50 protein-coding genes (2 of these 50 cut by a window edge) are annotated in these 57,671 nt (G+C 68.1%); 16 read left to right on the top strand and 34 right to left on the bottom strand.

Annotated features, from left to right (window positions below):
- The 20 genes from P6144_RS05220 to P6144_RS05315 form a co-directional block, all read right to left on the bottom strand.
- Positions 1-1,374: the 5' portion of an NAD(P)/FAD-dependent oxidoreductase gene (locus P6144_RS05220; RefSeq protein ID WP_277766645.1), read on the bottom strand. Its footprint begins 15 nt before the window's first position; the window shows 1,374 of its 1,389 coding nt (coding positions 1-1,374); the start codon lies at positions 1,372-1,374; the stop codon falls past the left edge of the window.
- 103 nt (positions 1,375-1,477) lie between these two features.
- Positions 1,478-1,918, bottom strand: a complete 441-nt coding sequence (gene uraD / locus P6144_RS05225; RefSeq protein ID WP_277766646.1) for a 2-oxo-4-hydroxy-4-carboxy-5-ureidoimidazoline decarboxylase — start codon at positions 1,916-1,918, stop codon at positions 1,478-1,480.
- The gene (gene hpxZ / locus P6144_RS05230) at positions 1,915-2,295 is read right to left on the bottom strand and encodes an oxalurate catabolism protein HpxZ (protein ID WP_277766647.1); all 381 of its coding nucleotides are present in this window, start codon (positions 2,293-2,295) and stop codon (positions 1,915-1,917) included. The genes uraD and hpxZ overlap by 4 nt, the downstream gene beginning before the upstream one ends.
- A complete protein-coding gene (gene puuE, locus P6144_RS05235; RefSeq protein WP_277766781.1) occupies positions 2,292-3,161 on the bottom strand; it encodes an allantoinase PuuE in 870 nt (289 codons plus the stop codon). The genes hpxZ and puuE overlap by 4 nt, the downstream gene beginning before the upstream one ends.
- Positions 3,162-3,285: 124 nt before the next feature.
- Positions 3,286-4,464, bottom strand: coding sequence for an alanine--glyoxylate aminotransferase family protein (locus tag P6144_RS05240; RefSeq protein WP_277766782.1), 1,179 nt, complete (start codon positions 4,462-4,464; stop codon positions 3,286-3,288).
- Positions 4,465-4,508: 44 nt separating this feature from the next.
- Positions 4,509-5,738: an allantoate amidohydrolase gene (locus P6144_RS05245; protein ID WP_277766648.1), complete on the bottom strand. Its 1,230-nt coding sequence runs from the start codon at positions 5,736-5,738 to the stop codon at positions 4,509-4,511.
- Positions 5,732-7,294: a gamma-glutamyltransferase gene (locus P6144_RS05250; protein WP_277766649.1), complete on the bottom strand. Its 1,563-nt coding sequence runs from the start codon at positions 7,292-7,294 to the stop codon at positions 5,732-5,734. Before P6144_RS05250 ends, P6144_RS05245 begins: the two co-directional genes overlap by 7 nt.
- Positions 7,295-7,296: 2 nt before the next feature.
- Positions 7,297-8,637, bottom strand: coding sequence for an NCS2 family permease (locus P6144_RS05255; RefSeq protein ID WP_277766650.1), 1,341 nt, complete (start codon positions 8,635-8,637; stop codon positions 7,297-7,299).
- A gap of 48 nt (positions 8,638-8,685) precedes the next feature.
- Positions 8,686-10,011 (bottom strand): AtzE family amidohydrolase, encoded by a 1,326-nt coding sequence (locus P6144_RS05260; protein ID WP_277766783.1) that lies wholly within the window; start codon positions 10,009-10,011, stop codon positions 8,686-8,688.
- Positions 10,008-10,175: a hypothetical protein gene (locus P6144_RS05265; RefSeq protein WP_277766651.1), complete on the bottom strand. Its 168-nt coding sequence runs from the start codon at positions 10,173-10,175 to the stop codon at positions 10,008-10,010. The genes P6144_RS05260 and P6144_RS05265 overlap by 4 nt, the downstream gene beginning before the upstream one ends.
- Positions 10,176-10,228: 53 nt before the next feature.
- Entirely contained in the window at positions 10,229-11,242 is a 1,014-nt protein-coding gene (locus P6144_RS05270; RefSeq protein WP_277766652.1) for a 2-oxoglutarate and iron-dependent oxygenase domain-containing protein, read from the bottom strand.
- 51 nt (positions 11,243-11,293) lie between these two features.
- Positions 11,294-13,687, bottom strand: coding sequence for a TonB-dependent receptor (locus P6144_RS05275; RefSeq protein ID WP_277766653.1), 2,394 nt, complete (start codon positions 13,685-13,687; stop codon positions 11,294-11,296).
- A 92-nt stretch (positions 13,688-13,779) separates the two neighbouring features.
- On the bottom strand, positions 13,780-14,820 hold the full coding sequence (locus tag P6144_RS05280; protein ID WP_277766654.1) for a 2OG-Fe(II) oxygenase family protein: 1,041 nt from the start codon (positions 14,818-14,820) through the stop codon (positions 13,780-13,782).
- Positions 14,817-15,806, bottom strand: a complete 990-nt coding sequence (locus P6144_RS05285; RefSeq protein WP_277766655.1) for an ABC transporter permease — start codon at positions 15,804-15,806, stop codon at positions 14,817-14,819. Before P6144_RS05285 ends, P6144_RS05280 begins: the two co-directional genes overlap by 4 nt.
- Positions 15,803-16,597, bottom strand: a complete 795-nt coding sequence (locus P6144_RS05290; protein ID WP_277766656.1) for an ATP-binding cassette domain-containing protein — start codon at positions 16,595-16,597, stop codon at positions 15,803-15,805. The genes P6144_RS05285 and P6144_RS05290 overlap by 4 nt, the downstream gene beginning before the upstream one ends.
- The gene (locus P6144_RS05295) at positions 16,584-17,618 is read right to left on the bottom strand and encodes a substrate-binding domain-containing protein (RefSeq protein WP_277766657.1); all 1,035 of its coding nucleotides are present in this window, start codon (positions 17,616-17,618) and stop codon (positions 16,584-16,586) included. Before P6144_RS05295 ends, P6144_RS05290 begins: the two co-directional genes overlap by 14 nt.
- A gap of 90 nt (positions 17,619-17,708) precedes the next feature.
- Positions 17,709-18,602: a LysR family transcriptional regulator gene (locus tag P6144_RS05300; protein WP_277766658.1), complete on the bottom strand. Its 894-nt coding sequence runs from the start codon at positions 18,600-18,602 to the stop codon at positions 17,709-17,711.
- A gap of 97 nt (positions 18,603-18,699) precedes the next feature.
- Positions 18,700-19,059 (bottom strand): UBP-type zinc finger domain-containing protein, encoded by a 360-nt coding sequence (locus P6144_RS05305; protein WP_277766659.1) that lies wholly within the window; start codon positions 19,057-19,059, stop codon positions 18,700-18,702.
- On the bottom strand, positions 19,056-19,532 hold the full coding sequence (locus tag P6144_RS05310; protein WP_277766660.1) for a YbaK/EbsC family protein: 477 nt from the start codon (positions 19,530-19,532) through the stop codon (positions 19,056-19,058). The genes P6144_RS05305 and P6144_RS05310 overlap by 4 nt, the downstream gene beginning before the upstream one ends.
- The gene (locus P6144_RS05315) at positions 19,529-21,148 is read right to left on the bottom strand and encodes an MFS transporter (protein ID WP_277766784.1); all 1,620 of its coding nucleotides are present in this window, start codon (positions 21,146-21,148) and stop codon (positions 19,529-19,531) included. The genes P6144_RS05310 and P6144_RS05315 overlap by 4 nt, the downstream gene beginning before the upstream one ends.
- A gap of 269 nt (positions 21,149-21,417) precedes the next feature.
- On the opposite strand from P6144_RS05315, the gene P6144_RS05320 reads away from it, so the two are divergent.
- Positions 21,418-21,684: a DUF6356 family protein gene (locus P6144_RS05320; protein ID WP_277766661.1), complete on the top strand. Its 267-nt coding sequence runs from the start codon at positions 21,418-21,420 to the stop codon at positions 21,682-21,684.
- A 15-nt stretch (positions 21,685-21,699) separates the two neighbouring features.
- The gene (locus P6144_RS05325; protein WP_277766662.1) at positions 21,700-23,046 is read left to right on the top strand and encodes an FAD/NAD(P)-binding protein; all 1,347 of its coding nucleotides are present in this window, start codon (positions 21,700-21,702) and stop codon (positions 23,044-23,046) included.
- A gap of 29 nt (positions 23,047-23,075) precedes the next feature.
- On the opposite strand, the gene P6144_RS05330 is transcribed toward P6144_RS05325, so the two are convergent.
- Together P6144_RS05330 and P6144_RS05335 are read right to left on the bottom strand one after the other, a co-directional pair.
- Positions 23,076-24,377, bottom strand: coding sequence for a hypothetical protein (locus P6144_RS05330; RefSeq protein ID WP_277766663.1), 1,302 nt, complete (start codon positions 24,375-24,377; stop codon positions 23,076-23,078).
- A gap of 9 nt (positions 24,378-24,386) precedes the next feature.
- Entirely contained in the window at positions 24,387-25,859 is a 1,473-nt protein-coding gene (locus tag P6144_RS05335; RefSeq protein ID WP_277766664.1) for a hypothetical protein, read from the bottom strand.
- Positions 25,860-26,010: 151 nt separating this feature from the next.
- On the opposite strand from P6144_RS05335, the gene hppD reads away from it, so the two are divergent.
- The 4 genes from hppD (at position 26,011) to P6144_RS05355 (ending at position 30,397) form a co-directional block, all read left to right on the top strand.
- The gene (gene hppD, locus P6144_RS05340) at positions 26,011-27,048 is read left to right on the top strand and encodes a 4-hydroxyphenylpyruvate dioxygenase (protein WP_277766665.1); all 1,038 of its coding nucleotides are present in this window, start codon (positions 26,011-26,013) and stop codon (positions 27,046-27,048) included.
- Positions 27,049-27,346: 298 nt separating this feature from the next.
- Positions 27,347-28,624, top strand: a complete 1,278-nt coding sequence (hmgA, locus tag P6144_RS05345) for a homogentisate 1,2-dioxygenase (protein WP_277766666.1) — start codon at positions 27,347-27,349, stop codon at positions 28,622-28,624.
- 184 nt (positions 28,625-28,808) lie between these two features.
- Positions 28,809-29,162: a Rieske (2Fe-2S) protein gene (locus P6144_RS05350; RefSeq protein WP_277766667.1), complete on the top strand. Its 354-nt coding sequence runs from the start codon at positions 28,809-28,811 to the stop codon at positions 29,160-29,162.
- A gap of 80 nt (positions 29,163-29,242) precedes the next feature.
- Positions 29,243-30,397: an isovaleryl-CoA dehydrogenase gene (locus tag P6144_RS05355; protein WP_277766668.1), complete on the top strand. Its 1,155-nt coding sequence runs from the start codon at positions 29,243-29,245 to the stop codon at positions 30,395-30,397.
- A gap of 149 nt (positions 30,398-30,546) precedes the next feature.
- Here P6144_RS05355 and P6144_RS05360 read toward each other — a convergent pair whose 3' ends face one another.
- Both P6144_RS05360 and P6144_RS05365 read right to left on the bottom strand, forming a co-directional pair.
- On the bottom strand, positions 30,547-31,725 hold the full coding sequence (locus P6144_RS05360; RefSeq protein ID WP_277766669.1) for an SGNH/GDSL hydrolase family protein: 1,179 nt from the start codon (positions 31,723-31,725) through the stop codon (positions 30,547-30,549).
- Between the two features lie 222 nt (positions 31,726-31,947).
- Complete coding sequence (locus tag P6144_RS05365) at positions 31,948-34,017, bottom strand: M13 family metallopeptidase (RefSeq protein WP_277766670.1); 2,070 nt, start codon at positions 34,015-34,017, stop codon at positions 31,948-31,950.
- Positions 34,018-34,143: 126 nt separating this feature from the next.
- Between P6144_RS05365 and P6144_RS05370 the strand changes: the two genes are divergently transcribed.
- From P6144_RS05370 to P6144_RS05400, 7 genes are all read left to right on the top strand, one after another.
- Positions 34,144-35,760, top strand: a complete 1,617-nt coding sequence (locus P6144_RS05370; RefSeq protein WP_277766671.1) for a carboxyl transferase domain-containing protein — start codon at positions 34,144-34,146, stop codon at positions 35,758-35,760.
- 149 nt (positions 35,761-35,909) lie between these two features.
- Complete coding sequence (locus P6144_RS05375) at positions 35,910-36,269, top strand: endonuclease domain-containing protein (protein ID WP_277766672.1); 360 nt, start codon at positions 35,910-35,912, stop codon at positions 36,267-36,269.
- 9 nt (positions 36,270-36,278) lie between these two features.
- Complete coding sequence (locus tag P6144_RS05380) at positions 36,279-36,782, top strand: hypothetical protein (RefSeq protein ID WP_277766673.1); 504 nt, start codon at positions 36,279-36,281, stop codon at positions 36,780-36,782.
- A complete protein-coding gene (locus tag P6144_RS05385; protein ID WP_277766674.1) occupies positions 36,779-37,102 on the top strand; it encodes a DUF3088 family protein in 324 nt (107 codons plus the stop codon). Before P6144_RS05380 ends, P6144_RS05385 begins: the two co-directional genes overlap by 4 nt.
- A gap of 123 nt (positions 37,103-37,225) precedes the next feature.
- Positions 37,226-39,094, top strand: coding sequence for an acetyl/propionyl/methylcrotonyl-CoA carboxylase subunit alpha (locus P6144_RS05390; RefSeq protein ID WP_277766675.1), 1,869 nt, complete (start codon positions 37,226-37,228; stop codon positions 39,092-39,094).
- Positions 39,095-39,096: 2 nt separating this feature from the next.
- Positions 39,097-39,552, top strand: a complete 456-nt coding sequence (locus P6144_RS05395; protein ID WP_277766676.1) for a MaoC family dehydratase — start codon at positions 39,097-39,099, stop codon at positions 39,550-39,552.
- Positions 39,549-40,760, top strand: a complete 1,212-nt coding sequence (locus P6144_RS05400) for an NAD(P)/FAD-dependent oxidoreductase (protein WP_277766677.1) — start codon at positions 39,549-39,551, stop codon at positions 40,758-40,760. The genes P6144_RS05395 and P6144_RS05400 overlap by 4 nt, the downstream gene beginning before the upstream one ends.
- Here the strand turns inward: P6144_RS05400 and P6144_RS05405 are convergent.
- The 9 genes from P6144_RS05405 to P6144_RS05445 form a co-directional block, all read right to left on the bottom strand.
- On the bottom strand, positions 40,757-42,226 hold the full coding sequence (locus P6144_RS05405) for an NAD(P)/FAD-dependent oxidoreductase (protein WP_277766678.1): 1,470 nt from the start codon (positions 42,224-42,226) through the stop codon (positions 40,757-40,759). The genes P6144_RS05400 and P6144_RS05405 overlap by 4 nt on opposite strands.
- Before the next feature lie 53 nt (positions 42,227-42,279).
- Positions 42,280-46,500, bottom strand: coding sequence for a translocation/assembly module TamB domain-containing protein (locus tag P6144_RS05410; RefSeq protein WP_277766679.1), 4,221 nt, complete (start codon positions 46,498-46,500; stop codon positions 42,280-42,282).
- Positions 46,500-48,584 carry a BamA/TamA family outer membrane protein gene (locus tag P6144_RS05415; protein ID WP_277766785.1) on the bottom strand — a complete coding sequence of 695 codons (2,085 nt, stop codon included), beginning with the start codon at positions 48,582-48,584 and terminating at the stop codon, positions 46,500-46,502. Before P6144_RS05415 ends, P6144_RS05410 begins: the two co-directional genes overlap by 1 nt.
- 338 nt (positions 48,585-48,922) lie before the next feature.
- On the bottom strand, positions 48,923-51,046 hold the full coding sequence (locus P6144_RS05420) for a malate synthase G (protein WP_277766680.1): 2,124 nt from the start codon (positions 51,044-51,046) through the stop codon (positions 48,923-48,925).
- 78 nt (positions 51,047-51,124) lie between these two features.
- Positions 51,125-51,574 carry a MarR family transcriptional regulator gene (locus P6144_RS05425; RefSeq protein WP_277766681.1) on the bottom strand — a complete coding sequence of 150 codons (450 nt, stop codon included), beginning with the start codon at positions 51,572-51,574 and terminating at the stop codon, positions 51,125-51,127.
- Between the two features lie 215 nt (positions 51,575-51,789).
- Complete coding sequence (locus P6144_RS05430) at positions 51,790-52,131, bottom strand: hypothetical protein (protein WP_277766682.1); 342 nt, start codon at positions 52,129-52,131, stop codon at positions 51,790-51,792.
- A gap of 3 nt (positions 52,132-52,134) precedes the next feature.
- Positions 52,135-53,544, bottom strand: a complete 1,410-nt coding sequence (locus P6144_RS05435) for a coniferyl aldehyde dehydrogenase (protein ID WP_277766683.1) — start codon at positions 53,542-53,544, stop codon at positions 52,135-52,137.
- Between the two features lie 23 nt (positions 53,545-53,567).
- Positions 53,568-54,335: an A24 family peptidase gene (locus tag P6144_RS05440; protein ID WP_277766684.1), complete on the bottom strand. Its 768-nt coding sequence runs from the start codon at positions 54,333-54,335 to the stop codon at positions 53,568-53,570.
- Entirely contained in the window at positions 54,325-54,585 is a 261-nt protein-coding gene (locus tag P6144_RS05445) for a hypothetical protein (protein ID WP_277766685.1), read from the bottom strand. Before P6144_RS05445 ends, P6144_RS05440 begins: the two co-directional genes overlap by 11 nt.
- 86 nt (positions 54,586-54,671) lie before the next feature.
- On the opposite strand from P6144_RS05445, the gene P6144_RS05450 reads away from it, so the two are divergent.
- On the top strand, positions 54,672-55,859 hold the full coding sequence (locus P6144_RS05450) for an acetyl-CoA C-acyltransferase (RefSeq protein WP_277766686.1): 1,188 nt from the start codon (positions 54,672-54,674) through the stop codon (positions 55,857-55,859).
- 50 nt (positions 55,860-55,909) lie between these two features.
- Positions 55,910-56,194: a hypothetical protein gene (locus tag P6144_RS05455; protein ID WP_277766687.1), complete on the top strand. Its 285-nt coding sequence runs from the start codon at positions 55,910-55,912 to the stop codon at positions 56,192-56,194.
- A 102-nt stretch (positions 56,195-56,296) separates the two neighbouring features.
- Here P6144_RS05455 and P6144_RS05460 read toward each other — a convergent pair whose 3' ends face one another.
- Positions 56,297-56,773, bottom strand: coding sequence for an SH3 domain-containing protein (locus tag P6144_RS05460; RefSeq protein ID WP_277766688.1), 477 nt, complete (start codon positions 56,771-56,773; stop codon positions 56,297-56,299).
- 96 nt (positions 56,774-56,869) lie between these two features.
- Between P6144_RS05460 and P6144_RS05465 the strand changes: the two genes are divergently transcribed.
- On the top strand, positions 56,870-57,671 hold the 5' portion of the coding sequence (locus P6144_RS05465) for a D-glycerate dehydrogenase (RefSeq protein WP_277766689.1). Its footprint extends 197 nt past the window's final position; only the first 802 of its 999 coding nucleotides appear in the window; its start codon is at positions 56,870-56,872; its stop codon lies beyond the right edge, outside the window.

Raw genomic sequence — 57,671 nt, forward strand, 5'->3', positions numbered from 1 at the left:
CTTGCTCCACTGCGCGGTGAACTCGCGCTCGGAATAGGCGAGATACTCGGCGAGGATGCGCGCCTCGTCGTCGAGAAACAACTGATCTGCCAGCCCGCTCACCAGCCGCGGCAGGGCATGCTTCAGCCCCGACAATGCCGCCGCAGACAGTCCCATGCTGATCAGCGCCGAATAGTTGAAGGCGAACAGGCCGTGCAGCGCGGCGGCGCCTTCCGACGTGCGCGGCTGGAACTGGAAGGCCGGACCGAGATAGGGATGCGCATCGAGCACGGGCATCGGATCGGGCGCGGCGAACCGGTCGCCCCAGCGCGCGATCTCGCCCTGCACTTCGGCGAGTTCGGGGCGCAGCGCCGGATCGGTGACCAGCCCGGTCGACAGCACCAGGAAATCATAGGTGAAGCAGCCGTTCGGCGTGGTGACGACCACGCCCTCGCCCGTTTCCTCGACGGACAGCCACGGGCTGCCGGTGTGCAGCGCAAAGCCCGGATGCGCCGCTGCCCGCTCGAACATATCGACCGTCGGCGGCTGGTTGCGCTCGAAGAAGCTGCGCATCACCTCGTACTTGGCGGCATCGTCCAGCGCCGGGTAGCGCGGGATCATCCCCGATGCCTCCATGAAGCGGATCGGATTGACCTCCGGCAGCGCGTCGCGGCGAACATGCACCTCGACCGCCGCTGCGCCCGCCTCCAGTGCGGTGCCCGCATTGTCGAACGCAGACGCGCCGCCGCCCAGGATCGCGATCCGCTTGCCGGCGAGCGCGTCATAGTCGATCGCCTCCGACGTATGCGCGAAGCGGTGCGCGGGCAGCGCCCTGACGAAATCGGGCGTGTGCCAATGGCCGCCGCCCTGGATGCCGGTCGCCAGCACCACCTTGCGCGCGGCCAGCACTTCGCCGCCCGCCAGATGCAGGCGAAAGCCGCCGCCGATCGGCTCGATCCGCTCGAGCTTCGCGTCGTTGCGCACCGGCAGCTTCAGCGCGGCGCGGAACCAGCGCAGATAGGCCATCCATTCGCGCCGCGGGATCTTGCCGAGCGCCGCCCAGCCCGCCTCGCCATGCTGCGCCTCCCACCAGGCGCGGAAGGTTAGCGACGGCACGCCATGCTCGATCCCGATCAGATGCTTGGGCGTGCGCAGCGTCGCCATGCGTGCATAGGTGTCCCACGGCCCCTCGTAGCCCGCCGGATTCTCATCGATGACCAGAATATTGCCGATCCGCTCGCGCATCAGCCCGAAGGCCGCGCCGAGCCCGGATTGCCCGCCGCCGACGATCACCACGTCATATTCGCCGTCGCGCGGCTTGAGCCAGTTCGCCTCGCCGAAATTCAGGCAGGCCAGGTCGTGCGCCAGGCGCGTCTCAAGGGAAGCCAGCGTCATCGCACCATCTCCGTCATCCCGGCGAAAGCCGGGATCTCAGGCGAAGGCGCCCAGCAGGAGCCGCACGAGATCCCGACCTTCGTCGGGATGACGGTTTGGGCCTTCATGCCGCCTGCTCCAGCCGCAACCGGACGATCTCGCCGATCTGCGCGATCGCAGTGGCGATCTCGGCCTCACGGCCATTCTCCAGCCGCCGCTCCATCGCGGCGAGGATGCCGGCCTTGTCGGTCAGCCGCACGCAGATGATGAAGGGGAAGTCGAACCGGGCGCGATAGGCGGCGTTGAGCGCGTGGAAGCGATCGAACTCCGCCTGGGTCAGGCGATCGAGGCCGGCGCTGGCCTGTTCCGCCGCGCTCGCTTCGGTAAGCGTGCCGTCCACCGCTGCCTTGCCCGCCAGCTCGGGATGCGCGCGGATCAGCGCAAGCTGCTCGCCCTGCGTCGCGGCATGCACCACCGCCATCAGATCGGCATGACGATCGCCCGAGGACGGCGCCGCATCGGCGCGCGCCTCGACCCAGGGGGAATGTTCGAACAAGGCCGTCAATGCGTATTGCCCTCCAGGCTGACATGCGCGGAAACCACCTTCCAGCCATCGGCGAAGCGGACCCAGGACTGGGTCTGCCGGCCGCGGCGGTCCGATCCCTCGCGGAAGAATTCGGCGTCGGCGGTGGCGAAATTGTCGCCATAGACGGTGATCGCCACGCGCCCGAGCCTGCGCTGTGGCGAGCCGCCCCGCCCTTTTCGAAATTCGCGGATCGCCTCGATCCCGTAGAGCACTTCGCCCACGCCGTAGCGATTGGTCGTCGGCGCATCGTGGAACAACCGGTCCATCGCCGCGACGTCGTCGGCCATCAGCGCGCGCTCATATTCCTCGAAGGCCGCCCTGACTTCGGCCAGCGCCACCGGATCGTCGATCGTCATAGCGGGTGCACTTCCTGCCAGTGGCGCGCGATGTCGATCCGCCGCGCGATCCAGGCATCGCCGCTCGCCAGCACATGATCGAGGAAGCGTGCCACCGCTCGCGCCCGCGCCGGCCGCCCGGCGATCCGGCCGTGCAGGCCGATCGACATCATACGCCCGCCTTCCTCGCGCAGCTGGTCGAAGGTACCCTGCAGATAGCGGAAGAACTGGTCGGGCTCGGTGAAGCCGTTGACCGCGACGAACTTCATGTCGTTGGCGTCGAGGCTGTAGGGCACGATTAGCTGGCCCTGGTCGTAATAGGGCAGATCGTCGGCATAGCTGTCCGCATCATAGACGAATCCGCCCTCCTCGCGGACCAGCCGCGCGGTGTTGGGCGAGGTACGGCCCAGGTACCAGCCGAGCGGCCGGCTGCCGGTCAGGCGGGTGTGGATCTCGATGGCCTTCGCGATGTGCGCGCGCTCCACCTCTTCCGCCACATATTGATAGTCGATCCAGCGATAGCCGTGGCTGGCGATCTCCCAGTCCGCGGCGAGCATCGCCGCGACCGCTTCGGGATGCATCTCCATCGCCGCAGCGACGCCGAACACGGTGACGGGAACGCCGCGCTCGGTGAACAGCCGGTGCAACCGCCAAAAGCCCGCACGGCTGCCATATTCGTAGAGGCTCTCCATCGCCATCGCGCGCGCCGGATGGCTGGCAGCGCCGACCATGTCGGACAGGAACGCCTCGCTGGCCTTGTCGCCGTTGAGGACGCTGTTCTCGGCGCCCTCCTCGTAATTGATCACGAACTGCACCGCGACCCGCGCGCTGCCCGGCCATTGGGCGGCGGGCGGAGTGGCGCCATAGCCGATCAGGTCTCTCATCAGCCCCTCCCCTTCAGGGGAGGGGTTGGGGTGGGGCAGTGCCGCCTATTGTGGCCTCGGTGAGACTGACAGGCCCCACCCCAAACCCCTCCCCTGAAGGGGAGGGGCTTAAGAAATAAAGCCTCGCTCATCCCCAAGCCTCCAGCGCGGCATCGACGCCGGCGCCCGCCGGGCAGGCATAGCCCTCCGCCCGCAGCACCGCCTCGAGCGCGCCGAGCGTGATCAGCACCTTGTGCTTGCGGGCATTGTATCCCATCGCGCCGATCCGCCAGACCTTGCCGGCGAGCGGGCCGAAGGCGGTGCCGATCTCGATCTCGAAATCCTCGCGCATCCGCCGACGCACCGCTTCGCCGTCCACGCCCGCGGGAATCGCGATCGCTGTCACGTTGGTCATGCGGGTGCGGTCGTCGCCGAACACGGTCAGCCCCAGGGCGCGGGCGCCCGCAACCACCGCGCGGCCGGCTGCCGCATGGCGTGCGTAGCGCGCCTCCAGGCCCTCGCCGAGCACGACCCGGGCGCATTCGCGCGCGCCATAAAGCATCGTCGTCGCTTCGGTGTGGTGATTAAGCCGCTTCTCGGACCAATAGTCCATCACCATCGCGAGATCGAAATAGTTGGAGCCGATCCGCACGCCATTGGCATTGACCAGATCGTCGCGGGCGATCCCGGCCTCGACATGCCGGCGCGCGAAGATGTGCTGCGCGGCTGCATCGGAGACCGTGATCGGCGACGAGCCCGAAGGCCCGCCCAGGCATTTCTGCAATCCACCGGTGACGACATCGACGCCCCAGCGATCGGCGGCGATCTCCATGCCGCCGATCGTCGCGGTGGCATCGACATAGGACAGCGCGCCCGCCGCGCGGCACAGGTCGCCCAACCCCTCGAGCGGCTGCGCCATCGTCGTCGAAGTATCGCCGTGCACACAGGCGACGACCTTCGGTCCGGTCCGCGCGATCGCATCGGCGATCTGGTCCATCGGCACGGTCTCGCCCCAAGGGACCGACAGCATCTCCACCTTGGCACCGATCCGCTCGCCGATCTCGCGCAGCAGCAGCCCGAAGCGGCCGAAGTCGATCACCAGCATCGTGTCGCCGGGCGCGACCAGGCTGACCAGCGCCGCCTCGATCCCCGCACGCGCGGTGCCGTCGATCAGGAAGGTCCAGCGGTTCTCCGTCCCGAAGATCGGGCGGTAGAGCGCCATGACCTGCTCCATATAGCCGGTCATCTCCGGATCGAACTGGCCGAGCAGATCGGCCGACATGGCACGCAGCACGCGCGGATGCGCATTGACCGGGCCGGGGCCCATCAGCAGGCGCTGCGGGGGGTCGATCTCGCCGAAGAAATCGGGGGTCACAGGCTCTCTCCAAGTCGTTCGATGAAGCCGAGCATGGCCCGCAGCGCGGTGTCCGCGTCTTCCGGCTCCACCTGCTCGGCGGGGTTGTGGCTGATGCCGTCCTTGCAGCGCAGGAAGAGCATCGCAGTCGGGCAGAGCGCAGCCATGATCATCGCGTCATGCCCCGCGCCGCTGACCAGGCGGAAGGGCGCGACGCCCTGCGCGGCAACCGATGCTTCGAGCAGGTCGGTCAGGGCAGGATCGCAGGGCGACGCGGCAAGGTCGTTGGTCTGCTGTGCGTCAAGATCGAGCCCGCGTCGCGTCGCGATGTCGGCGATCGTGTTCAGGATCACGCGCGCCGCGCCATCGCGCTTCGACTGGCGGCCCGATCTCACGTCGATGGTGAACGCGGCCCGACCGGGAATCACGTTGGGTGCGTCCGGCGCAACCTGTATCCTCCCCACCGTCGCAACCAGGTCGGATGAATCGCTGCGCGCGATCCGCTCGATAGCCAGCAGCATCTCCGCCGCCCCCGCCAGCGCGTCGCGGCGCAACGGCATCGTGGTGGTTCCCGCATGACCGGCAGTCCCTTCCACCGTCACCACATAGCGAAGCTGCGCGGCGATCCCGGTGACCACGCCGATGGGCAGCCCCTCGGCCTCCAGCACCGGCCCCTGCTCGATATGCGCCTCGAGATAGGCCAACGCACCGCCATGTTTCGCCTCGGCGAAGCGCAGGTCGGAAAGCTCGAACGGCGCCAGCGCCTCGTCCAGCGACACGCCCTTCGCATCGCTTACCTCGAGCGCCCTGGGATCGAGCGTGCCCGCCACCGCCCGGCTGGTCAGCATCGCCGCCGGAAAGCGCGAGCCTTCCTCGTCGCCGAACGCATAGATTTCGATCGGAAAGGGCGCGCGCTTGCCCGCCGCGTGCAGCGCCGCCACGGCCTCGATCCCCAGCATCACGCCGAGCGGGCCGTCATATCGACCGGCGTCCTTCACGCTGTCGATATGGCTGCCGATGATCAGCGGCGGCCCGTCGCGCCAGCCCTCGTAGCGGCCGATCAGGTTGCACGCCGCATCGGTGCGCGTGGTCATCCCGGCTTCCTGCATCCAGCCGGCGATCGCGCGCTGGGCGGCAGCATAGGCGGGAGTGAGATAAGCGCGGAACAGCATGTCTGGCGCGTCGCTGTACGGCGCCACGCCCAGTTCGTTGCAGCGCGCGACGGCGCGATGGCCACCCGTCACCATGCCGTCACCTGCCCGTCGCTGCGCGGATCGGTCGCGCCTTCGAGCATGCCGCCGGGATGCCGCACGATCGCCCCGGCATGGCCCATGGTCGAGGTAAACGGAGCGAGCAACTCGACGTCATGCCCGGCCGCGCGCAATTGGTCATAAAGCGCCGGCTCGAAGCGATCCTCGAGCTTGAGCGTAACGCTCTCCGCCCCCCAGGTCTTGCCGAGCAGCCAGCGCGGCCGCGTCACCGCTTCCTGCAGCGGCACTCCGCCCCAGGCGTAGCGGCTGAAGATCGCCGCCTGCGTCTGCGGCTGCCCCTCACCGCCCATCGTGCCATAGGCAATCACCCGCCCGTCGGCGAAGCGCGCCAGCGCGGGGTTGAGCGTATGGAATGGCTTGCGGCCGGGCTTGAGCGCGTTCCAGCCACGCTCGGCCAGCCGGAAGCTGCTCCCCCGGTTCTGCCAGGTGATGCCGGTGCGCGGCAGCACCAGCCCCGATCCGAACTCGAAATAGGTCGACTGGATGCAGCTCACCATCCGCCCGTCACCGTCGGCGGTCGCGAACCAGCAGGTGTCTCCCATCTGCGACGGCTGCGGCCAGGGCAGCGCCTTCGCCCTGTCGACCCGCGCCGCCATCGCATCGAGCGCCGCCGCGTCATCGAGCAGCGCCTGGGGGCTGCGCGCCATATAGGCCGGGTCGCCCACCTCGGCATCGCGGTAGAGGAACGCCTGCTTGGTCGCCTCGATCAGCGCATGGACATGGCCGAAGCTCTCCGGCGCGAACCGGCCGAGCCGCTCGGCGAGCGCAAGGATCAGCAGCGAGGCAGCACCCTGGGTGGGCGGCGCGCTGTTGTACAAGGTGATCCCGTCCAGCGCGACATGCAGCGGCTGCGGCGTCTCGGCGCGGTGCGCGGCAAGGTCGGCACCGGTGACCGGGCTGCCCAGCGCCGCAAGGTCGCGCGCGATATCGTCGGCCAGCGCGCCGCCATAGAAGCTGTCGAGCCCCTCTTCGGCGAGATGGCGCAGGGTCGCGCCAAGCGCCGGCTGCCGGAGGATGTCTCCCTCACCCATCCCGTCATAGGTCTTCGCCCAGTCGCCGGGCAGGTCGCGCAGCTCGGCGCCCTTGCTCGCGACGATCTCTGCCCCGCCGCGCGTCACCGCCACGCCGCCCTCGGCATGGTGGATCGCCGGACGCAGCAGCCGCCCGAGCGGCAGCGTGCTGCCCTTCAGCGCCTCGGCCCAGGCCGAGATCGTACCCGCCACCGTGTTCGCCGCCAGCGGCCCGCGCGTCGGCACGGCGTCCATGCCGGCATAGAGCGACAGGTCGGCCGCCGCCGCGGCGCCGCCGCAGCCATGGATGGCGCGCGTGCTGCCGTCGGGCTCGGCGATCAGCCAGAAGCCGTCGCCGCCGATACCGGTCATGTGCGGATAGACCACCGCCAGCGCCGCTGCGACCGCCACCGCCGCCTCGATCGCGGTGCCGCCGTCCTGCAGCACCTTGAGGCCGGCCTGCGATGCCAGATGGTGCGGCGCGGTCACCATGCCGCGAAGCGAACGAACCGAATGCAGCATGATCAGCCCGCCGCCAGCCAGGCGAAGCGCACGACGAACAGCAGCGCCAGCACAAGCAGCAGCCAGTCCGTCCGGGTGATCTTGCCGCGGATCAGCTTGAGCACAGCATAGGCGGTGAGCCCGAACGCCAGGCCGTTGGCGATCGAGAAGGTCAGCGGGATCATCGCCACCGTCAGGAAGGCCGGGATCGCGATCTCGGGATCGTGCCAGTCGATGTCGAGCAAGGGTGCCATCATCAGCGCGCCGACCAGGATCAGCGCGGGCGCAGTGGCAGCGAGCGGCACGAGCTGGGCATAGGGCGCAACGAACATGGCGAGCAGGAACAGCACGCCGGTGACGATCGCGGTGATGCCGGTGCGGCCGCCCGCCTGCACGCCCGCTGCGCTCTCGACATAGGAAGTGACGGTGCTGGTCCCCGCCAGGCTGCCGAAGATCGTCGCGATCGAGTCGGTCAGCAGGATGCGGTTGAGGCCGGGCACCCTGCCCTGCGCGTCGATCAGCCCGGCGCGGCGGGTGACGCCCATCAACGTGCCGATATTGTCGAACAGGTCGACGAAGAGGAAGACGAACAGGATCTCGAACAGCCCCAGCCCATGGCTGCCCGACAGGCCGAAGACGCCAGCGAGGTCGAGGTGGAACGCCGTCTGCGAAATCACGGTGAGGTCATAGGGCTGCGGCGTGAAGTGCACCGCGCCGACCAGCCAGCCCGCCAGCGTCGTCGCCACGATGCCGATCAGGATCGCCGCGCGCACGCCCCAGGCAGTCAGCGCCGCGGTGAGCACCAGGCCGAACAGCGCCAGCGCCGCGCCGGATGTCTTCAGGTCGCCCAGCGCCACCGACGTCGCCGGATTGCTGACGACGATCCCGGCATTCTTCAGCCCGATGAAGCCGATGAACAGCCCGATCCCGCCTGCGACCGCGGCGAACAGGCTCGGCGGGATCGCCGCGATGATCAGCTGCCGGATGCCTGCGAAGGTCAGCAGCAGGAAGGCGACGCCCGAGATGAACACGCAGCCCAGCGCCACTTGCCAGGGCACCCCCATCGCGCCGACCACGGTGAAGGCGAAATAGGCGTTGAGCCCCATGCCCGGCGCCAGCGCCAGCGGCACGTTCGCGCTCGCGCCCATCAGGATGCTGGCAAAGCCCGCCGCCAGGCAGGTCGCGGCCGCCACCGCGGCGATCGGCATGCCCGTCGATCCCAGGATCGCGGGATTGACCAGCACGATATAGGCCATGGTGAGGAAGGTGGTCAGCCCGGCCAGCACTTCGGTGCGCAGGGTGCTCCCGCGGGCCTGCAGCGCGAAATGCCGCTCGAGCGCGCCCAGGGTTTCCTTCTCAGCCAATCTCTTCCCCTTTCGCCCCGGCCAAACGTCCAAGCTGTAATAAAACCGTCACCCGTGCAAGCCGAAGACTCCGCGTGCCTCCAACGTCGCGGCCAGCGCGAACAACGTCGCCTCGCCCCCCGGTCTGGCGACCAGCTGCACCCCGAGCGGCAGCCCCTCCGCCCGCCGCAGCGGCGCCGCGATCACCGGCAGCCCAATGAAGCTCAGCGGCTGGGTGAAGATGCCTAGATGCGCCCGGGCCGGGACGCGCTGGCCGTCGACGGTGATCATCGGATCGTCGATCCGCGGCGCCACCTCGCCGGCGGCGGGCGCGATCAGCACGTCATAGCGTTCGAACAGCGCTTCGGCGGCGTGGCGGAAGCGCGCGCGAAAGTCCTGCGCGGCGAAATAGGCCGAGGCCGGCAGCATCGCGCCCGCGATCAGCCGGTCGCGCACCTGCGGATCGAACGCCATCGCCCGCCGGCGCAGCTCCGGCAGGTGACGGGCGCCGCCCTCCGCCGCCGTCATCAGGAACGCAGCCGAGCGCGCAGCGGCGACATCGGGCAGCTCGACCGTGTCGATCCCGCCCAGCGCCGCGGCGATCCCGTCGATCCCCGCCGCCAGCTCGGCGCAGATGTTGCGCGCGAACCATCCGCCGAGCCGCGCGACGCGCGGTGCTTCCCGCGCCGGTCCGGCCTGCCCGCCCAGCGCCCGCCACGCCAGCTCCAGATCGGCCACGCTGGTCGCGAAGGGGCCGATATCGTCGAAGCTGTCGACGAACGGATAGACGCCCTGCATCGGCAACCCGCCATGCGTCGGTTTCATGCCCCAGATGCCGCACAGCGCCGCCGGTACGCGGATCGATCCGTTGGTATCCGATCCCAGGCTCAGCGGCACCAGCCCCGCCGCCACCGCCGCGGCCGATCCGCCCGAGGAGCCGCCGGCAATACGCGCGCGATCGTGCGGGTTGCGCGTGGTGCCGAAGGCCGCGTTGATCGTCGCGAAGCCATAGGCGAATTCGTCCATGTTCAGCGTCGCGACCAGCACCGCTCCGGCCGCCTCGAAGCGCGCGATCGCCTCGGCATCGGCGGTTGCCGGCGGCGCGTCGCGCAGCATGCCTGCCCCCGCCGTGGTCGGCAGCCCCGCGACGTCGAACAGGTCCTTCACGCCGAACGGCACGCCGGCGAGCGGCCCGGGATCGCCCCCCGCCGCCACCAGCGCGTCGACGCGGTCGGCCTGGGCCAGCGCGCGCGCCTCCAGCACCTGCGTCACCGCAAGCAATTCGCGACCGGCGCCCTTCGCCGCCGCGATCGCCTCCTCGGCGAACGACCGGGCGCTTCGCTTTCCGGACCGGACAAGATGCGCCGTCGCCGCGGCGCCGAGATGCGCGCTCAGCCTTCCCGCTCCCCTTCCGCGGCGCGCAACACGCCGAGATGCATCTCGAACGCCTCCAGGCTCTGGATCACGCCGGGCAGGCAGGCCACAGGGATATCGAGATCGACCAGGCGCGCCATGCGCTGCACGGCGGCCTCGAGATCCGGCGGCGAGGGTTCAGGCATCGGGTTCATCCAAAACGTCCCGCAGCGCGCGCGTTGCGCAGGTCATCGTCACATCACTGCGCCGCTTTTTCCTCGGCGTCGAGCCCGGCACCGATCCCGCCGCCGCGGAACCCATAGGTCGCGTCGAGCCGCTGGCGAAGATACTCGCCGGCCAGGATCGGCGTATAAAGCGGCGGCCGCTCGGCGCTGCGGCAGGTCGGCAGGCAGTCGATCAGGGCATCGGCGTTGGGATCGAAGAAGAAGGCAACCGAATGGCGCTGGCGCGGGCTGTGGTTGCTCACCCGGTGCGGCGTCGATTTGTAGATGTCGTTGCTCCAGCGCATCAGGCAGTCGCCGATGTTGCAGACGAAGGTCCCGGCGATCGGCGTGGCGGCCAGCCAGCGCCCGTCGCGCGTCTGCACCTCGAGCCCGCCGGTGCCGTCCTGCGACAGGATGGTCAGGTTGCCATAGTCGGTATGCGCGCCTGCGCCCGGACGTTCGTCGGCGGGCGAAGCGGGCGGATAGCGCAGCAGCCGCAGCGTCGCGAGCGGGCGATCGATCGAGCCGGCGAAATAGTCGGCCGGCAGATCGAGATCGAGCGCGAAGGCGGCATGCAGCTGCTCGCCGAGGCGGCGCATCGCGGCGTAATATTCGAGCATGACCCCGCGGAAGTCCGGCAGCGCCTCGGGCCATTGGTTGCGCCCCTGCGACGGCAGGTCGGGATCGATCGGCTCGCCCGGCTCCGGGTCGCGGCCCAGATTATAGGCTTCCTTGAAATCGGCGGGCGCGCTCGGATCGAGGCTCTCGGCATCGATCCCGGCATAGCCCCGGTTGTTCATCGAGTGAGCGATGCTCAGCGCCGATTTGGCGGGCTGGGGCTGGTCGAAGAAATGGCGCGACTGCGCATAGACGCGCTCGAGCAGCGCGGCCGGAACGCCGTGCCCGGCAATATAGAAGAACCCGACCGACCGGCAGGCCTGGCCGATCGCCGCGGCGACGGACGCGATCCCCGCTTCGGAACCGCCCAGCAGCGGCGCAACGTCGATCACCGGAATATCGGTAGCCACCGCGGACTCCGCCTCGGCCATGCACTATCTCCTTTGGGGTCCGGGGCGGCACCGCCGCCCCGGTTCGATCGGTCAGAAGCGGGCGGTGAACTTGACGATGGCGGTGCGGCCCTCGCCGGGCATCGCCGAGCCTTCGGTCTCGGTCGAGCGCTGCGGAATGTAGTAGCGCTCGTCGAGGATGTTGTTGACGTTCAGCGAGACGCGGTAGCGGCCCAGATCGTAGTGGAGCGATCCGCGCAGCAGGAAATAGTCGGGATAGACGACGGCGCCCGGAAGCTGGCCGCTGGTCTTGTCGATATAGTTGCCGCCGATCGTCGCGCCGAAGCCGCTGCCGGTCTCGTAATTGGCGAACAGGCCGGCCACCCAGCGCGGCTGGGTCTTGTCGACATAGCCGCTCGCATAGCCGGGGAAGCTGCAGGTCGATGCCTCGTAGATGTTGCCCCAGCCATTATTGTCGTCGAGCCCGAACTGCGACGGCAGGATCACCAGGAACGAGCAGCCCGCCACCTTGGTCTTCTGCCGGGTCAGCACGCCCGACAGGCCGAAATGGCGATCGACCGCCCAGCGCAGCTCCGCCTCGACGCCATTGGTGGTGGCGCCGGTGAAGTTGCCGGTCAGCAGCTCGGACTGTCGGCGCTGCTGCTCATAGATCGATACCGCGCCGAACAGCTTGCCCCCGAACAGGCTGGCCTTCACGCCGCCCTCGGTAAGCTTGGTCGGCGACAGGAAGGTGTTCGCCGCGACATTGCCCGGCGCCACCGCGCCGCCCTGCGACGTCTCGAGCGCATAGGATTTGCCCTTGGTGAAATAGGGCACGATGCCCCAGGGCAGCTTGATGCTGGCGCTGATCGACCAGCTCGTCGCGTCCTTGTTCTTGCGATAGAGCGTGTTGAGCGCCGCCGAGAAGTCGAGCAGGCCGGTATTCTTCGACTGGACCTTGTAGTCGTCCCAGCGCACGCCGCCGGTGACCAGCAGCAGGTCGCCGAACGAGGCCTGGGTGTTGAAGAACACGCCCGCCTGGCTGACGCGGCTGTGATAGATCTGGTCCCAGGGCGCCCCGCTCACATAGATCGGGTTGAACACGTCGTCGGGCGTCGAGCCGACCGAGAGGTCCTGGCGATCGAGCACCATATAGCCGCGCGCGAACACATAGCCTTCGTCGGCGCGATAGGTGCGATAGGCGGCGCCGCCGACATAGTCCGCGTTGAACCAGCCGCCCGGGAAGATCTTGCCGGTCAGCGAGACGCGCGCTTCCTCCGCGCGGTCGCGCAGATGCTTGGCGAAGCCATAGCCATTGTAGGAATCGGCGTTCAGGTCATCGAGGAAGAACTGGAAGCGCAGCTCGCCGGGGCCGACCGGATGCACGAGGTCCACATAGCCGGTGGTCGTCTCGGCTTTCCCGAAATCATAGGGCGAGGTCAGGATCGTGCGGCGGTCGAGCTGCACCTGGTGGATCGTCGCGGGATTGAGCCGCGAATAGTCGCTTACTGCGCCGTAGAATTTGGTCACGCCGCCCGCCGCGACGATGTTCGCCGGGGTGATGTAGGACGCCCCCGGCGACACCAGCTGCGCCACCGGGCTGCCCGCGGTGTAGGTCCCGTTGTCGACCAGCGCCTGGGTCAGGCGGTTGACGCCCGTGGTGCCCTGCATGCCCTCCGACTTGTAGTACTGGACGCCGGCGTTGAGCGACCAGCCGGCCGGCAGGTCCATCGCGAAGCCGATCTGCGCGAGGTCGTGCTTGGGCTCGATCCCATGGAAATATTGCGAGCCCTGGAGGTGCTCGTAATAGCCGTCGATCCCGGCATCGAGACCGCCGATCTTGAAGCCGGTGCCATATTCGGCCTCGGCGCGGAACATCTTGTAGGTGCCCGCCGACAGGTCGACCTGGCCGAAGGCGGCCTGGCCGTCCTTGAAGCGCTGGGCACGCCCGCCGCGCGGCTCGAAATTGACATAGCCGCCGGCGCGGCCGGTGCCATAGGCCGGCGAGGCGATGCCGCGGACGATCTCCAGGTTCAGCGCGCCTTCGATCGGGGTGATGTAGGTGCCCTGGTTCTCGACCCGCTTGAAGCCGTGGAAGAAATTGTCGGCATATTCGCCGCGGATGTTCACCGAACCGTCGACGCCGTAGAAGCTGGCGGTGAACACGCCCGGCGTCACCGCGGTTAGGTCGCGGATGGTGGTCAGGCTGTACTGGTCGATCATCTGCAGCGAGACGGTCGATACCGAGCGCGGCACCTCGACCGGGTCAGAGCCCAGGCCGAACGCGTCGGTGCTGGTCGGCAGGATCGCCGACTTGTTGCGCTTGCCCACCACCAGGATGCCGCTTTCCTGCGCATCGGTAGTGACCTTGGTGTCGCCATCCGATCGCGCGTCGACCTGCGCCCAGGCAGGCGCGGCAGCCGCAGACAAAGCGGTAGCGATCGCGGCGCCGGCGGCGCCGCGGAGCAATTTCCCCGTACAGATCATCTTTAGTCCCCTAGCGTGTATGCTGTTGCCCAAGCCTGCGCTCAGACCCCTCCCGCTGCAGTCTCTCTGTATTCACGCAAAGAATTCGGTCGTTACTTGAACATGCTGTCGTAGAACTTGACGAAAAAGCCGCGCATATAGTCGTCGTTGGCAAAGGGTGCGTAGCGCGGCGGATTGGCTTCATCGACGAATGCCTCGATCGGCGCGACGGTTACTTCGCGATCGGGATTCATGAACATGGTGGCGGAGAAGCGGTCGACCGGCTTGCGGCTGACCACGCGGTGCAGCGTCGACACGAACTGGCCGTTGGTCCAGCCCATCATCGTGTCGCCGATGTTGATCACATAGGCGCCCGGCACCACCGGCGCCGAGATCCAGCGGCCGTCGCGCGTCTGCACCTCCAGCCCGCCGACATCGTCGGTCAGCAGCACCGTGAACGACGAGGCGTCGCAATGCGCGCCCACCCCGACATTGCCCGAGGGAGCCTCCTCGATCGGCTTGGGATAGAAGTTGAGCCCGAAGGTCGCGAGCGGGCTGCGGTGGAGCGCGACGAAATACTCCTCGTCGAGGCCGAGCGCGATCGCGAAGGCGCGCATCAGCTCCTGCGAGAGCGACAGCAGCGCGCGCTGGTTGACCATCATCGTCTGGACGAAGCGCGGCGCGCCTGCCGGCCAGCGATTGTCCTGGTAGATCGGATCGGGATCGCCGTAGCGCGGATCGTCGGCATAGCGCACGCGCATCATGTTGAACTGCTCGAGCGTGCCGCCCGACACCGTCTTCTTGGCGCGCCCTTCCTCGGTCAGCGATCCGCCCGGCTTGGTGCCCTCCGCGGCGCCACGCGCCGGCAGATAGCCGCACCATTGCCCGTCGAGGATCGGCGCGACCTGCATCTTCTCCTCGAACGAGCGCGCGAAGAAGGCGCGCGATTCGTTGAGCACCGACTGGCGAAGCGCTTCCGGCACGCCGTGATTGACCAGGTAGAAGAACCCGATCTGGCGGCACGCCCGGTCGATCTCCGCCGCCACCGCCGCGCGCTCCACCGCCCCGCCCGTCAGGAACGGGCCGAAATCGATGACGGGGATGGTGTCGAGCGCGAGCTGCTCGGCTTCGTCGTACTGCAATTCCGCGATCATGCCGGTTTCCTTTCGAAGCGGCGCAGCCAGTCGGCAAGGGCGCCGTCCGGGCGCAGATAGGGTTCAACCGCCGCCGCGCAGACGATCAGCATGCCCACGCAGACCTGGACCCAATTGCCCTGCACGCCCATAAGGACGAGGCCGATCTGGAGCATCGAGACGATCACTGCGCCGACCAGCGTTCCCGTCGCGGTGCCGACGCCGCCGCTGAGCGCGGCGCCGCCGATGATCACCGCGGCGATGATCGAAAGCTCGCCGCCCGCGCCGGTGTTCGGCGCGCCCAGGCGCAGCCAGCCGGTGGTCAGCGCGCCCGCCAGCCCGCAGGCGAGGCCGAGCAGGACGAACACCCAGATCTTCACGCGATCCGGCCGCAGGCCCATCTGCACCGCCGCCCGCAAATTGCCGCCGGTGGCGTAGAGCCGCGCGCCGGCCAACGTGTAGCGCAGGACGAAGCCGGTGACCGCGAACACCGCCGCGGCCCAGAAGATCTGCGCCGGGATCGGGCCGAGCATCCCGCCGGCCGCCTCGAAGAAGCTGCTGACGATGGTCGTCGGAAGGTCGATCGACAGCCCCATCGTCACCACCAGAGCCAGGCCGCGCAACAGGCTGAGCATGCCGATGGTGAGGATGAACGAGGGCACCTTGAGCCGGACGACCGCCAGCCCGTTGACCAGCCCGATGCCGCCACCGAGCGCGACGGCGAGCAGCGCCGCCGCCCAGGGGTTCCAGCCCCAGTCGGCGATCGCCAGCGCCGTGACCACGCTGGTCAGCCCGTAGTTGGAACCGATCGACAGGTCGACTTCGCCTGCGATCACCAATGCCGTCAGCGGCAGCGCGATGATCAGCGTGAAGGCAGTGACGCGCAATATCTCGAACTGCGTCTGCGCATCGAGGAAGTGCGGTGCGTTCGCCGCGAAGCCGATATAGAGCGCGATCGCGACGAGCAGGATCGCGGTCTGGCGGTTGAGCAGCGCGTGCAGGCTCATGCGCCGTGCTCCGCGCCGACGATGTGGCGCACCAGCTCGGCGCGCGAGACGCCGGCGAGATCGAGGTCGGCGACCTTGCGGCCCAGCCGCAGCACCACCGCGCGATCCGCCACGTCGAACACATTCTCCATATTGTGGCTGACCAGCAGCACCGCGGCGCCCGCCGCGCGCAGCTGGCGGATCAGGTCCAGCACCTTGCCCGTCTCGCGCACGCCGAGCGCGGCGGTGGGCTCGTCGAGGATCACCACACGGGCGCCGTCGAGCATCGTGCGCGCCACCGCGATCGCCTGGCGCTGGCCGCCGGAAAGATAGCGCACCGCAGTGCCGACCGGGGGCAGCTTGACCTGGAGCCGCTCGAACACCGCCGCCGCCTCGCGGTGCATGCGTCCGCGATCGAGCAGGAAGCCGAAGCGCACGGGCTCGCGGCCCAGGAACAGGTTCTCGGCGATCGAGCGATCCTCGACCAGCGCCAGCGTCTGGAACACCGTCGCGATGCCCACCGCGCGCGCCTGGTCGGGCGAGCCGATCCGCACCGGCGTGCCGTCGATGCGGATCTCGCCCTCGCTCGGCCGGTTCACGCCCGAAAGCAGCGAGATCAGCGTCGACTTGCCGGCGCCATTGTCGCCGAGCAGCGCCGTGACCTGTCCCGCGCGCAGCTCCAGCTCCACCCCGTCCAGCGCGGTGACATGGCCGTAGCGGCAGGTAAGTCCCTGCGCCGAAAGGATCGCCGCGCCGTTCATCGGCGCCTCGGCATCCACCGCGCGGAGCGTTTGCGGCTCAAGATAGCCCATAGGCCGCCGCCGCTTCCTTGCGCTTGGCATAGCTGGCGATCGCCGCATCGACATTCGCCGCGTCGATCCAGCTGCTGGCCGGCGTCAGGCTCGTCGACGGCATGCCCCGCTCGAGCATTCCCCAGGCGAGCAGCACTGCCATGAAGCCCTGGTTGTAGAGATTCTCGTCGAGCGCGAAGGCCATGCGGCCGCGCTTGACGAAGTCGAGCACCTTGAGGCTCGACACGGTGCCCGCGACCAGCGCCTTGGCCGCCGTGCCGCCCAGTTCGTCGAGCGCCTTGAGCAGCGGCACCGCCGACATCTCGCCCGCCGCCGCCGCATGCGCGACGACATTGCCCGCCTCGCCGATCTTCGCCTTGTACAACGCGACCGAGGCGGCCGCGTCCCCCGCAGAGCCGTCGGCGAAGCTGAGCAGGCTGAGCCCCGGCACCGCCCGCAGCCCCTCGCCCACCCCGGCGATGCGCTCCTCGACGTTCAGCGATCCCGGAAAGGGATTGCCGACCAGCACCGCGCCCTGCGCCACCCCCTTGGCTGCCAGCGCCTTGGCGATGCGCTCGCCGAGCATGCGCCCGCTCTCGCGCGGCGACTGGCCGACAAAGGGCAGGCCGAGCTTGGCGGCGGTATCCGGATTGTTGAGCGAGTTGACGATCGCGAAGCTGGTGCCCTGCGGCTTGGCCTTCGCCGCCTCGTCGATCACCGCCTGGTACCAGTCGACCGTCACAACCACGTCGTTGCGCGCGGTGACCGCCTGGCGGATCGCATTGATGTGCGCGTCGGGCGTCGGCTGCGCATTGAGCACGCGGCTGAAGCGCCAGCCGAGCATCTCCGCCGCATCGGCGCAGCCGAGCGAGAGCTCGAGCACGAAGTCCGAACCGGGCGTCCCGATCGCGAATGCCACCGAGCGCTGCTTGCCCAGCTTGCTGTTGCCGCCCTGCGCGCTGCCGCTCCGGGCGCAGCCGGCAAGCGCGACGAGCCCCAGCCCCGCACCCAGCATCTCGCGCCTGCCCAACCCGTCGATCATCTTTTCTGCGCCTTGACCCATGTCAAATTTGTTGCAGGCGCGAACGACCACTTCCAGCGCTTTTTTTCGAGGTCGGTGATCTAAAAAAGGCTACACGGCCTCATTCTCGTCGGCGAGATGGCGCAGCAGCAGCGCCGCGGGCGGCGAAAGCTGGCGGCCCGATGCGCTGATGATCGACAGCACCGACAGCGGAATCCCGCTCCCCTTCAGCGGAATGAAGCGCAGCACGCCCTGCTCGGCCTCGGCGACGATGTCGATCGGTGTCAGCAGGCCGATGCCCATCCCGCCCATCACCAGCGCCTTGATCAGCTCCACCGAGTTGGCGCTGGCCGAAAAGCGCGGCGTCTCGCCCAGATTGGAGACCCATGCCCGGTTGACCACGCCACGCAGCGAATGGTTCTCGTCGGGCCCGACCAGCGGATAGGCGCAGCACTGGTCGAGCGTGACTTCGCTTTCGTTCGCCAGCGGATGATCGGGCATCACCACCGCGCCGATCTGCGAAACGAGCGCGCGCGCCACGCGCAATTCCTGCCGCTCGGGGGGATTGAAGGTGGCGCCCATGTCGACATCGCCGCTCAGCACCAGGTCGACCACCGCCTGCGACGCGGCGATCTGGAGGCGGAAGACGATGCCCGGATACAGGCTGCGAAAGCTGAGCAGCGCGCGGGTGACGAATTCGCTGCTGCCCTCTGCCAGCGCGATCGTCACTTCGCCGCGCCGCAGCCCGCGCAGCTCGTCGATCTGCGATTCCGCCGCGGCGAGCTCGCGGCGCCAGCGGCGGACCATCGCGATCAGCACTTCGCCCGCCGCGGTCAGCCGCAGGCCGTGCGGCCGCCGGTCGAACAGCGGCACGCCCAGCCGTTCCTCCATCTTGAGGATCTGCCGGTCGATCGCCGAGGGGGCGACATGGAGATGCTCGGATGCGCGGCGGATCGAGCCGCGCCGGGCAACTTCATCGAAATAGAGCGCGAACCGCGAAAGCATGCCCTCACCTTCGCATGCGCAGCATAGAGTGCAAGCGCGTCGCTACGGGTGCAGTCCCGTTATCGTCCGTATCGCCGGAGCCGCTTGCCCGACTCGATCACAATTCAGGCTTCAGCCCGCGAATCCTCGCGGGGATCAGCCGCCCATAGTCGTCGATGAAGCGCGGGATCGGCCCGCGTTGCTGGGTCTGGTCCGGCAAGTCGACCTCGACTTCGTCGACATAGCACCAGCCCCAGCCTTCGGGCGGGTCATAGCCTTCGATGATCGGGTGCCGGGTCGCGTGGAAATGCGCGGTTGCATGGCGATTCGGCGAATCGTCGCAGCAGCCGACATGGCCGCAGGCGCGGCACAGCCGCAGATGCACCCACCAGCTTCCCTGCTCCAGGCATTCGGCGCAGCCCAGCGACTGCGGGATCACCGGCTGGATGGTGTCGCTATGCGGGCAGGAATCGCTCATGGGGCCTCCGGGGCAAGCTTGCAGACGTCGATCCAGCGCTGCGAGACCAGCGCCGCCAGCCGCTCGGGCTCGACTTCCACCGATGCGGTGCGCGATCCCGCCGCGGGGAATACGCTGGTGTACCCCCGCAGCGAGACGTCGCAATAGACCGGCAGCGGGTTCGCCAGCCCGAAGGGGCAGACGCCGCCGACCGGGTGCCCGGTCAGCGCCTCCGCTTCCTCCGCACCGAGCATCGACGCGCGCCCGCCGAATTCCGCCTTGGTCTTTCCGTTGTCGAGCCGCGCATCGCCGCGGACGACGACGAGGAGCACCCGGTCGCCCACCCGCAACGCAAGCGTCTTGGCGATGCGCCCGGGCTCGACCCCGAGCGTCGCCGCCGCCTCGGCCACCGTCGCGGTGCTTGCCGCCTGCTCGATCAGCGTGAGATCGGGGGCATGCTCGGCAAGCCAGGCGCGCACGGTCTCTACGGTCAATCCTCGATCCGCTTCCTGAACGTCTCGGGAAGCAGCAACAGCCCGAGGATGAAGGTGCAGGCCGCGGCCACCACAGGATACCAGAGGCCGTAATAGATATCCCCGGTCGCCGCGACCATCGCGAAGGCGGTCGCCGGCAGGAAGCCGCCGAACCAGCCATTGCCCAGATGATAGGGCAGCGACATCGAGGTGTAGCGGATCCGGCTCGGGAAAAGCTCGACCAGCATGCCCGCGATCGGGCCATAGACCATGGTCACCAGCAGCACGAGCGCGAACAGGATCGCGATCACCAGTGGCTTGTTGATCCGGGCATCCTCGGCCTTGGCGGGGTAGCCGGCGCCGGCGAGCGTCGCCTTCATCTTGGCCTGGAACGCCGCGATGCCAGCGGCGCGGGTCGCGGCATCGTTGATCATGTCTTCGCGCTCGTCATAGGCCCGGACAATCTGATCGCCGACCTGTACGGTCGCGGTAGTGCCCTTGGGCGCGCTGCGGTTGTGGTAGTTCACCCCCGCTTTGGCGAGCCAAGCCTTGGCAATGTCGCAACTGCTCGAATCGAACTTGTTCTTGCCCACGGGATCGAACTGGAACGAGCATTCGTCCGGGTCGGCGGTTACCGTAATCGGCGCCTTCGCCTGCGCCTCGGCCAGCGCCGGATTGGCGGCTTGCGTCAGCGCGTGGAACAGCGGGAAATAGGTGATCGACGCCAGCAGGCAGCCCGCCAGGATGATCGGCTTGCGGCCGATCTTGTCCGAAAGCCAGCCGAAGATCACGAAGAACGGCGTGCCCAAAGCCAGCGCCACGGCGATCAGCACGTTCGCGGTCATCCCGTCGACCTTGAGCGTCTTCTCGAGGAAGAACAGCGCATAGAACTGCCCGGTGTACCAGACCACCGCCTGGCCGACGACCGCACCGAACAGCGCGATCAGCACGATGCGCAGGTTGCCCCAGCGCAGGAAGGCCTCGGTCAGCGGCGCCTTGGAAGTGTTGCCGGTCGCCTTCATCCGGGCATAGACCGGGCTCTCGTTGAGCTGGAGGCGCACCCAGAGCGACACGCCGAGCAGCAAGATCGAGGCGAGGAACGGCACGCGCCAGCCCCAGCTCGCGAATGCTTCCTCGCCCAGCGCCGAACGCGTGCCGATCACCACCAGCAGCGATGCGAACAGGCCGAGCGTCGCGGTGGTCTGGATCCAGCTGGTGTAGAGCCCGCGCTTATGGTTGGGCGCATGCTCGGCGACATAGGTCGCAGCGCCGCCATATTGGCCGCCCAGCGCCAGCCCCTGCAGCACGCGGAGCGTCACCAGCAGGATCGGTGCAGCGACGCCGGCAGTGGCGAAATTGGGGAGCAGGCCCACCGCGAAGGTCGATCCGCCCATGATGCCCATGGTGACGAGGAAGGTGTTCTTGCGCCCCACCAGGTCGCCGATCCGCCCGAACACCAGCGCGCCGAACGGGCGCACCGCAAATCCGGCGGCAAAGGCGGCGAGCGCGAAGATGAAGGCAGTGGTGTCGTTCACCCCGGCGAAGAACTGCGCCGAGATCGTCGTCGCCAGCAGGCCGTACAGGTAGAAGTCATACCATTCGAACACGGTGCCCAGCGACGAAGCCGCGATCACCATCTTCTCGTTCCTGGTGGCTGTATGATGTTCGCCCTCGGGCGCCGCCGGGGTGGCGGACGTTGCATCCTCGCTCAAGCTGTATCCCCTTATATTGTTAGCGCTAACCGACCACAGTCCCGCTGTGATTGGAACCCCCATCGCTTCGCGCGCTCTCTGGCGCACTTCGCCGGCAGGTTCGGCGATGCGCACGCACAATGCAAACAAAGCCAGGCTTGGGGGCGCAAAAGCTGTACTTCACACGCTCGCACTTGCAGCGTAGAGGGGTGCGCATGTTCGAGCGCTTCTTCCTGTCCCACCCGCGCGCCGTCGGCGAAAGCTATGGCGAGCATGCCGCCACCGCCGCGCGATTCGGCTTCACGATGATCGTCGGCGGCATCGCCTGCGTGGTCCATGCGATCATGCCGGCGCTGTTCGTGCGCACCGCGAGCGATGCGGTGAAGCGCCTCTATGCGCAGATGATGGCGCGCCAGCCGGGCATGAACGCCAAGCCGCTCGCGCACCAGCAGCCCGAGTGGCAGATCGAATACGAAATCTGAGCGGGGAGCCGCACGATGATCGAACACGTCGCCATTATCGGCGCGGGGTTCTCCGGCACCCTGCAGGCGATCAACCTGCTCCGCCACGAAGGGCCCCGCGCCACGCTGATCGAGCGCGCTCCAGTGGCCGGCCTCGGCCTTGCCTATGGCGCCGCCCACCCCAGCCATGTGCTGAACGTGCGCGCGGCGAACATGAGCGCCTTCCCCGACGACCCGTCGCACTTCGTCCGCTGGCTCGAAGCACGCGGCGTCGAGAATGCCGCCACCGCCTTCATCCCGCGCGTCACCTATGGCGAATATCTGCGCGAGCTGCTCGACGCCGCGCTGCTCGCCCACCCCGACCGGCTGACGCTGGTCCGCGACGCAGTCGAGGATCTCGACTTCGCTGACGGTGTGACGGTGCGGCTCAAGGGCGGCGCGGTCGAAGCCGATGCCGCGGTGCTCGCCGTCGGCAATCTGCCCCCGCACGATCCGCCCGGGCTCGATCCCGAAAAGCTCAGCTTCGAACGCTACAAGGGCGATCCCTGGGGCGCGAGCGTGCCCGAGGGGCTCGGCCCGGACGACACCGTGCTGATCATCGGCACCGGGCTGACGATGGTCGATCTCGCGCTGATGCTCGACGCGCACGGCTTCGAGGGCAGGATCGTCGCCCTCTCGCGCCGCGGCCTGCTCCCGCGCCCGCATGCCGCGGGAACCGACTTCGCGAAGATCGCCGAGCGCCCGGCGACCATCGCCTCGCAGCTGCTCCGCAGCGTCCGCGAACGCGGCGAGGCGATCGGCTGGCGCAACGCGGTCGACGAGCTGCGCCCCTTCACCCAGGGCATGTGGGGCAATGCCAGCGAGGCCGAGCGCGCGCGCTTCCTGCGGCACCTTCGCCCCTGGTGGGACGTGCATCGCCATCGCCTCGCGCCCGAGGTCCATGCGCGCCTCAGCGCAATGCTCGATCGTGGCCAGCTCGAAGTGATCGCCGGCAAGACGCTCGGCTTCGTCGAGAAGCCCGAGGGCATCGAAGTGACGCTGCGCCGCCGCGGCACCGATGCGGCCGAGACGATGACCGTCCAGCGCATCGTCAACTGCACCGGCCCCTTGGGCGACCTCAACCGCACCGAGGAGCCGCTGCTCCAGAAGCTCGCGGCCAGCGGGATGATCCGCCCCGATGCCGCGCATCTCGGCATCGATGTCGACAATCAGGGCCAGACGATCAACGCAGCGGGCCAGCCCAACGGCAATCTCTACGCGCTCGGGCCGATGACGCGCGGCGCCTTCTGGGAGATCGTCGCCGTGCCCGACATCCGCACCCAGACCTGGAGCGTCGCCCGCCGCCTCTCCAACGCGCACTGGGTCGGCGGCGAAGGGCTTTAACTGCTTCCATCGTCATAGAAAGATACGCCCTAGGGCGGCAGGAGCGACCAGCTGTCATTGCCATGGTCGTACCAGAGGTAGAGCAGCTTGTTCACCTCGGCATAGACGATCGCGGCCAGATGGACGTCGCCATCGGGGGCATAGCCGCGGAACAGCACCGGATCGCCGGTGATCGCCTGGCCGAAGGGCGGCGCGGCGAGGTTCAGCTTGACCTTGCCGTCGCTCGCCACATCGAACGAGAACCCGCACAGCCGCTGCCCCACGCGGCCGAGCACCACGGTGCGGCTTGGCGTGACATGCTCGGCGGCCATGCCGTCGAGCCGGAAGGGAATCTCCTCCACCGTCCAGCTGTCGGTACCGCGGAAATAGAGCGTCTTCTGGCCCGAGGGCACGAACAGGTGGAAGACCGTCTTCGGCACGATGGTGTTGATCACGCACACATCGCCATTGGGCTCGCCCGGCCCGGGCGGCAGCAGCCGCTCGCCATAGCTGGGGTTGCCGGTGTTCACGAAGCCGTTCTTGATCGGCGACTGCGGCACGAAGACATTGGCGATCGGATCCGAGAGACCGGCGATCCGGCCATGCACTTCGCCGATCGGCAATATCGCCTTGCCGGAGCAGGTCGGCTTCAGGCTGCCGTCCTTCCCCACGTCATAGATCACCACGCCGCCGGTGACGCGCACCGCCAGCCGGGCGATGACGCTGCCGGCGCCGTTCAGCCCCGGCAGCAGCACCGGATCGCCCAGAAAACCGCCTTCGATCAGCACGGCGTTGCTCGAGGCGATCACCGGCGTGCCCGAATCGGTCTCCAGGAATTGCCCCGCCCATAGCCGGCGGTCCGGGCCCACCACGCAATACAGCGCGAAATTGCGCGGCCCGGTGGGCACCAGCACCGGGCTGGAGCGCAGCCCGGGAACGCCCTCGAATGCCGGGATGCGGCGCATCGTCGTGCCGTTCTCCAGCCGATACTGGACGAGGTTGCCGTCGACCTCGGCGAAGATATCATCCGCATGCGCGCCCGATCGCACCGCAGGGCGCCTCGGCGCGAACCGCCCGCGCGGCAGCGGATCGTTGCCGAGCCGTGCCCCCAGCCTCATCGCGGTCGGGCGGACCTGCGGTGGCGCGGCGCGCGGCGGAGCGACCTCCACCTCCGTCTCGTCGGGGTGTCGCAACGACGCCAAATCTACCTGGCTGAGAAATTTGCCCGGCACCCAGGTCGGCTCGGGCGCGAACGGCGGCGCCGGCATCGCCACCGGTGCCGGTGCGGGCGCGGCGCGGGTCCGCCGCACGGGTGCCGATGCGGGCTTCTTCTCTTGCTTCGCCTTGGCCATGGCGCGCCCCTATTTGAGCTCGAACAGCGCGAAGCTGCGCGCGAGCGGGAAGAGATACTGGTCATAGTCGAGCATCATCGGCTCGGACCGCCAGAGCTGCTGCCAACACCAGAGCGTGGCGAAGATGCCGCGCTGCGCCTCGAGGCTGGCATAGCGATAGAGCGGCACCAGGTTGGTCACCTTGACCGGTCGCCACATCAGGCAGGCGCCGAGCGAGGCCGCCCATTTCGGCGGATCGGTCACCAGCCCGGGGTCGCCGCCGATCGCCTGGAGCATCGCGGTGCGCTCCTGATCGTCCTTGAGGTCCTTCTTCTCGCCCGACGCCGATGCCGATGCGGCGACGTTCACCGCCATCGCCTTCACTGCCGCCTTCACTTCGAGCTGCCATTTGGACAGCTCCTCCTTCGAATGGACGGTCTTCTCATCCTGGACGTAGAGCTTGCCGCCGATCTCGGTCTCGAGCGCCAGATAGGCGCCCCAGTCCTCGAAGAAATTGCGCAGCGCCTCGAATTCCTCGAAGCGGCGGCCGGAGAATTTGGCGAAGCTCTCCAGCTCCTTGAGGCAGGCGACGGTCAGGCGCGGCTGCTGGAGCTGGCGCACCTCGAGTTTGGGCACCGAGATTTCGCAATAGGAATAGAAGGTGCCGTCGATCGCCTTGGACCCGCCCGAGGTGCCGCCCGAGGCCGAGGCGCTGGCGCCCCAGCCCGCCCCGCCGCCGCCGATGCTGAGCGATCCCCCCACCGCCGAGCGCACCTCGCGCTCGGTGCGGCTCGAAGTGACGAAATCGTTGCTGACATAGCTCTGGCGCGGCATGCGCGAGAGCACCGCGGCGTGCGGCGCCTCGCCCGTGTCGATCACGTCGCGATAGCTCCAGCTGATCTCGCCGTTGCGCAGCAGCACGCCCTTGAAGACGTTGTTGACCTCCAGCACGCGCGCCTTGGTCTCGGGCGTGAGCGCGGCATAGACGTCGTTCACCGCCGAAGCGGTCGCGGTGCCGTCGCTCAGCTTCTTCGCAAGCAGGTCCTGGATCTTGGCGAAGTCGCCCAGCTCGGGCAGCTTGTACCCCGCCGGCAGCTCGGCCGCCGTGCCGCGGCTCGCCTGGTGGACATGCGCGATCCCGTCCTCGCCGAGCAGCTGGATCACAGTCAGCTCGCCCTCGGCCTTGGTCTGCACCGCCGAGTTGTTGACCATGAACTTGAACGACTTGTCGAGGTCCGGCACCCCGGCGAGCAGCTTGCGCAGCTCCGCCAGCGTCGTCGACTTGGCATAGACGATATGCACGACGATCGCCGGATCCTTGTCCGCCTGGATCGTCAGCGGATAGGATTTTCCCGCCGCCGCCGGGTCGATCTTTTCCGGCAGCGTCTTGGGATCGATGATCGGCTTGGGCGCGGGCGTCGGCGTCGGCGTCGGGGCTGGTGTCGGCGACGGGCTCGGCGTCGGCTTGGGCGCCGGGGTCGGCGTTGGGCTCGGCTCAGGCATGGCTTTTCCCCTCGCGGGAAAATTCCGGAATCCCCCGGCCCGAGTCAACGAAGGCTCGAACCGTTTCGGTGCCGCTCCGGATAACTAGTATCAATTGACACTACCTGTCCTTGGGACTAGTCCGCGCCTCACCTTCCTGGAGCGTGTACCGATGACCGACCCTGCAAACCCGCTCGGCCTCAACGGCTTCGAGTTCGTCGAATTCACCTCGCCCGATCCCGAGGCGATGGCGCAGCAGTTCGAGCAGCTCGGCTTCGTGCCGACGCACCGGCACCCGACCAAGAACGTCACCCGCTACAAGCAGGGCCGCATCAACCTGATGCTCAACCGCGACGAAGCCGGCCGCGTGGCGGCGTTCCGCGGCGAGCACGGCCCCTCCGCCAGCGCGATGGCCTTCCGCGTCGCCGATCCCAAAGCCGCGATGAAGTGGGCGCTCGAGCATGGCGCCAAGCGCACCGACGAGGACGACACCGTCATCCAGGGCATCGGCGGCTCCTATCTCTATTTCATCGAGGACGGCCACGATCTCTATGCCGACTGGGCCGAGTTCCCGGGCTGGCAGGAAGCCGAGGCGCGGAACAATGTCGGGCTCGATCTGCTCGATCACCTCACCCACAATGTCCGGCGCGGCCAGATGCGGGTGTGGTCGGAATTCTACAAGACGCTCTTCGGCTTCGAGGAGCAGAAGTATTTCGACATCAAGGGCCAGGCCACCGGCCTGTTCAGCCAGGCGATGATCGCGCCCGACAAGGCGATCCGCATCCCGCTGAACGAGAGCCAGGACGACAAGAGCCAGATCGAGGAGTTCATCCGGGAGTATAAGGGCGAAGGCATCCAGCACCTCGCCCTCACCACCCCGGACATCTTCGACACGGTCGAGCGGCTGCGCGCCCGCGGCGTCAAGCTGCAGGACACGATCGAGACCTATTACGAGCTGGTCGACAAGCGCGTGCCCGGCCACGGCGAGGATCTCGAGCGCCTCAAGCGCAACCGCATCCTGATCGACGGCAATGTCGGCGACGAGGGCATCCTGCTCCAGATCTTCACCGAGAACATGTTCGGCCCGATCTTCTTCGAGATCATCCAGCGCAAGGGCAATGAAGGCTTCGGCAACGGCAATTTCCAGGCGCTGTTCGAGAGCATCGAGCTCGACCAGATCCGCCGCGGCGTGATCAAGGTCGACGCCTGAACTCAGACAAGGCTTGGCGCGGGCCGTTCCGTAGCGTAAGCGACCGCAAAATCTGTGCGCAGTCGCGTGAACCATTTCGCTCCCGCCACGTTGGGCAGGGCAAGAGTTTGGAGAGGGAAGCCGGGGGAGCTGAGCCAGTTGCGTAGCGCAAAGCTCACCCCGGCCGACACCTTTCCCGCTCCCATTTCCCCAGATCGATCCCCGCACCCCGCGCCGATCCTCCGCGCCGTCGCCAGATATAGTATCATTTGACACTTTATGTGCGGCATCCCACAGAGGCGGGCATAGAGAGGATGCGATGACCGACTATTTCCCCGGCTTCGGCAATCATGTCTCGACCGAGGCGGTGCCCGGCGCGCTCCCGGTCGGTCGCAACAGCCCGCAAAAGCCTGCCTTCGGCCTTTATGCCGAGCAGCTTTCCGGCACTGCCTTCACGGCGCCGCGCCACGAGAACCGCCGCTCCTGGCTCTATCGCCTGCGCCCCACCGCCGAGCATCCGCCCTTCACCCGCTATCGGGGCGCCGCGAACTTCGCGCCCGGCACCGTCAACGCCCCCCTGCCCCCCAACCGGCTGCGCTGGAACCCGGTCGAGGCACCTGCCCCGGGCACCGACCTGATCGACGGCATGACCACGATGCTCGCCAATCGCGACCCCGCCGATCTCGAAGGCGTCGCGGTCCATGTCTATGCCGCCAACCGGGACATGGAGACCCGCGTCTTCTTCGATGCCGACGGCGAGTTGCTGTTCATCCCCCAGGCCGGCCGGCTGAGGCTGCTCACCGAGTTCGGGCGGATCGACATCGCGCCGGGCCAGATTGCGCTCGTCCCGCGCGGCGTCCGTTTCCGCGCGCTGCTGCCCGACGGCGAGGCGCGCGGCTATGTCGCCGAAAACCACGGCGCGCTGTTCCGCCTGCCCGATCTCGGCCCGATCGGCGCCAACGGCCTCGCCAATCCGCGCGATTTCGAGACGCCTGCCGCCTGGTTCGAGGATCGCGACGAACCCTTCGAAGTGATCCAGAAGCATCTCGGCTCGCTCTGGACCACCAATCTGCCCCATTCGCCGCTCGACGTGGTCGCCTGGCACGGCAATCTCGCGCCCTGGCGCTATGATCTCGCCCGGTTCAACACGATGAACACGGTGAGCTTCGATCATCCCGATCCCTCGATCTTCACGGTGCTCACCTCGCCGAGCGACGTGCCCGGCCGCGCCAATGCCGATTTCGTGATCTTCCCGCCGCGATGGATGGTCGCCGAAGACACGTTCCGCCCGCCCTGGTTCCACCGCAACATCATGTCAGAGGCGATGGGGCTGATCACCGGCGCCTATGACGCCAAGGCGGAGGGCTTCGCCCCTGGCGGCCTGTCGCTGCACAACCTGATGGCCGGCCACGGCCCCGACGTCACCAGCTGGCAGGGCGCCTCGAAGGCCGAGCTCAAGCCGCACAAGATCACCGGGACGATGGCCTTCATGGTGGAGACCTGCTGGCCCTATCGGCCCACCCAATACGCCCTCGACCGCGCCCAGCCCGATTACGACGCGGCGTGGGAGGGCTTCCCGAAGGCGCAGTTGCCGTGACCCCCTCAATCCTCCCCGGAACGGGGAGGGGGACCATTTTGCTCCTTCAGCAAAATGGTGGAGGGGCGCGCGCCATTTCAGCGCGCGTTCCCTGGCCGCAAACGACACGGCGCGCCTGCGCGCGCCGCCCCTCCACCGCCGCGTCGCGGCGGTCCCCCTCCCCGTTCCGGGGAGGATTTGCGTAGTGGAACGCCTCACCACCACCCCGCGGGGCGTCACCCTCGGCCCGCTCGAGCTGATCCCCGACGGCAAGGCCCGCAACTTCGTGCTGGAGATGCGCGCCGGCCGCTTCCACGGCTTCGTCGTCCGCCAGGGCGAAGCCGTGCACGGCTATCTCGACCTCTGCGCGCACATGGCGCTGCCGCTCAGCAACAAGCTCGACGACTATCTCACGCCCGACGGCAGCCATATCCAGTGCAGCTGGCACGGCGCGCTGTATCGGATCGAAGACGGCGTCTGCGTCGGCGGCCCCTGCACCGGCGCGACGCTGCGTCCCTGGCCGGTCGCGGTGGTCGACGGCAAGATCGTCACGGCCTGATCGCGCTTGCACAGCTCCGCGAAATGCGGGATTAGAGCGGCAATTAGGTCAGCAATACTGACTATCCCTGGAGAGTGATCATGACCCCCGATTTCGATTTCGGCCTGGGCGAAACCGCCGACATGATCCGCGAGACGACGCAGCGCTTCGCTAAGGAGCGGATCGAGCCGCTCGCCGCGAAGATCGATGCCGAGGACTGGTTCCCGCGCGACGAGCTGTGGCCGGCCATGGGCGAGCTCGGGCTGCACGGCATCACCGTCGAGGAGGAGTTTGGCGGCCTCGGCCTCGGCTATCTCGAGCATGTCATCGCGCAAGAGGAGATCGCCCGCGCCTCGGCCTCGATCGGCCTCAGCTACGGCGCCCACTCCAATCTCTGCGTCAACCAGATCCGCCGCTGGGCCAATCCCGAGCAGAAGGCCAAGTACCTCCCCAAGCTGATCTCGGGCGAGCATGTCGGCAGCCTGGCGATGTCGGAGGCCGGCGCCGGCTCGGACGTCGTCTCGATGAAGCTGCGCGCCGAGAGGACGGACACCGGCTATGTCCTCAACGGCACCAAGTTCTGGATCACCAACGCAGCCTATGCCGACACGCTCGTCGTCTATGCCAAGACCGGCGAAGGCTCGCGCGGCATCACCACCTTCCTGATCGAGAAGGACATGCCCGGCTTCTCGATCGGCCAGAAGATCGACAAGATGGGGATGCGCGGCTCGCCCACCGCCGAACTGGTGTTCAACGACTGCGAAGTGCCCGAGGAAAACGTCATGGGCCCGCTCAACGGCGGCGTCGGCGTGCTGATGTCGGGCCTCGACTATGAGCGCACCGTGCTCTCGGGCATCCAGCTCGGCATCATGCAGGCGTGTCTCGACGTGGTCCTGCCCTATATCCGCGAGCGGAAGCAGTTCGGCCAGGCGATCGGCCATTTCCAGCTGATGCAGGCCAAGGTGGCGGACATGTATGTCGCGCTCAACTCGGCCCGCGCCTATGTCTATGCGGTGGCGAAGAGCTGCGATGCGGGCAAGACCACGCGCTTCGACGCCGCCGGCGCGATCCTGCTCGCGTCCGAAAATGCGGTGAAGGTCTCGCTCGAGGCGATCCAGGCACTGGGCGGCGCCGGCTACACCAAGGACTGGCCGGTCGAGCGCTTCGCCCGCGACGCCAAGCTGCTCGACATCGGCGCGGGGACCAACGAGATCCGCCGCATGCTGATCGGCCGCGAGCTGATCGGGGCGGCGTAATAAATTCCTCCCCGAGCTTGTCTCGGGGAGGGGGACCATCCGAAGGATGGTGGAGGGGCGGCGGCGCAGCCGCCGTCTTCGACGGCGCCCCTCCACCCCTCGCTTCGCGAGCGGTCCCCCTCCCCCAGCAAGCTGGGGGAGGAATTAGATCACTTGAACAGCGAAAGCGGGATCGCCTCGCCCATCTTGGTTTCGCCCGCGCCGTTCGGATGGAGATTGTCCCCACCCTGCAGCGCCGAAGCGAGGCGCTTGGGATTGGCCGGATCGGCGACCGACTTCTGCAGGTCGACCACCGCATCGAACGTGCCCGAGGTGAGGATCCAATTGTTGATCTCGGTCCGCATCGCCTCGCCGGCAGGGGTCTGATAGCCCGCGCCTTCGAACGGCAGGATCGTCAGGCCGATCACCTTGATCCCGTGGGCATGCGCGCGCTGGACGATCTGGCGATAGCCCGACTTCAGGTCCTCCACCGTGACCACCGGGCCATTGTTGCGGCCCGAGCCGCCGATGTCGTTGATCCCCTCGAGCATCACGACATGCGTCACGCCCGGCAGCGCCAGCACGTCGCGGTCGAAGCGGGCGAGCGCATTGGGGCCGGAGCCGCTCGACAGGATGCGGTTGCCGCCGATCGCCTGGGTCACCACCACATGCGGCATGCCCGCCGCGGCAAGCCGCCGGCCGAGCACGTCGCCCCAGCGGCACACCGGCACCGCTTCGTTCGCGCAGCCGACATTGTCGGTGATCGAATCGCCATAGGCGACGATCACCGGGCGCGGCTTCGGCGCCAGCACATCGATCTGGGCGAGCAGCGGGCGCGGGCCCGACTGGAGCAGCGCAGTGAAGTCCTTCTCGGTGAAATCGCCGTTCGGCGAGATCTTCGTCTTCGCGCCGTTCGCGCCGTGCACCGTGTCGATATCGACCTTGTCGGGCATGTAGAGCGACACTTCGATCAGGTCGAACTGCTTGACCGGCAGCGCCACGGCGTCGCTCACCAGCGGCGCGGCGTTGCGCAGCTTGCCCTCGGCCTGCCCGTCGAAGGTTACGCGCACCGGCTTGCCGCCGGCGATCCGCACCGTCGCGGCGCCGATCCGCATCGCCGGGCCATAGTCATTCGCCAGCCGGATGCGGATCTTGCTGCCCGCGGCGCCGACGCGCACCTGCATGCGCAGCGTCGCATTCTCGACCGAGACGCGCTGCGCCGGCTGGTTCGCCTGCCACATGCTGGCGGTCCAGGCGGGGGTCCAGCCATCGGGGCCGGGACGGGCCTGGGCAGGGTTTGCGAGAATCAGCAGCGGGGCGATGGCCGCTCCCAGGAACATCCGGTGCATTCAGGGTCTCTCCTCCTGTTTGCGAGCATATTATCTTATCAGTCTTATATTACTAGGGGCAGGTCTCGCGGGCCTCTTCTTTCCCCGGCGAAGGCCGGGGCCCAGGCTAAGCAGTGCGCGGCGCAGACGCGCCAAGGCGCGTGACTTCAAGACTGGGCCCCGGCCTTCGCCGGGGAAAATTACAGCAAATACCTCCTTCGGCACGCCGGAGGAGGAGCTACCTCACCAGATCTTCACGCGCTTCTCGGGCGCCAGATACAGCTTCTCGCCCGGCTGGACGTTGAACGCCGGATACCAGGCATCGAGGTTGCGCACGGTAAAGGTCCGCCAGCGGCCCGGCGCATGGCCATCGGTCGCGACTTCGGCCCGCAGCGCCTGATCGCGCTGCTTCTCGCGCCAGCTCTGGGCAAAGGCGAGGAAGAAGCGCTGGTCACCGGTCAGCCCGTTGATCACCGGCGCTTCCTTGCCCTTGAGCGAGGCGTGATAGGCCTCATAGGCCGCGGTCAGCCCCGCCACGTCGGCGATGTTCTCGGCCAGCACCTGCTTGCCGTTGAGGAACAGCCCCGGCAGCACTTCGTACGCGCTGAACTGCGCGGCCAGCGCGGCGCTGGCCTGCTCGAAATGCTTCAGATCCTCGGGCGTCCACCAGTTGCGCAGCTTGCCCTGGCTGTCGAAGCTCGATCCGGTATTGTCGAAGCTGTGGCTGATCTCATGGCCGATCACCGCGCCGATCGACCCATAGTTCGCCGCCGCGTCGGACTTGGGATCGTAGAAGGGCGCCTGCAGGATCGCCGCCGGGAAGTTGAGCGCGTTCTGCAGCGGCAGGTTCACGGCGTTCACCGTCTGCGGCGTCATCCACCACTCGCCCTTGTCGACCGGCTTGCCGATCTTGGCGAGCTGGTGTGCGGTCTCCGCCTTGTCGGCGCGCAGCAGGTTGCCGACGGGATCGTCCGCCTTCACCTCGAGCGACGCATAGTCCCGCCAGGTCTCGGGATAGCCGACGCCCACCCGCATCGTCTCGATCTTCTTGCGCGCCTCGGCCTTGGTCGCGGCATCCATCCAGCTCAGCCCGGCGACGCGCTTGTCGAACGCCGCCTTGATGTTGACCACCATCGCCTGGATGTCGGCCTTGGACGAGGCCGGGAAATAGTCCTTCACGTAGAGCCGGCCGACCGCGTCGCCCAGATTGTTGTTCACGCTGGCGATCGCGCGCTTGTCGCGCGGGCGGGATACCTGCTGGCCGCTCAGCTGCTTCGAGAAGAAGTCGAAGCGCGCCTGGTCGAACTTCGCCGGCAACACCGAGGTGACCTGGTTGATCTGGTGGAAGGCCAGCCAGTCCTGCCATGCCTCGATCGGCTCGCTGGCGACCAGCCGGGCGAGCTTCACCGTGGTCTCGGGATGCCAGACGATGAATTCCTGCTGGCTGCCCAGCCCCGCGGCGGCCCAGAAGCCGTCCCAGTCGATCCCCGGCGCCTTCGCGGCGAAGTCGGCCTTCTTCCACCAATTGTCGGCCTTCTGCACATTCTGGCTGGCGACGAGGTCGGTATGCGCGGTGGCGATCTTGGTCTCGAGATCGAAGACGCGCGCCGCGCGCGCCGCAGGATCGCTCATCCCGGCCAGCGTGAAGATCTTGACCAGATAGGCCTTATAGCCTTCGCGCGCCTTCTTCATCTCGTCGGTCTGCGAGAGATAATAGTCGCGATCCTCGAGCCCCAGACCGCCCTGCAGCACATAGGGCACGGTCACGTCGGGCTTGTCGAGCGCCTGGCTCACCCACAGGCCGAACAGGTTCTCGGTGTGGAAATTGGTCGCGTTGAGCGGGTCGACATCGACGCGGACATTGCCGCCCAGCATCGCCGAGAGCGCAGTCTTGTCCTTGATCGCCGCGATCGCATCGAGCTGCGGCTTGAGCGGCGTCAGCCCGCGCGCCTCGATCGCCGCGGTGTCGGTGAACGCCTTGTACCAGTCCGCGATCCGCCGCTGGTCGGTGCCCGCGGCCGCGTCCGCCTTCAGCGCCGCGTCGATGATCGCCTTGTTGTTCGCCTCGGCCTTGTTGAACACGTCGAGGAACATGCCGGTCGAGGTGCGGTCGCCGGGGATCTCGGTCTTCGCGCGCCAGCCGCCATTGGCATATTCGTCGAAATCGTCGCCCGGCTTCACCTGCTTGTTGAGCCCGACCTGGTCGACGCCGACTCCGGTGCCCGCCGATGCGGTGGTTCCCGTGCCGGTGCCAGAGGGCGTGCAGGCGGTGGTCGCGAGCAGCGCCGCGACAAGGAGTGCATGGGTCTTCAAGGCGACTCTCCGTATTACTGTATGGCAGGGGTGCTACTCCCGCTTATCCCTTTGCGCCAGCACCTTCCCATGCCAGTCTCGCCGGTGTAGGGAGAGGAAAACTAGGACAGGAAGGATGCCCTATCTATGAGCGCCCCGGTGCTCGATTCGAGGGTCGTTGTGGACGCGGAGGATTTCCGCGCCCGTGCCGCGCATAATCGCGGCCTGGTCGACCAGCTCCGTGCCGATGTCGCCCAGGCGGCGCTCGGCGGCAGCGCGGCGTCGCGCGACCGCCACACCGCCCGCGGCAAGCTGTTGCCCCGCGAGCGCGTCGAGCGGCTGCTCGATCCGGGCAGCCCGTTCCTCGAGATCGGCCAGCTCGCCGCCTGCGACATGTACGAGGGCCCAGATGGAAAACCTGAGGTGCCCGGGGCCGGCATGATCGCCGGCGTCGGCCGCGTCTCGGGCCGCACCGTGATGATCGTCTGCAACGACGCCACGGTGAAGGGCGGCACCTATTATCCGATGACGATCAAGAAGCATCTCCGGGCCCAGGAGATCGCCGAGCAGAACCGCCTGCCCTGCATCTACCTGGTCGATTCGGGCGGCGCCAACCTGCCCCACCAGGCCGAGGTCTTCCCCGATCGCGATCATTTCGGCCGGATCTTCTTCAACCAGGCGAACATGTCGGCCAAGGGCATTGCCCAGATCGCCTGCGTGATGGGCAGCTGCACCGCCGGCGGCGCCTATGTCCCCGCAATGTCCGACGAGACGGTGATCGTCCGCGAGCAGGGCACGATCTTTCTCGCCGGCCCGCCGCTGGTGAAGGCCGCCACCGGCGAAGTCATCACCGCCGAGGATCTCGGCGGCGGCGACCTGCATGCGCGCAAGTCGGGCGTGGTCGATCATCTCGCCGAAAATGACGAGCATGCGCTGACCATCGTCCGCGACATCATCAGCCACCTCCCCGCCGATCGCACGCCGGACCTCGCTCTGCTCGATCCCCGCGCCCCCAAATACGCGCCGGAAGAGCTGTACGGCATCATCCCCGAGGACGTCCGCGCCCCCTACGACGTCCACGAAGTCATCGCCCGCATCGTCGATGGCAGCGAGTTCCATGAGTTCAAGGCCCTCTACGGCAGCTCCTTGGTCTGCGGCTTCGCGCATATCTGGGGCATGCCGGTGGGCATCATCGCCAATAATGGCGTGCTGTTCAGCGAGAGCGCGCAGAAGGGCGCGCATTTCATCGAGCTGTGCTGCCAGCGCCGCATCCCCCTGCTCTTCCTCCAGAATATCTCGGGCTTCATGGTCGGCGGCAAGTATGAGGCGGAAGGCATTGCGAAACATGGCGCAAAGCTGGTCACCGCCGTCGCCACCGCCACCGTACCCAAGATCACCATACTGATCGGCGGCAGCTTCGGCGCCGGCAATTACGGCATGTGCGGCCGCGCCTATTCGCCCCGCTTCCTGTTCACCTGGCCCAACAGCCGCATCTCGGTGATGGGCGGCGAGCAGGCAGCCAGCGTGCTGGCGACGGTCCACCGCGACGCCGACAAATGGACGCCCGAGGAAGCCGAAGCCTTCAAGGCCCCGATCCGCGCATCCTACGAGGCGGAGGGCAACCCCTGGCACGCCACCGCGCGGCTATGGGACGACGGCATCATCGACCCCGCCCAGACCCGCGACGTCCTCGGCATCGCCCTCGCCGCCACGCTCAACGCCCCGATCCCCGAGCGCCCCGCCTTCGGCGTGTTCCGCATGTGATGGTGGAGGGCGCGCCTCCCGCAATTCCTCCCCGGAACGGGGAGGGGGACCGCGCGGCGAAGCCGCGTGGTGGAGGGGGCCCACGCTCGCCAAAGGTCCTTCGCGCCCCAATCAAGGACGTGAAGAAAGCCAGAGCGGCTCGTAAGGAAATGTCGTTCCCCGAAGTCCTGCTCTGGCAGCAGCTTCGCAGGGAGCCCGGCGGCTTCCGGTTCCGCCGCCAGAACCCGCAGATCGGCTATCGCCTCGACTTCGCCTGCCTCGCAGCGCGTCTTGCTATCGAAGTGGACGGAGAATTCCACGACCGTGGAGATCGCCCGCAGCGTGACGCAATCCGTGATGGGCGATTGGCAGAAATCGGTTTCTACACCCTTCGCATTCCCGCCGCCGAAATCCTCAAAGACCTCGACGCCGTGATCCGCGGCATCGTTCATGCCTGCCGCACGCGGGCCCCCTCCACCACCGGCCTTTCGGCCGGCGGTCCCCCTCCCCGTTTCGGGGAGGATTTGTAAGGAACGCCCATGCGCTCTCTGTTCGCAGCCGCCCTCCTCCTCGCCCCGCTCCCCGCGCTGGCGCAGACCACCCCCACGCCCAAGCTCCCCCCGGCCAATCCCCTCCCCTATGAGGATGCCGAGGCCGCCGCGGTGATGACGCCGATCAACGCGATGTTCGCCGGCCTCGCCGCCAAGGACGGCGCCGCGATCCTCGCCCAGACGCGCCCCGAGGGCGGCGCCACCGTCGCGATCGAGAAGCCCGACGGCAGCCGCGCGATCCGCCACCTGAGCTGGGCCGAGTTCACCGCGGGCATCAAGCCCGGCCCGGAGAAGCTCGAGGAGCGCATCTCGATGCCCGCGATCGAAGTCGATGGCGACATCGCGATGGTCTGGGCGCCCTATGTCTTCCTGATCGACGGCAAGGCGCATCATTGCGGCATCAACCATTTCGACATGGTCCGCGAGGCCGGCAGCTGGAAGGTGCTCAACGTCACCTGGTCGCAGCGCACCACCGGCTGCACCGCGCAATGAGCCGCGACACGCTGTTAATGCTCGACCAGCAATGGGCCGATCCGGCCTATGGCGGCGAGCGGACCTTCTACTGCAAGGAATGCATGATCCTCGAGGGGCTGCTCGCGCGCTTCCCCGAGCGCGCCGCCGATCTGGAGGTGGTCCGCGTCGCCTGGCCCCGCCCGCGCGCCGCCGTCGTCGAAGCGATCGGCGAGGCGAACCAGAACCTGCCCGCGCTGGTCTGGGCCAGCGAAGACGGCAGCATCGGCTTCGCCAACGAGATCGAGACGCTGCTCGCCGCGCTCGCCGAGCGCCACGGCTTCCCGGAGCGGCACCCGTGAGGGCTGTCCTACACCCTCGAAACCTGCCCATGCTCAGCCGGCGAGCGGAATTTGCACGCGCTGTATTTTCATAGGCCGCAAGCGCGAATTTAGTAAAATTTGCCACGGTTCGGAACGCACAAGATGTTGAAATCGCTTCTGATTGCCAATCGCGGGGAAATTGCCTGCCGCATCATTCGCACCGCCCGCGAGCTCGGCGTGCGCACGATTGCGGTCTATTCAGACGCCGACTCGAAGGCTTTGCACGTTCGCGAAGCCGACGAGGCCGTGCATATCGGCCCCTCCCCGGCCCGCGAGTCCTATCTGGTCGGCGAGAAGATCATCGCGGCCGCGAAGGCGACGCGTGCCGAGGCGATCCACCCCGGCTATGGCTTCCTCTCGGAGAATGCCGATTTCGCGCAGGCGGTGATCGACGCCGGTCTGATCTGGGTCGGCCCCAAGCCGGACAGCATCCGCGCGATGGGCCTGAAGGACGCCGCCAAGGCACGGATGATCGCCGCCGGCGTGCCCGTCACCCCCGGCTATCTCGGCGAGGACCAGTCGCCCGAGCGGCTCCAGGCCGAGGCAGACGCGATCGGCTATCCCGTTCTGATCAAGGCCGTCGCCGGCGGCGGCGGCAAGGGCATGCGGCTGGTCGAGGCGGCCGCGGACTTCCGCGACGCCCTCGCCTCCTGCAAGCGCGAGGCCGCCAGCTCGTTCGGCGACGACCGCGTGCTGCTCGAGAAGTACATCCTCTCGCCGCGCCATATCGAAGTGCAGGTGTTCGGCGACAGCCATGGCAATGTCGTCCACCTGTTCGAGCGCGATTGCTCGCTCCAGCGCCGCCACCAGAAGGTGATCGAAGAGGCCCCGGCGCCTGGGATGACCGAGTTCACCCGCGCCGCCGTATGCTCCGCCGCCGTCCGCGCCGCCAAGGCAGTCGACTATGTCGGCGCCGGCACGATCGAGTTCATCGCCGATGGTTCCGGTCATCTCCATCCGGACCGCATCTGGTTCATGGAGATGAACACCCGCCTCCAGGTCGAGCATCCGGTGACCGAGGCGATCACCGGCGTCGATCTGGTCGAGTGGCAGCTTCGCATCGCCAGCGGCGAGCCGCTGCCGCTCCATCAGCACGAGCTCTCGATCAACGGCCATGCCATGGAGGCGCGCCTCTATGCCGAGGACCCCGCCACCGGCTTCCTTCCCTCGATCGGCCCGCTCACCGAGTTCGACCTCAATGACGGCCTGATCCGCGTCGATACCGGCGTGGAGGAAGGCGACGAGGTCACGCCCTTCTACGATCCGATGATCGCCAAGCTGATCGCGCACAGCCGCGACCGCGAAGGCGCGATCGAGTTTCTGTCCACCGCGCTGTGCAGCAGCAGCGTCTGGCCGGTGCGGACCAACGGCGCTTTCCTGTTCAGGGCGCTGGCCGACCCCGATTTCGTATCGGGCAAGCTCGATACCGGGCTGATCGCGCGCAAGGGCGATGCCTGGCTTCCCCCCAGGCTGCCGAGCGAAGAGGTGCTGCGCGGTGCCGCCGGGCGGCTGATCGAGGACGAACCGGGCGTGGCGCCCCGCCTCGCCGGCTTCCGCCTCAACGCCCCGCAGCGGCTGCAGACGGTGCTCGACGTCCACGGCACCCGCGTGCCGGTCGACTTCGCCGCGCCCGCCGAGAATTGGTACATGCGCCATTTCGACAATCGCGTGATGATCACCGAGTCCGGCCAGACCTTCGCGATCCGCCTCGCCCGCTTCGACGGTGCCGCCGGTGCGGCGGCGGGCGACGGCGCACTGCTGGCGCCGATGCCGGGCCGGGTCACCTCGGTCGAGGTGGCGGCGGGCGACACTGTCGCCAAGGGCCAGCGCCTCGTCACGCTCGAGGCGATGAAGATGGAGCACGGCCTTACCGCGCCGTTCGACGGCATCGTTGCCGAATTGAACGTGACACAGGGCAGCCAGGTGAGCGAAGGCACGCTGCTGGTGAAGGTCGAGAAGGCGGAAGGCTAGGCATGGCAGGCAGGTATTTCGACGAATGGCAGGTCGGCGACATCGTCGTCCACGAACTCCGCCGCACGGTGACGGAGACCGACAATCTGCTGTTCTCGACGATGACGCACAACACCCAGCCGCTGCATCTCGATGCCGAGGCGGCACGGGCAAGCGAGTTCGGCCAGATCCTCGTCAACGGTACCTTCACCTTCAGCCTGATGGTCGGCATCACCGTGGGCGACACCACCGCCGGCACGCTGGTCGCCAATCTCGGCTATGACGCGCTGCGCATGCCCAAGCCGGTGTTCATCGGCGACACGCTGCGCGCCGAGAGCGAAGTGACCGAGGTCCGCCCGAGCAAGTCGCGCCCCGGCCAGGGCATCGTCACCTGGCAGCACCGCATGCTCAACCAGCGCGGCGAGCTGGTCTGCGAGTGCCTGCGCTCGGCATTGCTCAAGAGCCGGCCAGCCGCGTGAGGGACAGCGCCGACATCGTCGTGATCGGTGGCGGTGCGGCAGGCGTCGGCGCGCTGCGCACCCTCGCTGATGCCGGCAGGGACGCGCTGCTGCTCGAGGCGCAGGACAGGCTCGGCGGTCGCGCGCACACCGTGCACATCGCCGGCCTGCCGATCGACATGGGCGCCGGCTGGCTCCATTCGGCGCCGAAGAACCCTTGGGCGGCGATTGCCGAGGCGCGCGGCTTCACCGTCTATCGCGCGCCGGCGCGCTGGGGCGAGCAATGGCGCGGGCTCGGCGCGACCAAAGCGGAGCAGGAAGGGCTGTGGCACGCCTTTGAGAGCTTCATGGCCGCGATGGAGACGCCGCCGCCCAGCGACTGCGCCGCCGACCTGCTGCCGCCAAACGGCGAATGGAACGCCGCGCTCGATGCGCTCTCCGGCTATATCAACGGCGCCCCGATGCGCGAAATGTCGGCGATCGACTGGCAGGCCTATGAGGACGAATCGATCGACGTGAACTGGCGCGTCGAGCAGGGCTATGGCGCGCTGGTCTCCTCGCATGCCGCTTGGCTGCCGGTGGTGCTCGGCACGCCGGTCACTGCGATCGACGGCACGGGCAAGCAGCTCCGCATCGAGACGCCGCGCGGATCGATCACCGCCAATGCCGCGATCGTCACCGTCTCGTCGAACGTCCTTGCCGGCGGCGCGATCAAGCTGGCAGGGCATGACGCGATCCTCCACGCCGCGGCGCAGCTGCCGCTCGGCCTGGCCGACAAGCTGTTCTTCACGCTGGACGGTGCCGACGACGTCGATGCCAATGCCCATCTGCTCGGCAACCCGCACAGCGCGCTGACCGGTACCTATACGCTCAAGCCGTTCGGCCGCCCGCTGGTCGAGTGCATGCTGGGCGGCGACGGTGCGCGGGCGATGGAGAAGGAAGGGCTGAACGGCGCCGCGGACTTCGCGATCGGCGAACTGGTCAACCTGCTCGGCAGCGACTGGCGGGCGAAGCTGCGCTTCGTCGCCGGTTCGGCCTGGGGGCGCGAGACCTATGTGCTGGGCGGCTACAGTCATGCCCGACCGGGGCAGCACGGTGCCCGCGCGGTGCTGCGCGCCGGGGTGGACCCGCGCATCCGCTTCGCCGGGGAGGCCGTGTCCGACGGCGAGTTCTCCACCGCGCACGGGGCGTACAACACCGGCGTCGCCGCCGCTAAGGCGTTGCTCTAGGCGGCCGCCTTCCCCGGCTTGGGCGCGGGGTTGGAGAACTCCATCTCCTGGTCGATCCCGCCGAACTTCAGCGCCATCACGTCGCGCGCATAATTCTGGTTGAGCCGCCACGGCTTGCGCGCCCCCTGGCGCGGCAGCTTGTCGGCCGCCCGCTGGACATAGCCCGAGGTGAAGTCGAGGAACGGCACTTCCTCCACCGGCGCCGCGATGCGTGGCGTCACCTGGCGCATCCCGCGCTTCTTCATCGCATTGAGCAGCCGCGTGACGTAATTGGCGGTCAGGTCGCTCTTCAGCGTCCAGCTGGCGTTGGTATAGCCGAACGAGATCGCGAAATTGGGCACATCCGAGAACGTCATGCCCTTGTAGGTCATCGCCTTGGCCGGCTCGAACAGCTTGCCGTCCACGGTGATCGGCATCCCGCTGAACAGCTGGATCTCCAGCCCCGTCGCCGTCACCACCAGGTCCGCAGCCAGTTCCTTGCCCGAGCCGAGCCTGATGCCGCCGGCGGTGAAATGGTCGATCGTGTCGGTCACCACGTCGGCCTTGCCGCCCTTGATCGCTGCGAACAGGTCGGCATCGGGCACCAGGCACACGCGCTGGTCCCAGGGATTGTACTTCGGCGTGAAATGCGTGCCCACGTCATAGCCCGCCCCCAGTTCGTCGCGAACCATCTGGACGATCCGTTCGCGGGTCTTTTCGGGGTTCTTGCGCGCCAGGCGGAAGAAGAATTGCTGGAGCAGCACGTTCTTCCAGCGGGTGAGGCCATACGCCGTCATCGCCGGCAGCCGCTTGCGCAGCCAGTTGGCCAGCCGGTCCTCGGACGGGCGCGAGACTATATAGGTCGGCGAGCGCTGGAGCATGGTGACGTGCGTCGCCTGCTTGGCAAGCTCGGGCACCAGCGTCACCGCCGTCGCGCCGCTGCCGATCACGACGACGCGCTTGTCCTTGTAGTCGATATCGTCGGTCCAGAATTGCGGGTGGACGATTCGCCCCTTGAAGTCTTCCACTCCGGCGAAGTCGGGCGTGTGGCCCCGCTCGTAATTGTAATAGCCTGTGCACAGGAACAGGAAGGCGCAGGTGAAGGTCACCGCTTCCCCGCCCCGTTCCGCCGTGACCGTCCACAGCGCATCGGCGCTCGACCAGCTCGCGCCGGTCACCCGCGTCGAATAGCGGACGTGCCGGTCGATGCCATAGTCGCGCACCGCCTCGTCGAGATAGTTGAGGATCGACGGGCCATCGGCGATCGCCTTGCTGTCGGTCCAGGGGCGGAAGGAAAAGCCCAGGGTGAACATGTCCGAATCCGAGCGGATGCCCGGATAGCGGAACAGGTCCCAGGTGCCGCCCAGCCGCGCGCGCCCTTCGAGTACCACATAGGAGCGGTCCGGGCAGTTCTCCTGGAGATGCCACGCCGCCCCGACGCCGGAGATGCCGGCCCCCACGATCACCACGTCGAAATGCTCGGCCACGCGCCTCTCCCGCCGATCTGTTTACAGGGTTGTAAGCAGAGAAACCGGCAGGCTCAATAATCCCTGGAATATTTGAGGCTCACGCTCGATCCGCCGAAGGTGCCCGCCTGGGAGAGCAGGCTGAGCGTGCGGCTGAGCGAGATTTCGAGCTGCGTGGCGGTGAAGCCGCGCGCATCGGTGATGATCTCCACATAGATGTCGTTGGTCAGGTACTTGCCCGCCGCCAGCGCGGTACCGCGTCCGCTCACATCGTCGGCACCCAGGATGCGCAGCCGGTCGATGCCGGTGGCGGACTTGAGCTGGCCGAGTGGATTAAGCCCGCCGCCCGAGCCGCTGAGGGACTGGAGCGCTGCGGCGAGCTGGATCGCCTCGGTCGCGGTCAGGTTGGTCACGTTGGTGCCGAAGAACAGGCGCGAAAGCACCTCCTCCTGCGGCAGGCTGGGCGAGGAGCTGAAGGTGATCTGCGGCTGCTGCGCCGTGCCGGTCACGTCGAGGATCGCGGTGACGCCCTCGGCCGTGGTGTTGCCTTCGATGTCCACCGTCGGGTTGCTGATCTCGGCACCCTGGAAGCGGATCGTGCCGCGAGTGATCGTGAAGCGACGGCTGGCGAAGCTGTAGGTGCCGCGCACGATCTCCAGATTGCCGCGGACATCGGGCGACAGCGTCGTCCCGCGCACGGTGATCCGCGAGCGCCATTCCGATTCCAGCCCCATGCCGGTGACGAACAGCCGGTTGTCGGCATCGATGCGCAGGTTGAGATCGAAGTCGCCGAACGCGCGCAGCACGCGGCCCGGTGTCTGCTCGGCCGCTTCGACATCGCTCTTGCGGCGCACGCCCGTCAGCTCGGGGACTTCGGCGGCGCCCTGGCGGATGATCTGGTAATGCGCCTCGGGAATGGTCAGCCGCCCTTCGATCTTCGAGACTTCGGGGTTCTTGGTGATCGTGATCTTGCCCGTTGCCGTGGCGCCCAGCGCGTCACTGCGCGCCAGCCGGGCGTTGTCGAGATCGGCGGTGATCGCGATCGGATAGCCGTTGGCGGAAGACAGGCTCACCTTGCCCTGCGCCTTGACCGTGCCGTCGCCGGCCTTGGCAGTGAGCGAGTTGAGGATGAACTCGTCGTTCGAGAAGCTGCCGTCGATCTGCATGCCGGTCAGCCGCGTGCCGAAATTCTCGTTCTCGTAGCGCAGGTTGGTCGCGCGGACGACGCCGGCCAGGCGTGGCTGCTCCACCTTGCCGGTGAAGTCCGCCGCGATGCCGATCGGTCCGTCGAGCTGCTGGCCGCTGAGCCCGGCCAGCGAGAAGGGCACCGCCGCCGGGCCGTTGTAGCGGATGCCGCCGGAAAGCGGCGCGGCGAACATGCGGTCGGTCCAGCTGCCCGCCTCGGGCCCGAGCGGGCTCAGCGTCGCCACCACCCGGCCGATCGTGTTGCCGCCGCGGCGGATCAGCGCCCGCGCGTCGCCGCCATCGGGCAGCAGCTTGCCGACGAAGCTGATGTCCACCGCAGTCGAGACGCTGGCCAGGCTAGCGCGGGTGAAGTCCTTGATCTCCAGCCGCGCATCCGCGCTCGGGAAGGCGCTGGGCGAGGTCTGGGCAAAGTCCAGGCTACCGGTCGCCGTGCCGCCGATGCCGAGATCGGGGACGAAGGCGTTGACCACCGCCAGGTCCATGCTGTCGAGCCGGGTCTGCAGCACCAGCCCCTTGCCATAGCTGCCCGCCAGCCGCGCGCTGCCCTTGTCGAAATCCACCTTGGTGGGAAGCAGGTGATAGACGCCGTCGCGGATCGCGATATGCGCCGGCTGGCTGGTGTGGAAGTTCACCCCGCTGCCCTGTCCCTGCAGCGCGACCAGCCACGCCTCGGGCGCGAGCTTCGCATTGGCGGCGATCTGGAAGGGCACGCCGGTCGAGCCATTGGCGAAAAGCTGCGCGGTCCCGCTGCCGCCGGCATAGGCGATCTTCGCACGCGCGGTCTTCAGCACGAACTTGCCCTGGCGCAGGTTGGCGATCTGGACGTCGCCGTTGATCTGCGGCGTGTCGGCCAGAACGACGTTGCCGGCGATCAGCGCGCGGCCGATCGTCAGCCCCGCCTGCCCCGGGATCCTGGCGTTGGAAGCGGTCGCCTTCACGTCGGCCCGCTGCAGCTTGCCTTCGGCCGAAAGCGCCGCGCGCCCGATCACGCCCGATCCGTTGAACGCCAGCTCGCCCTCGAACGGCCCTGCCGCGGTCTGGGCGAGCTTGCCGCTGATGTCCATGCCGGCGAACCGCCCGGAATTGACGTCGATCGCCAGCCGGTTGCCGGTGCGCACCAGCACATCGGCGTTGAACGGCCCATAATCGGTGTCGCCCTTGGCCAGCACCGCCCACGCATTGTCGCGCCCGCGCACCTGCGCCTCGAGATCGACCAGCCCGATCCCCAGACCCGGCTTTGGCGCCTTGAGCAGCACCACGGGCGCATTGAGCGTGCCGGTCACCCGCGCAGTCAGCGGGCCATATTGGTCGGATACCGCATCGGCGTTGATCAGGATCGGCCCCGCCGGATCATAGCGCCCCGATCCGCGCAGCACGCGGAACTGCGGCGCCTTCATCCTCACGTCGCTGATGCTGATGATGCCCTTCGGATCGAGCACCAGCCGTGCCGAGGCGACGGCGTTGCCACCCAGGAACTCGCGCGCGCCATCGCTGAAGATCTTGCGCGTGTTGCCAGCAATATGCCCCTTGATCCCCCAGCCGCCGCCGGGCGCGGCGTACAACTCGGCATCGGTCTTGAGGTCGACGATGCCGACGCCGTCGATCTGATAGTCGTTCACCCGCCCCTTGAGCGCGCCGGTATAGCGGCCCCGCCCGATATCGGCGGCAACGATCGCAGTGGCGTCGATCTTGTCCGAACGCAGCCGTAGATTGTCCGAGAGGATCTGCTGGCCCGAAATCGCGAGATCGCCGTTCACGGTCAGGTTGGTCACCAGCCCGCCCGCTGCGGCGTTGAGCCCCGAAACCCGCGCCGCCCGCGCCTTCACCGGCACCAGGATGCGATTGGCGTCCACCCGCGCCTGCCCCTCGGCATAGAGCTTCTCGGCAACCATCTCGCCAAAGCCCAGCGCCGCGGCGGAAAGCTTGTAGTCGACCACGGGCCGGTCGAATGCGCCGTCGAGCGCCAGCGATGCGCGCACCGACCGGCCGACCAGATTGGGTGCGATCGCGCCTGCCTTGAGCAGGATCGCGTCGATCTTGAGATTGTGGAAGCGGTTGTTGCCAAGATCGACCTGCCCCGTCGCTTCGGCCTGGAGGGCGTCCGAATGGAGCTTGATCACGCCGTCCGCCACGCGGTTCGCCCATTTGGCGTCGAGATCGAGATCGAGCTGCGGCGCGGCCAGCCGCTCGACCGGCCCCTTCAGCCACAGGCCCGGGTGCAGCGGCCCGCGCAGCTGGAAGCGACCATTGGTCGCCACCAGGTCGAGATTGGCAAGCTCGGCCCCGCCCAGCATGCCCAGCGCCTTGCCCTGCCAGCGCGCCCAATCGCCCTTGCCGGCGACGTTCAGCGCCAGCGGCGCATCCAGCCCGGCCAACCCGGCGACAAGCCCCTTGGCCGGCGCATCAAGCTTCAGGTCGATGTCGAGCTTGTTCCTGTCCGGCGTCGCGTCGAGCCGGAGCGCCAGCTTGTCGCCGCCTGCCACGCCCGGCGCGGAGAGCGTGCCGCCGTCGAGCACCAGTTCGGCGCGCCCGTCAGCGAGATGCGCCCTGCCCGCCAGCCGCCCGAGATAGCGGGCACGCCCATCGACTTCCCTGGCGATGTCGATCCGGGCGATGTCGAGCCTGCCCACATCGATGTTGAGATCGGGGAGCAGCGGCGCGTTGGGGTCGCCCGAGGATTTGAGCGCCGGCAGCCGCAGCAGCTTCACCTCGGGGCTGGTCAGGCTGCGCACGTCGACCCGGTTGCGCAGATAGGCGAAGGGCCGCCAGTCCATCCGGATCTCGCGCGAAATAGCGAACACGCCCTTTGTGTCGCGCACCTGCACGTCGCGGAGGATCATCGCGCCGTACAGCGATCCGTCGATCCGCCCGACGCGGAAGTTCAGCCCCGATCCGAGCGTGATCCTGGCGATCTGGTCCGCGACGAAGCGACGCCCCGGCTGGGTGTTGATGCCGAGCACCAGCGCGGTCGCCGCCAGTGCCAGCCCGGCCAGCGCGATCCCGGCCCATTTCGCCACGCGCTGCCACAAGGGCCTGCGCACCACCACGACCTCTGGCTCGGCCGCCGCCTCAGGCGTCTCGTCCGCCATCAGAAGGCCTGCCCGATCGAGATGTAGAGCGCGATCTTTGATTCGTTCGGCTTACGCTTGATCGGCGTCGCCACGTCGACGCGGATCGGGCCGAAATTGGTATAGAGCCGCCCGCCGATTCCCGCGCCGAAGCGGATGTTCTGCAGCGTCGGATAGATGCCTTCATAGACTTGGCCGGCATCGATGAACGGCACGATGCCGTAATTGCCGAAGCGATAGCGCGCCTCGAGCGCGAACTCGTTGAACGAACGCCCGCCCACCGGCTTGTCGTCGGGCGAGCGCGGGCCCAGCTCCTGATAGCCGAAGCCCCGCACCGATCCGCCGCCACCGGCATAATAGCGGCGCGACGGCGGCAGGTCGTCGCGGGCGATGCCCGGGATCGACCCCACGCGCGCGCGTCCGGCGATCACGATGCTGCTCGATACCGGCTGGTAATAGGTCCCCTCGAGCATCAGCCGGGCATAGGGGCGCACCGATCCGCGCACCGAAGTTTCCGGGCTGGCATTGGCCTTGATCCGGAAGCCGCGCGTCGGGTTCAGCAGATTGTCCGAACTGTCATAGCCAAGGAACAGCGGCGCCGCCGCGATCAGCCAGGTTCCGCGGTCGCGCTGGTTGCGGTTGTAGTTCCAGCGATCCTCGTTGGTGCCGACCAGCTCGATGCCGTAGAAATAGGTCCAGCGCTTCTGCCAGATCGGCGTGGAATCGCGCGAGACGCGGGCCGAGAACGAACCGGTATAGGCCTCATAGGCGTCGTAATTCTTGTGCTCGGCCGCCACCGCGAGCTGCAGCGTGCGATCGCGCTGGCCCCAGTTCGATCGGCGGAAAGTGGTGGTGAGCCCCTGTTCCTGCGTGCCGAGCACGCCCGAGACGATCAGCGCGCCTTCGGGCGGGAACAGGTTGCGGTGCGTCCAGCTGCCGGTGAGCTTGAGCCCCTCGCCGGTCGAATAGCCGATCTCGGCGGCAAGCGTGCGCGGGCGCCCCGGGTTCTGGCGGACGAGCAGGTCGACCACCTCGGTGCCGTCCGGCCCCGGCTGGCCGGTGCGCACCGGCTCGACAGAGACGGTGGAGAACAGGCTGGTCGCGATCATCGCGGCGCGCAGATCGTCCACGGCGCGCACGTCGTAGAGCTCGCCGGGCTTGTAGCGGCGCAGCACCCGGATGTGATCGGCGCCGAACGCCGGCTTGCGCGCGCGGCGCTGGCGGCGGGTGCGGCGCTCGGTGGTAGTAACCGTGGCGCCATCGGCGCTTGCCGCCGGATCGGCGCTGCCCGCACCGCGACCTGCCATGTTCGCCGCGCCCACTTCGGTGCGGATATCGCCGAACACCGCGCGCGGCCCCAGCTCGATCGGCAGCGTATAGTCGCCGATCTGTGTCTCGCCATCGAGCAGGATGTCGCGCTGCCCCAGCTTGAAGAAGGGATAGCCCTGTTGCGGCAGCCGCAGCGCCACATTGGCCTCAGCGCCCTGGATCCGCTCGGCCTCGATCGGATCGCCGGGGTTGAGGTTCAGCTCGCGCAGCAGCAGCCCGGCGGGCACGGTCGGCTGGCTGTCCACCTTGACGTCGCCCAGCCGGTAGAGCGGCCCCGGCGTAACGCTGATCGTCGCGCGCACGCCGCCCTGCCGCGCCGGATCGGGCTCGACCGTCGAGACCGCCGTCGCATCATAATAGCCGCGCGAGTTGAGCAGGCGGATCGCCAGCTTCTCGTCCTCGCGCGCTCGCGCCGCGACCATCGCGGTGTTCGCCGCCCGGCCGCCGCCATTCTCCAGCGCCGACAGGTCCTCGAACAGGTCCTCCAGCCCCAGCGCGGAAAGCCCTTCCTCCCGCGTCGAATAGCGGATCGTCACAGCCTTCTTGTCGGCGGTCTTATCCTCCACCTCGGGCTCGACCTTGAACTCGGCGAGCGGCGGCAGCGGCCGGGCGAATTCGGGATCCTCGGCCGGGGCGGCGGCAAAGGTCTCCTCGGCCTGTTGCTGGATCTGCTGGGTCGCCTGGCCCTGCGTCACCGGCACCGGCGCCGGCGTGCCGCCCGCCGTCGGCGGCAGCGCCTCGAGCGGTGCGTTGATGTCGCCCTCGACCTTCGGCATCGCCTTTTCGAACTGGTCGTCGGGCACGATCGGACTCTCGTCGACCGGGGTGACGACGACGGTGCCGTCTTGCGTGGCAGCGGGAGCCGGGGTCGGCGTGGCACTGGGTGCAGGCGCAGGGCCCGAGGGCGGTGCGCCCTGTCCCGGCTTCGGATCGGAAATCTGGGCATGCGCCAGCCCCGGCACGAATGCCGTGCCGGCGAGCGCCGCCAGCCAAATCCGCTTTACCCCTTTACGCAAACGGCTCCCTTTCGAGCCGTGTTCCTAGCCCGGCCCTCTCGCAAGCGTAACGACCCAAAAGCGCTTTGGGTCCGTCGGTTTCCGAAAGTTCAGCTATTTCAGCGCACTACCGCCTTCGCTTCAGCGCGAAACCTGTGGAGAAGTGGCTCGGTATAGCCATTGGGCTGGTCGAGCCCCTCGAAAACCAGCGCGCGTGCCGCCTGGAAGGCCAGGCTGGTCTCCTCCTGCCCCGCCATCGGCCGGTACAGCGGATCGTCCCGGTTCTGCGCATCGACCTTCGCCGCCATCCGCCGCAGCGCCGCCTCGACATCGTCCGCCCGCGCCACGCCGTGGAGCAGCCAGTTGGCAAGGTGCTGCGATGAGATGCGCAGCGTCGCGCGGTCCTCCATCAGCCCCACGTCATGGATGTCGGGCACCTTGGAGCAGCCGACGCCCTGGTCGATCCAGCGCACGACATAGCCGAGGATGCCCTGGGCGTTGTTGTCGAGTTCCTGCGCCACTTCCTCCGCCTGCCAGTTGCGCCCGTTCGCCAGCGGCACGGTGAGCAGCGGCGCCAGGCCCGGGATCGCCTCGCCGGCGATTTCCTGCTGCCGCGCGAACACGTCGACCTGGTGGTAGTGGAGCGCATGCAGCGTCGCCGCGGTCGGGCTCGGCACCCAGGCGGTGTTCGCCCCGCTCATCGGATGCGCGATCTTCTGCGCCAGCATGTCGGCCATCCGGTCGGGCGCCGCCCACATGCCCTTGCCGATCTGCGCCTTGCCGCTCAGCCCGCAGGCCAGGCCGATGCGGACGTTGCGATCCTCATAGGCCTTGATCCAGTCGGCACCCTTCATCTCGCCCTTGGGCACCATCGGCCCGGCGCGCATGCTGGTGTGGATCTCGTCGCCGGTACGGTCGAGGAAGCCGGTGTTGATGAAGACGATGCGATCCTGGACGGCGTGAATGCACGCCGCGAGATTGACCGAGGTCCGCCGCTCCTCGTCCATCACGCCGACCTTGATCGTGTGGCGCGGCAGCACCAGCAGGTCTTCCACCGCGTCGAACAGCGCGTTGGTGAAAGCGCATTCCTCGGGCCCGTGCATCTTGGGCTTCACGATATAGACCGATCCCGCGCGGCTGTTGCGGTACTTGCCCAGACCCCGCAGGTCGTAGAGCGCGATCGTGCTGGTCAGGATCGCGTCGAGCACGCCCTCCGGCGCCTCGCTGCCATCGGGAAGATGCACCGCCGGCGTCGTCATCAGATGCCCGACATTGCGGACGAACAGCAGCGAGCGCCCGTGCAGCCCCCCGCGATCGGGATTGAGCCGCCGGGTCAGCGTCTTGCCGCCCTTGTCGAAGCTTTCCTCCAGGTCGCCCTGCATCAGCCCCAGCCAGTTGGCATAGGCGGCAACCTTGTCCTCCGCATCGACCGCGGCGATCGAATCCTCCAGGTCGACGATCGCGGTCAGCGCACTCTCCAGGATCACGTCGGCGATGCCCGCGGGGTCGGTGCGGCCGATCGGATGATCGCGGTCGATCACCACTTCGATATGCAGGCCGTTGTGGCGGAAGATAAGGGCATTCGGCGCGCCCGGCTCGCCGCGGAAACCGACCCATTGGTCGTCGTCCTCCGAGTGCCAGTCGCCTTCGAGATTCATCGAGAACTCCGCGGTCGCAAAACGCGGCCGTCCGTCTTCGATCGTGATCCCGACAACGTCTTCCCAATGCCCCCTGGAAAGAGGCACCGCCTTGTCGAGAAATTCCTTCGCATAGGCGATCACCTGCGCCCCGCGCGCCGCGTCATAGCCGCCCGGCTTGGCCACGCCCGGCAGCGCATCGGTGCCGTAGAGCGCATCGTACAGGCTGCCCCAGCGCGCATTGGCGGCATTGAGCACGAAGCGGGCATTGAGCGCCGGCACGACGAGCTGCGGTCCCGCCATCGTCGCAATCTCGGCGTCGACGTTGCGCGTGCCGATCGCGAACGGCGCCGGCTCCGCCGCCAGATAGCCGATCCCGCGCAGGAAGTCCTGGTCGCCCGAGCGCTCCGGCTGCGCATCGATCGCCGCCTGGATCGCATCGCGCTTGGCCAGCAGCGCGCGATTCTCAGGCGCGAAGGTTGCGAAAATCTCCGCCACGCCCGCCCACCAGCCTTCGGCCGGGATATCGAGCCCCGGCAGCACGCGTTCCTCGACGAAGCGCGCGAGCGGCTCGGCGACGGACAGGCCGGAACGAATGACGGTCATGAAAATCCTCCTGCGACACGATACTTGGCGTTCGCCTGGGGAGGGCATGCCCCGCTTAGGCCATCGCCGCCCTCGCGATCAAGAGCCGTGTTCGATATCCTCGACCGCCGCCTCGATCCGGTCGAGCATTTCGCGCAGCAGCAGCCGTTCCTCGCGTGAGAAGCCGGCGAACACCTGCTTCTCCAGCTCGATCGCCTTGGGCGCGACTTCCTCGTACAGCTCCCACCCCGCCTTGCTCAGCGTCAGCAGGTGCGATCGCTGGTCGCCGGGATTGCTCGCCCGGCTGATCAGCCCGCGCTCGGCCAGCGCGATCGCCGCCCGGCTTACGGTCACCTTGTCCATCCGCGTGCGGCCGCACAGCGCCTGCTGGCTCATCGCCCCGCCCTCGGCCAGGATCGTCACCAGCCGCCATTCGGGGATCTTCAGCCCGAACAGCGCGCGATAGGCACTCGCCACGGCGTCGGAAACCGCGTTGGACGCGATCGACAGGCGATAGGGCAGGAAATCGTCGAGCTTCAATGCGGTCATACAGTGAGCCTATTTATCGTATTTAGCCTTGCGCAACTGACAACGCTGGACAGTTGCATATTTTGCAATGCTACCGGTAACACTTCGCACTTGCGATAGAAACCGCTGCGATGCACAAAGATCGGGCCTTTCAGGCATCCTCTCCTAAGACTTTCACGGCCGTCCTTCGGGGCGGCCTTTTTTTTTGCGCGCGATCCGGGCGGCCGCAAGGGCGTTCAATGCGGCCGGCTCAGCGTCCAGGACGCGATATAGTCGGGATCGATCACGCGATCGTCCGCATCCTTCAGCTCGTAGATGCCGGGATCGGCCGGCTCGAACGCGTCGAGCAGCGGCGGCAGCGTGACGATCTCGCCGCGACGCTTCCCTTCCAGCCGCAGCGTGATTCCCTCGCCGGGATCGACTTCCATCACCGTTCCGAAGAACTGTTCCCGCCAATCGCCCTCCGCGCCGCGGTGGGTGAGCCCGACCAGCACCGTCGCGCCTTCGAGGCGGGCGGCGGCGGCGTGATCCCACGTCTCCTCCGCCCCGCCCACATTCTCCCAGCGTTCGTCAGCCACGCCTCACCCCTTCATCTGCCGCTTGATCGTCGCCTGCGTCGCCTTGCCATAAGGCGGCTTCATCCCCGCCAGCCTGGCGACGTCGAGCCGCGGCTGGCTGTAGATCGCCTTGGCGTGGCTGAAGGTGCGGAAGCCGATCTCGCCATGATAGGCGCCCATGCCCGAGGGGCCGATGCCGCCGAACGGCAGATCTTCCTGGCTGACATGGAAGATCACGTCGTTGACGGTGGCACCGCCCGAGATCGTCCGGTCGAGCACCTGCCGCCGCTCGGCCTTGTCCTGCCCGAAATAATAGAGCGCCAGCGGCCGGTCGCGCCGGTTCACTTCGCCGATCGCTTCCTCGGTGGTCCGGTAGCTGCGCACCGGCAGCACCGGCCCGAAGATCTCCTCCTGCATCACCATCATGTCGTCGGTGGGGTTGCGGACGATGTGGAGCGGCAGCTTGCGGCTGTTCGAGGCGGCGAAATCCTCGCCCGCCGGATTGACCGCGATCACCTCGCCGCCTTTCGCGCGGGCATCCTCGATCCAGTCGGTCAGCCGCTGATAATGGCGATCGTTGATCACCGCGGTGTAGTCGGGGTTCGTCAGCAGGCTGGGATACATGCGTGATGCCGCGGCGACGAGCCCGTCGACCACCGCCGCCTCCTTCTCCTCGGGCACCAGCATATAGTCGGGCGCCAGGCAGATCTGCCCGGCATTGAGCATCTTGCCCAGCGCCACCCGCTCGGTTGCCCGGGCGATGTCGGCCGAACGGCCTACCACCACCGGCGACTTGCCGCCCAACTCGAGCGTCACCGGCACCAGATTGTCCGCCGCTGCATGCAGGATGTGCCGGCCGATGCCGGTCGCGCCGGTGAACAGCAGGTGGTCGAAGGGCAGCTCGGCGAACGCCTTGCCCACCTCCGGCCCGCCGCCGATGAACGCCAGCTCCTCGGGCGCGAAATAGCGCGCCGCCAGCTCGGCCATCAGCGCGGCGGTCACCGGCGTATATTCGCTGGTCTTCACCATCGCGCGGTTGCCCGCGGCGAACACGCCGGCAAGCGGGCTCATCACCAGCTGCACCGGGAAATTCCACGGTGCGATGATCCCCACCACGCCCTTGGGCTGATATTCGATCCGGGCCCGCCCGCCGAGCAGGCCCAGCGGGAACATCGCCGGCTTGCGGCTCGCCTTCGACCAGGCCTTGAGATGCTTGCGGGCATGCGAAAGCGGCCCCACCGATGCGGCGATATCGGTGATCATCGATTGCTCGCGGCTGCGATGACCGAAATCCTCGCTCAGCGCATCGCAGAGCGCGCCCGCATTCTCCGAGACCATCGCGATCGCCCGCGTCAGCCGGTCGCGGCGCACGTCCAGCGGCACCGGCAGCTCGGCCATGAAGGCGGCGCGCTGGCGGTCGAGAATGTCCTTCATGTCCTCTCCTCTTTCCGGGGAGCCTAGACCGGCAGCGGCCCGATCGCCAAGCCGAGCCATACCGCGAACGCCGCCGCCGCCAGCATCACGCCGAAGGGCAACCGGTCGGTCGCCGTCACGCGCTTGCCGCCGAGCATCAGCCCCAGCACGCCGGCCAGCCCGATCAGGCAGGCAGCGAGCAGCACCAGCGGCAGCGCGTGCCAGCCCAGCCACAGCCCGATCCCGCCGAACAATTTGGGGTCGCCGCCGCCCAGCCCCTGGCGCCCGCGCAGCCGGCGATAGCTCCAGGCGACCAGCCACAGCACGCCGAACCCGGCCGCGCCGCCGATCAGCCGCTCGTCCAGCGGCGGGTTCAGCCCGAGCAACCCGGTCGCCAGCCCCGTCGCCGCCAGCGCGGCGGTGAGTGCGTTGGGCAGCCACAGCGCCGCCACGTCGAGCGCTGCCAGCGCCAGCAGCAGCCAGCCGAACACCGCGCCTGCCGCCCCTGCGGGATCGGGCGACACGATCGCCGCCGCCACGCCGATCGCGCCGCCGATCACCTCGGTCAGCACATGGCTCATCCGGATCGGCGCGGCACAGCCCCGGCAACGGCCGCGCTGGAGCAGATAGCTCAGCACCGGCACCAGCTCGCCAGCGGTCAGCCCCTTGCCGCAGCTGTCGCACTCCGATCGCCCGCGCGAGATCACCCGCCCCTCGGGCCAGCGGATCGCCAGCGTCGCGATGAAGCTGCCGAAGACCAGCCCCAGCACGCCGAGCAGCACCGCCCAGCCCCAGGCCGGATCAATCGTCATGCCGCGGCTCCCGCTTGCGGATCAGGTAGCGCCATACGCCGAAGCAATTGATTCCGAACAGCACCAGGTTCTGCGTCCACAGCGGCTCGTCCTTCGACAGGAACGCGCCCACGATCCAGGCGATGCTCGAGGTGACGAACAGCGCGAAGCCATAGCCGGTCCAGCGCCGCCCGAGATCGAGCGAGACGAGGAAGGCCGCGACGATCCCGCTGATCGAGGCGTACCATTTGAGAATCTCGATCGACGTCATCGCTTTGTTGTCATGCCGGTGCCCGCAGCTTTTGCAAAGCGCCGCGCGCGGCCCTAGATGCGCCCCAACCAATAAGAGGATCAAACATGTCCGCAGACCCGGTCGTCATCGCTTCCTATGCCCGCACGCCGATGGGCAGCTTCCAGGGCTCGTTGAGCGACGCCAGCGCGACCGATCTGGGCGCGGCCGCCGTCGGCGCGGCAGTCGAGCGCGCGGGGCTCAAGGGCGATGCGATCGAGCGCATCTACATGGGCTGCGTCCTCCCGGCCGGCCTCGGCCAGGCGCCGGCGCGCCAGGCGGCGCTCAAGGCCGGCCTGCCCAACCACATCGAAGCGACGACCGTGAACAAGATGTGCGGCTCGGGCATGCAGGCGGCGATCATGGCCGCAGAGGCGCTTGCCGCCGGCTCGGTCGACCTGCTGATCGCGGGTGGCATGGAGAGCATGACCAACGCGCCCTATCTCTCGATGCGCCACCGTTCGGGCGCCCGCATCGGCCATGACGTGCTCAAGGACCATATGTATCTCGACGGGCTCGAGGACGCCTATGAGCCCGGCCGCCTGATGGGCAGCTTCGCCGAGGAAGTGGCGCAGGAATATCAGTTCACCCGCGCGCAGCAGGACGATTTCGCGATCGCCTCGCTCGAGCGCGCCAAGGCGGCGCAGACGAGCGGCGCGTTCGACCGCGAGATCGTTCCCGTCGAGGTGAAGACCCGCAAGGGCACCGTCTCGGTCAGCCAGGACGAGCAGCCCGCCAAGGGCGATCCCGCCAAGATCCCCACGCTCAAGCCCGCCTTCTCGAAGGACGGCACGATCACGGCGGCGAACGCCTCGTCGATCTCGGACGGCGCCGCCGCGCTGGTGATGACGCGCCTGAGCGTGGCCGAGAAGCTCGGTCTCACCCCGGTCGCCCGCGTCGTGTCGCATGCCGCGCATGCCCATGCCCCGGCGCGCTTCACCACCGCGCCCGTGTTCGCGATGCAGAAGGCGCTGGCCAAGGCCGGCTGGTCGACGGGCGATGTCGACCTGTTCGAAGTCAACGAGGCCTTTGCTGCGGTGGCGATGATCGCGATGCGGGAGCTGAGCCTCGATCATGGTGTCGTGAACGTCAATGGCGGCGCCTGCGCGCTCGGCCATCCGATCGGCGCCAGCGGCGCGCGCGTCCTCGCCACCTTGCTCTCGGCGCTGGAAGCCCGTGGCGCCCGCCGCGGCCTCGCCTCGCTCTGCATCGGCGGCGGCGAAGCGACGGCGATGGCGGTGGAAATGCTGGACTGATCAGGCCGTCATCCCGGCGAAAGCCGGGATCTCGGGCAAGGGAAGGGAAAATGGTCTTCGATCTTCGCGGCGCGCTGCTCAAAAAGGCCGAAATAGAATCGGCTCGCCTCGACGATTTCGAATTCCGCCTCCGCGCCCGCACGATGCGCCTCCTCGCGCCGCTGCTCGGCGTTCAGGTCGAGGACTTGGTCGCCCGCATCGCGGTCGAATCCGACGAGGCGATCCTCGCCACCCTGCCCGACACCGCCCGCGCCTGGTACGACGAGGCTCGTATCGAAGCCCGCCGCCAGCTGATCGAGGAACGCGGCGACCCGACGCCCCACAAGCTCGCGTAAGACCCGTCATCCCGGCGAAAGCCGGGATCTCAGGCGATGGCGCATATGGCACGAGATCCCGGCTTTCGCCGGGACGACGCCTATTGGTTAGCCGGGATTAGCCTAGTTCAGGCTCTCGCCCGGCTCGGTGCCCCAGATATGGCTCTGCTCGACATAGCCGCCGCGGCCAGCGACGTCGAACCAGCACCAGCCGCTCGCGCACCGGCTCACCCGGCCGACCACGCCCGGCGCCGCGCGCCAGCTCACCCGGGCGTTGAAGCGCGGATTGTCGCGCATCTCGGTGACCGTGCCGATCACCATCGCGGTGCGCACGTCGTCGAGCAGATTGGCCAGCATCCAGCCCTGGGTGCCGTCCGGATCCTCGACCTTGCGCCACTCGCCATAGAGGGCGATCACCTTCAGCGGCAGGCCCTTGCGCTGGTAGAGCCAGTTCGACGGATAGTTGCGCCCCGGCCCGGTGCGCATCCGCGCCTTCTCGGCCTTGATCGAGACGTAATAGGGCGGCGTGCGCTGGGCGAGCGCGGGAACGGCCAGCCCGAGCGCTGCGACGCCGAGCAGGAGCCATTTCCAGAAACGCATGCGACCCCCGTGAATTTGTGTGCGAGCCATGTACCCTGAGCTGCCCCCCGCCATCAACCGTTGACTGGCGCCGCGCCACCCGCCAAGCCGCCCTTTATGGCACAAGGCCCGCGCCCTTCCCGCCCCCGGGTGATCGTCACCCGCGCTTTGCCCGAGAGCATCGAGGCGCGCATGGCCGAATTGTTCGATGCCACCGCCAATCCCGACGACACGCCGATGACCCGCGACCAGCTCGCCGCGGCCATGGCCGATTGCGACGTGCTGGTCCCGACGGTGACCGATCGGATCGATGCCGCGCTGATCCAGGCTGCGCCCGACCGGCTCCGCCTCATTGCCAATTACGGCGCCGGCGTCGGCCATATCGACCTGAAGGCGGCGCGCGAGCGCGGCATCACCGTCACCAACACGCCCGGCGTGCTGACCGAGGATACCGCCGACATGGCGATGGCGCTGATCCTCGCGGTGCCGCGCCGGCTGGTCGAGGGCGACGAGCTGGTCCGCGCCGGCGGCTGGAAAGGCTGGGCACCCACCTCGATGCGCGGCCACCGGATCGGCGGCAAGAAGCTCGGCATCCTCGGCATGGGCCGGATCGGCCAGGCCGTCGCGATGCGCGCGCGCGCCTTCGGGCTGCAGATTCACTATCACAACCGCCATCGCCTGCCCCAGGTGCTCGAGGCGCAGCTCGGCGCCACCTGGCACGAAGATCTCGACGCGCTGCTCGAAGCCGCCGACATCCTCACCATTCACACGCCGCACACCGATTCCACCGGCGGCCTGATCGACGCGCGCCGGCTCGATCTGCTCGGCCCCAAGGGCTGGCTGATCAACACCGCCCGCGGCGAGATCGTCGATCCCGAGGCGATGATCGCCGCGCTTTCGGACAAGCGCATCGCCGGCG

This window comes from Sphingomonas sp. HITSZ_GF, from assembly GCF_029543155.1.
In the GTDB taxonomy this organism is placed as follows: domain Bacteria; phylum Pseudomonadota; class Alphaproteobacteria; order Sphingomonadales; family Sphingomonadaceae; genus Sphingomonas.

Bases quoted from the DNA above. Each gene is read 5' to 3' on its own strand.
- P6144_RS05335 (WP_277766664.1), bottom strand. From the start codon at position 25,859: ATGCCTGAGCCGAGCCCAACGCCGACCCCGGCGCCCAAGCCGACGCCG.
- hmgA (WP_277766666.1), top strand. From the start codon at position 27,347: ATGACCGACTATTTCCCCGGCTTCGGCAATCATGTCTCGACCGAGGCG.
- P6144_RS05420 (WP_277766680.1), bottom strand. From the start codon at position 51,046: ATGACCGTCATTCGTTCCGGCCTGTCCGTCGCCGAGCCGCTCGCGCGC.
- P6144_RS05390 (WP_277766675.1), top strand. From the start codon at position 37,226: ATGTTGAAATCGCTTCTGATTGCCAATCGCGGGGAAATTGCCTGCCGC.
- P6144_RS05375 (WP_277766672.1), top strand. From the start codon at position 35,910: ATGTCGTTCCCCGAAGTCCTGCTCTGGCAGCAGCTTCGCAGGGAGCCC.
- P6144_RS05305 (WP_277766659.1), bottom strand. From the start codon at position 19,059: ATGAGCGATTCCTGCCCGCATAGCGACACCATCCAGCCGGTGATCCCG.
- P6144_RS05450 (WP_277766686.1), top strand. From the start codon at position 54,672: ATGTCCGCAGACCCGGTCGTCATCGCTTCCTATGCCCGCACGCCGATG.
- P6144_RS05275 (WP_277766653.1), bottom strand. From the start codon at position 13,687: ATGATCTGTACGGGGAAATTGCTCCGCGGCGCCGCCGGCGCCGCGATC.
- P6144_RS05325 (WP_277766662.1), top strand. From the start codon at position 21,700: ATGATCGAACACGTCGCCATTATCGGCGCGGGGTTCTCCGGCACCCTG.
- P6144_RS05455 (WP_277766687.1), top strand. From the start codon at position 55,910: ATGGTCTTCGATCTTCGCGGCGCGCTGCTCAAAAAGGCCGAAATAGAA.
- P6144_RS05425 (WP_277766681.1), bottom strand. From the start codon at position 51,574: ATGACCGCATTGAAGCTCGACGATTTCCTGCCCTATCGCCTGTCGATC.
- P6144_RS05440 (WP_277766684.1), bottom strand. From the start codon at position 54,335: ATGACGATTGATCCGGCCTGGGGCTGGGCGGTGCTGCTCGGCGTGCTG.
- P6144_RS05360 (WP_277766669.1), bottom strand. From the start codon at position 31,725: ATGCACCGGATGTTCCTGGGAGCGGCCATCGCCCCGCTGCTGATTCTC.
- P6144_RS05290 (WP_277766656.1), bottom strand. From the start codon at position 16,597: ATGGGCTATCTTGAGCCGCAAACGCTCCGCGCGGTGGATGCCGAGGCG.
- P6144_RS05245 (WP_277766648.1), bottom strand. From the start codon at position 5,738: ATGGTGACGGGTGGCCATCGCGCCGTCGCGCGCTGCAACGAACTGGGC.
- P6144_RS05410 (WP_277766679.1), bottom strand. From the start codon at position 46,500: ATGGCGGACGAGACGCCTGAGGCGGCGGCCGAGCCAGAGGTCGTGGTG.
- P6144_RS05285 (WP_277766655.1), bottom strand. From the start codon at position 15,806: ATGAGCCTGCACGCGCTGCTCAACCGCCAGACCGCGATCCTGCTCGTC.
- P6144_RS05265 (WP_277766651.1), bottom strand. From the start codon at position 10,175: ATGCCTGAACCCTCGCCGCCGGATCTCGAGGCCGCCGTGCAGCGCATG.
- P6144_RS05445 (WP_277766685.1), bottom strand. From the start codon at position 54,585: ATGACGTCGATCGAGATTCTCAAATGGTACGCCTCGATCAGCGGGATC.
- P6144_RS05250 (WP_277766649.1), bottom strand. From the start codon at position 7,294: ATGCTGCATTCGGTTCGTTCGCTTCGCGGCATGGTGACCGCGCCGCAC.
- P6144_RS05460 (WP_277766688.1), bottom strand. From the start codon at position 56,773: ATGCGTTTCTGGAAATGGCTCCTGCTCGGCGTCGCAGCGCTCGGGCTG.
- P6144_RS05300 (WP_277766658.1), bottom strand. From the start codon at position 18,602: ATGCTTTCGCGGTTCGCGCTCTATTTCGATGAAGTTGCCCGGCGCGGC.
- P6144_RS05295 (WP_277766657.1), bottom strand. From the start codon at position 17,618: ATGATCGACGGGTTGGGCAGGCGCGAGATGCTGGGTGCGGGGCTGGGG.
- hpxZ (WP_277766647.1), bottom strand. From the start codon at position 2,295: ATGACGATCGACGATCCGGTGGCGCTGGCCGAAGTCAGGGCGGCCTTC.
- P6144_RS05355 (WP_277766668.1), top strand. From the start codon at position 29,243: ATGACCCCCGATTTCGATTTCGGCCTGGGCGAAACCGCCGACATGATC.
- P6144_RS05270 (WP_277766652.1), bottom strand. From the start codon at position 11,242: ATGGCCGAGGCGGAGTCCGCGGTGGCTACCGATATTCCGGTGATCGAC.
- P6144_RS05320 (WP_277766661.1), top strand. From the start codon at position 21,418: ATGTTCGAGCGCTTCTTCCTGTCCCACCCGCGCGCCGTCGGCGAAAGC.
- P6144_RS05315 (WP_277766784.1), bottom strand. From the start codon at position 21,148: ATGGTGATCGCGGCTTCGTCGCTGGGCACCGTGTTCGAATGGTATGAC.
- P6144_RS05280 (WP_277766654.1), bottom strand. From the start codon at position 14,820: ATGATCGCGGAATTGCAGTACGACGAAGCCGAGCAGCTCGCGCTCGAC.
- P6144_RS05370 (WP_277766671.1), top strand. From the start codon at position 34,144: ATGAGCGCCCCGGTGCTCGATTCGAGGGTCGTTGTGGACGCGGAGGAT.
- P6144_RS05380 (WP_277766673.1), top strand. From the start codon at position 36,279: ATGCGCTCTCTGTTCGCAGCCGCCCTCCTCCTCGCCCCGCTCCCCGCG.
- P6144_RS05385 (WP_277766674.1), top strand. From the start codon at position 36,779: ATGAGCCGCGACACGCTGTTAATGCTCGACCAGCAATGGGCCGATCCG.
- P6144_RS05415 (WP_277766785.1), bottom strand. From the start codon at position 48,584: ATGCCGAAGGTCGAGGGCGACATCAACGCACCGCTCGAGGCGCTGCCG.
- P6144_RS05435 (WP_277766683.1), bottom strand. From the start codon at position 53,544: ATGAAGGACATTCTCGACCGCCAGCGCGCCGCCTTCATGGCCGAGCTG.
- P6144_RS05240 (WP_277766782.1), bottom strand. From the start codon at position 4,464: ATGGGCCCCGGCCCGGTCAATGCGCATCCGCGCGTGCTGCGTGCCATG.
- P6144_RS05330 (WP_277766663.1), bottom strand. From the start codon at position 24,377: ATGGCCAAGGCGAAGCAAGAGAAGAAGCCCGCATCGGCACCCGTGCGG.
- P6144_RS05395 (WP_277766676.1), top strand. From the start codon at position 39,097: ATGGCAGGCAGGTATTTCGACGAATGGCAGGTCGGCGACATCGTCGTC.
- hppD (WP_277766665.1), top strand. From the start codon at position 26,011: ATGACCGACCCTGCAAACCCGCTCGGCCTCAACGGCTTCGAGTTCGTC.